This is a genomic window from Glycomyces salinus (assembly GCF_016428645.1).
GTDB lineage: Bacteria > Actinomycetota > Actinomycetes > Mycobacteriales > Micromonosporaceae > Glycomyces > Glycomyces salinus.
Window position 1 is genome coordinate 1 of the sequence record NZ_JAELXW010000076.1, and the last position, 48481, is coordinate 48481.

Below are 48481 nucleotides of genomic sequence, written 5' to 3' on the forward strand. Positions count from 1 at the left end.
CGGCTCAGGCGCTGTCGCCCGGGCTTTGCCGGTGCGTCAGCCGATCAGGCCGTTGGAGTCGTCGATCTGGGTGACGTCCTTGACGTTGCACTTGGCGGAGTTGCCGAGCACGCCGGTGGCGTAGCCGCCGATGCCGCCCATGGCGTCGACGCAGCGGGCGTCGACGTGGACCAGCGGGGCGCCGTAGGAGGCGACCAGGGCCGACTGCTTGTCGTGGAAGACTGCGTCACCGTAGGAGCTGCCGAAGTCGCCCGAGCTGTTCGAGCCCTCGGAGTCGCCCATGTCGTGCCCGTTGCCCTCGGTCATGCCCCAGGTGACACCGGCCTCGGAGGTCACGGCGTTGAGCACCGCGCCCGCGTCGTCGGTGACCGGAGCGATCGCCTCGGCGGCGTCGGAGAACTCCGCGGCGGCGGCGGGGGTCGCCATCGCGGCCGCGGCAGCGGCGCCGGTCACAATGGACGCGAAGGTGCGTGAAACGTTCATTCCTTTTTGGCCCTTTCCTGTCGGTAAGCCTACTTCGACATATTCAACGAGAAAAGGATCACAAGGATACGGGTATAAGGGACATTCTTCGCTACTCGACCGCACTTCCGGCGGGAAGAAAGAGCCTGTCGACACCGATCCTCGGAAACGGCGCGCCACTCGATTCAGCGCCGGTGCCAGTCGGCCATAAGGTGGCCGGCGTCGTCCAGGGCCTCGATCAGGTTGTCTATCTCCCACCGGAGCACGCTGCGGCGGGCCCGGGTCTCGGCGTCCCCATCGGCCAGCTGCCCGTCGAGCCTCCTGGCCGCCTCCTCCAGATCCACCGGCAGCGGGGGATCCTCGCCCCTGGCCAAGGCCGCCAGACGGCGGTAGGCCGCGTCGACGGCCTGTGAGAAGTCGTCCACCCCCGGCAGGCCCTCGGCCTCCCCGCGCCCCACGCTCGCGTTGATCGCCACCAGCGCCCGCGCCGCCCGCGACAGCGCGGCCTCGGCGCCCACCGCGTCGGCCGACAGCGGGCCGGGACCGGCCACCGGCTCGGCCTTGGCCTGGTCGGCCGCCGTGGCCAGCGCCGCCCGCTTGTCGCGCACTTCGTCGATCACGGCGTGCATGAGCTTCGCGTCGTAGTCGGCCGGGTGCGCCTGCCGGTCCAGGGCCAGCCGCGCGTAGTCGCTGTAGCCGTCGACCAGGTCGGCGACCCGGTCGCGGAGCCTGCGGGTCTGCCAGGTCGGCATCAGCATGTAGAACACGATCGACAGCGACGCGCCCAGCGCGGTCGAGGAGGCCCGGTCGACGGCCGCGCCCAGCGCGTCGTCGCCCGACAGGTCGATCTGGAAGACCGTGAACCCGGCCACGGCGGCGGCGAACACCAGCATCGACACCGGCCGCGACGCGTACGCCAGCAGCGCGAACGCCAGCACCACCAGGCTCAGCGCCATCGCCTGATGCGGAATGACCAGGCTCAGCAGCGAGGCTGCGACCACGCCGCCGAACGTCCCGACCGCCCGGGTCACCCCGCGCGTGAGCGTCCCGGCGAAGTCGGCCTGGAGCACCAGCCACGCCGTCAGCGGGATCCAGTAGCCGTGCCCGAACGGCCAGGCCACGCCGACCGCCGTCGCCAAGGCGATCACCCCGGCGCGCCGCAGCGAGTGGTGCACGACCGGGTCCGACCAGCGCAGCCGCGCCGCCAGCTGCGCGATCGACTCCCGCACCTGGCTGCGCGCGTACCGCAGCGCCGGGTCGGCCACCACCTCGTCGGAGCCGGTGGCGATCCGCGCCGCGTAGCCCTCGGTGTCGTGCAGGACCCGCAGCAAGCCGCTGATCTCGACCGGGATCGTGCCGGTGGAGGTCGCGACCGGGTTCTGCGCCAGCCCCTCGAGCAGTTCGTCCCAGTCGAGGGCGACCGGGCGCTTGGCGGTGATCTCGGCGGCGAAGTGCCGCAGCAGGCGGGCGGCCAGCCGCAGGGCCTCGGACTGGAACTCGACGGTGTCGGAGTCGCGCGCGTTCGCCCTGGCCCTGGCCGAGGCGACCCGTCCGATCGCGGTCGAGATCGCGTACATCTGGGAACGGGCGTCCACGATCGCGCTCGGCAGCGCCCGCCGCCGGTCCAGCTCCCTGGCGGCCTCGGCGAGGGCCTCGGTTCGGAACGGCACGTCGACGTCGTCGGCCAGCGCCTCGGCGTCGTCGGCCAGCGACCGCCATGCCCCGGCCAGGATGCGCCGGTCCTCGGCCCACCGGTAGCGCGGCGGCAGCAGCGCCATGAGCGCCTGCACGGCCCCGCCGCCGCACACCGCGATCGCGGCGGCGAGGGCGTCGGTGTCGGCCACCAGGTGGCTCGCGAGGAAGAACGCCAGGCCCGAGACCGTCAGCGTCACCCCGGTCGCGTTCGAGACCGAGCCGAGGAAGGTCAGCGCCGCCGCGTAGACGGCCGCGGCCGCCACCAGCGGCACCGGGTGATCGATCGCGCCCAGCGCCACCCCGCCGGCCCCGACCAGACCGATCAGCAGCGGCAGGCCAGGTTCGGTGCGGGTCCCGGGCGTGAGCAGCCCGACCCCGCCCAGCCAGGCCCCGATGACCGCGGCCGCGCCCCAGCCGGGGACGTCCAGCGCCTGCACCACGACCATCGCCACGGCGATCCCGCAGGCGGCGCGCACGGCCAGCACCGGGGCGGCCTCCCCGGGCGTCCAGGCGCGCAGGTCGTGGCCGACCCGCCTGAACGACTCCGCGATCCCCGGATTGAGCACACGCACAGGCTAGCCGCGCCTCCCGGTGTGAGCACGGGTACCAAGTACCCTGGTGGCATGCAACAACCGGTGCTGGTGGTCGACTTCGGGGCCCAATACGCGCAGCTGATCGCCCGGCGGGTCCGGGAGGCCCACGTCTACTCCGAGATCGTGGCCTCCACGATGAGCGCCGAGGAGATGCTCGCCAAGGACCCGGCGGCGATCATCCTCTCCGGCGGACCCTCGAGCGTGTACGCCGAGAACGCCCCGCACATCGACGAGGGCGTCTACACTTCCGGGGTGCCGATCCTCGGGATCTGCTACGGCTTCCAGGCCATGGCCGCCTCGCTGGGCGGCACGGTCACCAAGACCGGGCTGTCGGAGTACGGCGGCACCGAGCTCAACGTGAGCGCCGAGTCCAGGCTCCTGGCCGGTCTGCCGGAGAAGCAGTCGGTGTGGATGAGCCACGGCGACTCGGTCACGGCCGCCCCCGCGGGGTTCGAGGTCGTCGCCTCCACCTCGGGCACGCCCGTGGCCGCCTTCGAGAACCTCGAGAAGCGCCTGGCCGGGGTCCAGTACCACCCCGAGGTCGCCCACACCCCGCACGGCCAGGCCGTGATCAGGCACTTCCTGTACGACATCGCGGGCCTCTCGCCGTCGTGGACGAACACGGCGATCATCGACGAGCAGGTCGAGGCCATCCGCGCCCAGGTCGGCGAGAAGCAGGTCCTGTGCGCCCTCTCCGGCGGGGTCGACTCCTCGGTGGCGGCGGCCCTGGTGCACCGCGCCGTCGGCGACCAGCTCACCTGCGTGTTCGTCGACCACGGGTTGCTGCGGGCCGGCGAGGCCGAGCAGGTCGAGAAGGACTACGTGCAGCTGACCGGCATCGACGTGCGTGCCGTGGACGCCTCCGACCAGTTCCTGACCGCGCTGGGGGGCGTGGCGGACCCCGAGGAGAAGCGCAAGATCATCGGCCGGGAGTTCATCCGCACCTTCGAGACCGCCGCCCGCGGCATCGCCGACGAGAAGGACATCGAGTTCCTGGTCCAGGGCACCCTCTACCCGGACGTGGTCGAGTCCGGCGGCGGCACCGGCACCGCGAACATCAAGAGCCACCACAACGTGGGCGGGCTCCCCGAAGACCTCCAGTTCGACCTGGTCGAACCGCTGCGGGCCCTGTTCAAGGACGAGGTCCGCGCGATCGGCCAGGAGCTGGGCCTGCCCGAGGCGATGGTCTGGCGCCACCCCTTCCCGGGGCCGGGCCTGGGCATCCGCATCATCGGCGAGGTCACCCGCGAGCGGCTGGACCTGCTGCGCGCGGCCGACGCGATCGCCCGCGCCGAGCTGACCGCCGCCGGGCTCGACCGCTCGGTCTGGCAGTTCCCGGTGGTCCTGCTGGCGGACGTGCGCTCCGTCGGCGTCCAAGGCGACGGCCGCACCTACGGCCACCCGGTGGTGCTGCGCCCGGTGACCAGCGAGGACGCCATGACCGCCGACTGGTCGCGGCTGCCGTACGAGCTGCTGTCGAAGATCTCCACGCGCATCACCAACGAGGTGCCCGAGATCAACCGGGTGGTGCTGGACGTCACCTCCAAGCCGCCGGGCACGATCGAATGGGAATAGGCATTCCTTGAAGAGGTCGTACAGTTGAGGGATGCAATTCCGGATAGCTGCGTACGGGGAGGTACGTGACGAGAACGGACGGCTCCTGCTCACCCGCCGCGACCGCACGGGCCGCGGACCGGGCCCCTGGCACCTGCCAGGAGGCGTCATCGACCACGGGGAGCCTCCAGCGCGCGCCGCAGGGCGTCTGGTGCGCGAGCACACCGGCTTCGAAGTCGAGGTGGGGGACCCCGCCGCGGCCGTAGCCGTCGCCAGGCGCGGCACGCACACCAACGCCATCATCTACCGGGCCGCCCCCGCCCCGGGCGGGCCGGACCCGGCCTCGGTCGCCGGCGACGAGGCCGTCGAATGGGTCGACCCGGCCGAGGCCGCGGCCGATCCGCACTCGCCGTTCGTGTCGGCCTGCCTCGGGCTGGCCGACGACCGGCTGGCCGGGCGGGTCGACAAGTCGCCCACCGAGTTGCGCCCGACCCCGCCCACCAAGGCCAAGAAGGGGCGCCGCCGCCGCGGACAGCGCTTCGGCGCCTACGGGGTCGTCGCCGACGCGGCCGGGCGGATCCTCCTGGCCCGCATCTCCGACGGCTATCCGGGCGGGGGCACCTGGCACCTGCCCGGGGGCGGGGTCGACTTCGGCGAGGCGCCCGAGGCCGCGGTCTTCCGCGAGATCTACGAGGAGACCGGCCAGGACGCCCGCGTGGGCGAGCTGCTCAACGTCACCTCGTTCCGGCACCGCCGCGCGATCGGGCCCGAAGGCTACCCGCTCGACTGGCACGGGGTCCGCGCGATCTACTCGGCGACCGTCCCCGACCCATCGGCGGCCCAGGTGGTCGAGGCCGCGGGGGGCTCGACCAGCGAGTCCCGCTGGTTCGACGCCGACCGCCTGGCCGACCTGCCGCTGTCGGCGGCGGTCGAGGACGCGCTCCAAGTGGTCGATGTGACCAAGCTCGCCGCCTGAGCGGGTATTGGTCCGTTCGGGGCGCGACTCACGCCGAGGCGGCCGGACCGGTCAGGTGGCCGCATCGGAAGGGCCGATGACTCCGGGCGGCTCCGGTTCTTCGATTCCGCCGCGGGGCTCTCGGGGCACCGGAGCACGGCGGTCGTGCCATCGGGGGATCGAACTGGCGATGCTCGCGTGCCGCCAAGCGTAGGTGCCGCCCGCCTGCAGCCGCAGGATGCCGTGGGTATGGGCTTCCTCCAGGAAGGCCATGGTTCTCCACGGCAGCCGTCCGTCGAGCGCCAGCAGCGCCAGCGCCATGCCGTAGTGGACGAATGCCGCGGCTCCCGCCTTGCCGCCCTGGAGCGCGAGCAGCCACGGCAGACCGTATAGCAGACCACCGGCCAGGCCCGCGGTCACCCCGAACACGATGCCCATCCACGTGTGCTCAGCGATCAGGACACCGACGATCAGGCACGGCGCTCCGTAGGCCAGGGCGAAGACGTACCCCACCCGGAAGTCCCGCTTGAGCAGGCTCTGCGGTGTCGTCGCCCGCGGGAGCGCGTCGGGCGTGGTGAACGCGTAGATGCTGCCGACCGGGATCGCGAACGCCAGCGCGAGCGGCAGGCCGGTCTTCGGGCCGAACGCGACCGAGCAGACCAGGGCCGCCACGGCGTAGACGAACAGGGCGCTCTTCAGCGCCGATTTCCACCGGTCGCGGGAGATCTGCACCATGAGCTCGGACGGCGGGGGCGGATCGTTCTTGTAGGCGAAGTATCCGAGCGCGATGGCGAGGGGCGAACTGAGGACGCCGCCGATCGGGTAGGCCGCGGCCGGGGGTATACCCGTGCGGTCCAGGAGTCCACCGATGCCGAGGCCGACCGAGATCAGAGGCAGAAGCGCGCCCAGGGCACCCGCCGCGATCCTGGTCGGCTTGCGCACCAGCAGCGAGAACTCCCACCAGGCGATCGGTGGTCTCGGTGCGGTCGCGGAGCGGCCGGAGAGGGTCGCGAGCCAGCGCATGGCCTCGGCGCGGCGGAGCTTGCCGACCTTCCGTTCCGAGGTCCCGATCTGCTCTTTGAATCGGGTCGGCGCGAAGTTGAGCAGGATGTTCTCGCGCAGCGAGTCGACATCGCCGAAGGCCAGCAGCGCCCGCGGATCGGACCGGTCCGACTCGACACCGTGCACCTTGGTCACCAGCGACAGAAGCAGCGGGGTGGAGAGCGCGGACGCCAGCGCGGTCCCCGGCCGGACCGAATCGAGCACCGCCGCCCACGGCTCGGCGTCCGGATTGTCGGCGTTCTCGCCGATGTAGCGGATGATGTCCTCGGGCCCGAGTCCGCTGAGCGAGACGACCACCGTGTCGCGTTGGCGAACGACGCCCTGCGCGGCCTGGTGGAACTCGGCTTCGCGGGAGGAGAGGATGAGGCCCGGGAGGTTCACGCCTCCGGTGGCGATCTGACTGAGGACCGATCGTCGCTGGCGGACGGCCTCTTCTTCGCGCCGGCGTTCTCGCTCGGCGTGGTCGTGTGCTTTGCCGTCCCATGCCCGCGGCAACTGCCCGGGGATCTCGTCGAGCGCGTCGAGTATCGGCAGGATCAGCTTCTCTGACACCAAGCGCTTGGGCATGTCCTTGCCGTACTCGGGGGCCTTGAGCCAGGTGTGCTGCTCGGCAAGCTGCGAGGCGAGCCAGTCCTCCAGCGGTTCGTCCGGGTCCCAGTTGCAGAGAGGGACGATCACCGGGACCGGTGCGGGCCCGTCGTCGACCGCGCGACTCCGCCTGAGGAGCGAAAGGAGCATGTAGATCGTGGATGAGGTCTTGCCGGACTCGGGCCTGCCGACAACCATGATCGTTCGCGTCCCGTCCTCGTCGAGGAGGGCGGGGAGATCGGTCAGGGTTCCGCTGCGTTCGCCGACCGTCCCGCTGCGTCCGGGGACGGTGCTCCAGGGGACCTCTATCGGGTGGTTTCGTTTGGGGTCGAATCCGAGCAGGATGGCCTCGGTGGCCCACTGCGCCTCGATGGCCCGGGTGAGCATCTCCGCGGTCCCGGCCGGGCTGGTGTCGGTCGGCGCGGCGGGGGCGGTGTCGACACGGCTCGCCCCTTTCGGAGAGGCAATGACACGCCGACGGGTCGGTGTCCACGTATTGTCTCACGGCCGATCACGTTCTGTGTGGCGGCGGAACGGCGTCAGAGGTAGAGAATGTCCAATCTCATCGGTCCGGTCGACCAGGTCGCATCAGCCGGATCCGGCTCGCCGGACGGGACTAGGACGCTCAGATCCAGCGGGCCAGGATCGTCTCGCCGCCGCGGATCGGCTCGCCGGGCGCGACCTCGGCCTCGGCGGCTCCGGCCGGGAGGTAGACGTCGGTGCGGGAGCCGAACCGGATCAGGCCGAACCGCTCGCCCTTGGCCAGGGCCGCCCCGACCTTCGTGCGGTTGACGATCCGCCTGGCCACCACGCCGGTGCGCTGGGCGATCACGACCCGGCCCCGCGGGGTGTCCAGGACCGTGAAGCAGGCGGCGTTGTGCTCCGACTTGGGGTTCGTGGCGGGCGCGTAGCCGCCCTTCTCGGCGAAGACGTCGGCGACCTCCCCGGCGGCGGGGGCGCGGTTGATGTGCACGTCGGTCACCGACAGGTGCGCCGAGATCCGCAGCCACTCGGACCCGGCCGTGCCGGTGGCCGCGCCGAACCGCTCGTCGAAGACGGTCTCGATCGCCGCGATGCGGCCGTCGGAGGCGGCCGTGACCGCTTCGGGCTCGTCGTCCTCGCCTCGCAGGTCGGCCTCGCGCTGCGGGTCGCGGAAGAACGCCGCCGCCGGGATCGCGGCGGCCGCCGGGATCAGCCAGGCCCTCGACTTCGGACGGACCTTCTTGGTCAGCCAGGCCGCCCCGAACAGCATTCCACCGATGATGATCCCGTTCGAATCCACGTGCAGCGCGGGCGTCACCGGGACCGAGGAGGCGCGCCAGGCCGGGGCCAGCTCCTCGGCGGGCGCGATGCCGCGCGGTCCGGTCGGGCCCTCGGCGGCCGAGCCGATGCGGAGCCGGTGGATGCGCAGGGGCGGGAAGGACCGGACGATCAGCTCGGTGCCGATGCCGTACTCGGCGACCAGTTCGGCGATCTCCTCGCGGGCCGGGGCGGTCAGGGTCGCCCCGAACGACAGCACGCCGCCGGGCAGGACCTTCTTCCGCAGGGTCTCGATGTCGGCGATGAACGCCTCGGCCTCGACGGTGACCGGCGCGGCCAGCATCACCTGCTCGGCCGGTTCGGCGGCGGCCAGGTCCGAGACGACGGTGACGTTCCCGGCCGTCCAGGAGCCCTCGGCCTCCAGGGCCGCCCGCAGGTCCTCGGCGGCCGCCGGCTCGGCGACCACCGTGAGGCCGTCGGAGGGCATGAGCGCCTCCAGCGCCGCGGTCAGGACCGGGTTCCCCCAGGCCGCTCCCACCACCAGGCCGGATTTTGGGCCGCGTCGGCGGCTGAACTCGTCGGTGATGCCGCGGGCGGCGGCTTTCGAGATCGGCATAACCCAGACTATAGAACCTCCCGGCCGTCCCAGCTCGCCCGACGGGCGCAAAGCGAGACCGCCTCATGTGCCCGAAAGGGAATCGATGACCGATTTGTCATCGTACTTTCGGAGCATCCTGCGAATCGTTCGTACCACCGGCCGAGCCGGGGCGCGGCGCCCGGTCGTTCCCCCTTCGTACCAAGAGGATCCCTACCCCACCGGAGGCGGAAGACCAATGACACGACCCTGGAGACTCGCTCCGCTCGCGGCCGGGGCCGCGGCGGTCGCGGTGGCGCTCGTCCCCGCGTCGGCCTCGGCCCAGGACGGCGGCGAGACCGAACCGATCAGCGGCGACGTCGTCGTCGAGGACGGCCTGGAGCTGACCGGCACGCTCGACGAGGAACCGTTCGACGTGTGGGCCAACGTCCTCGGGCTCAAGCCCCACGGCTCTGAGGAGATCCTCCAGGTCTACTGCATCGACATCCGCACCGACATCGACTTCGACTCCCCCTACGCGGAGGGGGAGTGGACCGAGTCGGGAGTGGCGAACCTGGAGAACGTCCGCTGGGTCCTGGCCCACGGGCACCCGAACGCGACCGCCGAAGACCTCCTGGCCGAGTCCGGCGCCGCCGTCCCCGAGGACTGGGACTCGGCCGCGACCGCCCGCGTCGCCTACGCCGGGACGCAGGCCGCCGTCTGGCACTTCACCGACGGCTTCACGGCCGCCGCCGATCCGGTCATCGACGGCACCGAGGCGCAGAACCGGGCCGTCTCGGACGTCTACGAGTACCTGGTCTCGGGCGCCGGGCGCATGCCCGACCCGTCCGAGTACTTCGTGGAACTCGGGGGCCTCGACGAGGCCGAGTACGAGGACGGGCGCTTCGGCCCCTACACCGTCCGCTCCAACGCGGGCCCGGTCGAGCTGTCCGCCGAGGGCGGGAGCCTGGTCGACGAGAACGGCGACGAGGTCACCGTCCGCGACGACGGCGAGCAGTTCCACATCGTCCTCGACGAGGACAGCGAGGGCATCACCATCACCGGCAAGGCCGCCTACGACCTGCCGATCGGCCGGGTCTTCCTGGCCACCACCGAGGAGTCGCTGAGCGAGCGGGCGACCAACCCGGTCAGCTCCGGTGAGTCCCAGAAGCTCATCCTCGCCCAGCCGCGCGAGTCCGAAGTCCCCGCCGAGTGGCGGTTCGCGCTCGACCTGCCCGAGAGCGGTGAGGAAGAGGAGCCCGAAGCCCAGCCGCAGCTGCCGGTGACCGGCTCGAACCTCACCCTCGCCTTCGCCGCCGGGTTCGCGCTCCTGATCGGCGGGCTCACCGCGGCCGTCGTGGCGCGCCGCCGCCCGTCAGCCGAACAGACCTTGCGATAGCAGGCGGACGCGAGGCGCATCAGCCGCCCCGCGTCCGCTGCCGCCGGAGAGTCCGGGCCGCGTCGATCCGGATCCGGGGCAGGTCCACTGGGCCAGGTGCTCTCCGGCGGCTCAACAACTCGATTGGAACGCATGGTGCTGCCGGGGCCGCGAAAGCGGCCCCGGCATATTTCGTCACTCGGGCGTCCATTCGCCACGGCCGCAGCCGGTCCGACAGTTTCGATACCGAATCGTTATAGTGTCGTGGTTCCCCGGTTTCCCCCGCCGGGCTGCGCCGCTCGCCCGAAACCCCAGCTAGGCGCCGCCCGCCCGGCCGGGCGGCAAGGGATGCAACCTTCGGGCGGCTACTAACGTGTCGTAGGCAGAATCAACGCGTCAATCCCTCGGAAAACAAAAGGGACTTCAACAGATGATGAGAAAAGCCCTGAAAGGGTCGCTGGCCGCCGCCGCGGGAATCGCGATCGGACTCGGAGCCGGCGGAACCGCTATGGCCCAGGACGACGAGATCCCCCCGGCAACCGGGCAGGTCGACTCCGAGCCCGGGATCCAATTCAACGAGATTCCCGAAGGCCACAGCCAGTTCGTCACCGCCCAGATGCTGAGTCTGAGCATCAACGGCGGCGACGACCGGACCGTCTACTGCATCCAGATCGACGTGGGCCTCGAGGGCCAACTAGACCACCAGGAGCGAGCCTGGGGCGACATCGACGTCGAGGACCTCCCTCTCGTCCTGGGCGTCCTGGTCAACGGCTACGACGGCTCCAACGCTGGGCACCTGATCGACGCCTCCGGCGCCGGTGACCACACCGAGGACCCGTACGGCGAGTTCAACGCCGACCAGGTGGCCTACGCCGCCACCCAGGCCGCGATCTGGTCGCTGACCGACGGGTACGACATCGGCGAGGGCGACGTCTCGGTCGGCAACGAGGCGGTCGACACGTCCATCACGCTGATCCGCGACTACCTGCTCGACAACTCCGAGCCGATCGACGAGCCCCCCATGGTTCCCGAGGTCGAGGTCGACAACTCCGAGGCCGAACTCGACGGCTCTGTCGTCGGCCCCTTCACCATCAACACCAACTACGGCTCGATCGCCTTCCAGCAGCCCGAGGGCGCGACCGTCGTCGACGAGGACGGCGAGGAGGTCGGTGAGTTCACCGACGGCCAGCAGGTCTGGATCGACTTCGGCGACAACGAGCCGTCCGACCTGACGATCAACACCGAGTCGGTCACCATCGTCACCCCCGCCGGCCGCGTCTTCGTCCCGGTCGACGCCGACTCCAGCGAAGTCGCCGGACAGAACCTCATCCTCGCCGAGGAGCACTCCGAGGAGGTCAGCGTCGAGGCTCCCTTCGAACTGACCCTCGAGGACGTCCCCTCCGAGGAGACCCCGGCCCAGCCGCAGCTGCCGGAGACCGGTTCCGACCTGGCCCTCATCGGGGGCATCGGCGGAGCGGTCCTGGTCGCGGGCGTGCTCGCGATGGTGATGATGCGCCGTCGCCGCGCCTCGGCCGGTGGCGACTGGGGCGACGCGGCCTAGCGGCCCGACCCCGGACAGCTGAGACAATCCCCACACGCCCGCTGACTTCGTCGGCGGGCGTGTGGCATACTTGCGGCGTGACTCAGAACGCGCGATTTTACTTTTACTACGGCACGGTCCGTCCGAGCCGTAGGTCGCGCTGACTGCGAAACCTACTGCCCCGGGCGAAGCGCCCGGGGTTTTCTCTCGCTCAGGGCCCGAACCCGGACCAATGTTCCTGACATGCTGAAGGAGTAGCCCTGATGTCCGCGACCACCGCCGAGCCGACCAGTACCGACGAGCTGTCGCAGCTGCGCGGCCGGATCGACGAACTCGACGCCGAGATCATCCGCCTGTGGCGCGAGCGCGCCCAGACCTCCAAGCGCATCGGCGAGATCCGCATGGCCAACGGCGGCACCCGCCTGGTGCTCGACCGCGAGCGCGCCATCCTCGACAAGTACCGAGACGCCCTCGGCGAGGACGGCACCCAGATCGCGATGCTAGTACTGCGATCGGGCCGCGGTCCCCTTTAGCGACCAGCGTGCCGCGCCGGGCGAGTGTCGTACCCGGCGCGGCATAATTGGCCTTCTATGAACGACGCTTCCGAAGCCCTCGTGGCCGGCCTCAACGAATCGCAACGACAAGCCGTCGAGCACGCCGGAGCGCCGCTGCTCATCGTCGCCGGCGCGGGCTCGGGGAAGACCCGCGTCCTCACCCACCGCATCGCCTACCTGCTGGCCGAGCGCGACGTCCACCCCGGCCAGATCCTGGCGATCACCTTCACCAACAAGGCCGCCGCCGAGATGCGCGAGCGCGTCGCCGGTCTCGTCGGCGCCCGCTCCCGGGCCATGTGGGTCATGACCTTCCACTCCGCGTGCCTGCGCATCCTGCGCCGCGAGGCCCACCGGCTCGGCTGGAAGTCGAGCTTCTCCATCTACGACGCCGACGACGCCCGCCGCCTGCTCACCCAGATCGTCAAGGAACTGGGCCTGGACTCCAAGAAGCAGTCCCCGCGCTGGCTGGCCGCCGAGATCTCCCGGCTCAAGAACGAGCTGATCGGGCCCGCCCGGGCCGCAGGCGAAGCCGAGGACGCCAAGGCCCGCCTGGTGGCCGACATCTACGCCCAGTACGACGAGCGGCTCCGCCTGGCCGGCGCGGTCGACTTCGACGACATCATCGGCGCCACCGTCGGCCTGTTCCGCGACTTCCCCGAGGTCGCCGCCTCGTACCGGATGCGCTTCCGCCACGTCATGGTCGACGAGTACCAGGACACCAACCACGCCCAGTACGCGCTCGTCCGCGAACTGGTCGGCACCGGCGACGAGGCCGCGGAGCTGTGCGTGGTCGGCGACGCCGACCAGTCCATCTACGCCTTCCGCGGCGCCACCATCCGCAACATCATCGAGTTCGAGCGCGACTACCCCGAGGCCGAGACCATCCTGCTGGAGCAGAACTACCGCTCCACCCAGAACATCCTCGACGCGGCCAACCACGTCATCCAGAACAACACCGCCCGCGGCCGGGAGAAGAAGCTGTTCTCCGACCTCGGCGACGGGCCCACGATCCTCGGCCACACCGGCGACAACGAGCACGACGAGGCCGCCTGGGTCGCCTCCCGCGTCGACGAGCTGGTCGACGCCGGGCAGACCTCCTTCGGCGACGTCGCCGTCTTCTACCGCACCAACGCCCAGTCCCGCGCCTTCGAAGAGGTCTTCGTGCGCCGCGGCATCCCCTACAAGGTCGTCGGCGGCGTCCGCTTCTACGAGCGCAAAGAAGTCCGCGACCTCCTGGCCTACCTCAAACTCACGGTCAACGCCGACGACACCGTCTCGGCCCAGCGCGTGGTCAACGTCCCCAAGCGGGGCGTCGGCGACCGCGCCGTCGCCGAGATCGAGGCCCTCGCGGCCCGCCACCGCATCTCGTTCCCGGCCGCGCTGCGCCGCGTCGACGAGGCCCCCGGCGTCTCGGGCCGGGCCCGCGGCGGCATCAAGCAGTTCTGCGAGATCCTCGACGCGGCCACCGCCCTGGCCGAGACCGCCCCGCCCGAGGAGGTCCTCGACAAGCTCATCGCCGACACCGGCTACCTGGAGGGCCTGGAGAAGTCGACGGACCCGCGCGACGAGGGCCGCATCGAGAACCTCCAAGAGCTCGTCGCCGTGGCCCACGAGTTCACCGAGCAGACGGCCCGCGAGGACGCCGCCGACGACCTGGCCCCCGACGTGGCCTCCTTCCTCGAGCACGTCGCCCTGGTCTCCGACGCCGACTCCGTGCCCGACCCCGAGGCCGAGGACGGGGGAGTGGTCACGCTGATGACCCTCCACACCGCCAAGGGCCTGGAGTTCGACACGGTGTTCCTGACCGGCATGGACGACGGCCTGTTCCCGCACGAGCGGTCCATGTCCAAACCCGACGACATGGAGGAGGAGCGCCGCCTGGCCTACGTGGGCCTGACCCGCGCCCGCAAGCACCTCCACCTGACCCGCGCCGGGACGCGCAACGTCTTCGGCCAGCCGGAGTTCTACGCCGCCAGCCGCTTCCTGTCCGAGATCCCCTCGGGCCTGGTCGAATGGAGCCAGTCGGCGCCGCCGCCGCAGCGCGTGGTGAAGCGGGGCGGGACGCCGTCCTTCGGGCAGCCGATCGCGATCCGCGACCCCGGCGACGTGCCGTCCCTCGAAGTCGGCGACCGCGTCAACCACGACAAGTGGGGCTTGGGCCGGGTCGTCGAACTCAAGGGCTCGGGCCCGCGCGCGCAGGCCCGCATCGACTTCGGCGACGGCGACCCCAAATGGGTGATCCTGCGGCTGGCCCCGGTCTCGAAGATCTGACTACCCCAGCGGCAGCCCGGCCGACTCCAGGTAGCCCAGCGGCTCGACCGGCTCGCCGTCCACATGCACCTCGAAGTGCAGGTGGGAGCCGAAGGAGTGGCCGGTGTTCCCGGCGTCGGAGATGTGCTGGCCGGCCTCGACCCGTTCGCCCTCGGCGACGACGATCCGGGAGTTGTGCGCGTAGTAGGTCTCGATCCCGTCGCCGTGGTCGATGACCACCAGGTACCCGAAGCCGGACTCCCATCCGGCGCGCGTGACCGTGCCCGAATAGGCCGCGTAGATCGGGGTGCCCTCGGCCGCCGCGAAGTCGACGCCGTTGTGGTTTCGGCCCCAGCGCCGGCCGAACAGCGAGGTGATCGAGATCTCGTCGAGCATCGCCGTCCACTTGATCTCGGCGTCCCGCACCGAGACCGTCGTGGCCGGTTCGGACTCGGCCCGGTCCGGGGACGGGGACGACTCGGCCGAGGGCTCGCCGGTACCGGCCCCGGCCGGTTCCCGTTCCCCGGCGGCGCTAACGGCCCCTTCCTCGGGGACACTGGACTGCTCGGCCAGGGCGGCGATCTCGGCCACGGCCCCCGAGGTGGTCGACTCGGGATCGTCCGACGGCAGACCGGCCGCGGCGGCCAGTGCGACGGCGGAGGCCCCGGCCACGGCCGAGCCCACAACGGCGGTGTAGCGCCGCTGCGTGTCCTGGAACAGCGGAGAGAGCTCGGCGGCCCACGAGGCCCGGTGCTGGCCTCGTACGCGGTGCGGCCGCGCGGCGTGACGTCGAATACTCATGACAACCGGCTCAATGTAGCGCCGCCCGGGAGCCGGTCGCGAGATTGCTCACTGTCCGGCGTGTCGCAGCAGTCTCTGGGACTCGGTGAACAGCCGCACCACCTCCGGGCGGACCTCGGCGCGCTCGGAGAGCCTGCGCGCCCAGGGGATCCGCACCGGTTCGTCGCGGCCGCCGGCGGTCACGGCGTAGTCGCCGCCGTCGCCGTCCAGGCCGGTCATGCGGGCCGCGGTCGCCTCCGGGCGTCCGCCCGCGCCGCGGCAGATGACGAGCGTGTCGTCCGGGTGGTCCTCGTTCATGTGGCGGCAGATCGCCGCCACCGACTTCGGGCCGAACGGATTCGAGCCGTCGTCGAGCCCGTCGGCCAGTTCGGACAGCACGGCCCCGTTGTGGTCGTAGGCGACCAGGACCTCGTCGATCAGTCGCCGCCGCTCGGACTCGTCCAGTTCGAGCGCGTCCAGCCGGGAGCGGTAGGCGTCCTTGAACCCCTTCGGGTCCCGGATCGAGCCGAACTCGTAGAAGCCCGCCCCGGGCCCGTCGAAGCCGAAGGACTTCCTGGCCGCCTTGCCGAACGCCTGCCCGCCGGACAGGTCCCCGAGATAGCGGGTGTAGGAGTGGGCGATGTAGCCGCCGGGCCAGGAGGTCGCGACCTCTGACACGCGCTCGACGTAGCGCCGCGTCGACGGCAGCGGGTCGATCACGGTCCGCCAGCCCGGTCCGATGAGGAATTCGAGATCGGCGGCGATGGCGTCCAGTCGCAGCAGTTCGTCGAACACGAACGGACCGGCCACCGGATCCTCGCGCCACCGCTCCCCGGCGGCCTCGATCGCCTCGTACACGAAGTACTGCTGAGCGTGCCAGCGGGTGTAGTCGCTCAGTGTCAGAGTGCGGTCGAAGAGTCTGTCGAACACGCCCGGTCGCCGCGGCGCGTCGTCGGCGGTGGGGTCGAGCGACTGGTGGCGGGACCAGCTCGCCTCGCGGATCCGGGTCGAGAACGTCGGCGCCGCAGTGTCTTCGGTGGTCGTGGTGTCGGCAGGCATACGGTTCCCATCGTCTCGGGCGGCGATCTGAAAATCAGTAAGGCAAGCCTAACCTACTCAAGTCGAGGTGGCTACGGATTCTCACCCCCGGTCACCGCCGGACCCGTGAGCGGCACTCGAATCCGGATGCGGAAGAATGGTCCGCGTCGCACTCACCCGTACGGCTGAACCAGAAATAGCCTGAGAGTCACGTTCGCAGCCCTTCCCCTGTGGGAGAGGACTGTGGCACCATGGGCTTGACTGGTCCCCACGACTATCCGAACGACACAATCACGGGAGGCCTCGTGAATCCGAAGAGACTTTTCAAGAAGCTCGGCGCTCTAGCGGCGACCGGACTTCTCGCACTGGGTCTTCTCGCCGGGGTTGCCTCGGCCGCCTCAGCCAATTCGAGTGGGGAATTCGCCGGTGGCAGTTCCGGTGAGGTCAACTCCGCTGGAGGCGTCGGCGACATCGAGTACACGTCGGAGTCCAGCAGCGGTGAGGTCAACTAGTGACCTCCCGTTCGCCCGGCACCCGATAGGGCGAGTCGGTGATCCGTGAGCGGTATCCCACCCTGTTCAAGGTCCTGCCGTGGCTGATCACCGGTCTCGTCCTCGGGGTGGCCGTCGGCGCCCTGGTGTGGTTCGGCCCGCCTGAGGTCTTCCCCCCGTTCGAAGTCGCGTTGCTCGTCGCGGCCTTCTTGGTCACACAGGGCCTGCTGGTCCAGTACAACGCGCGCGGCATGGGGTTCGCCTTCAACCTCACCGACATCCCCTTGGCCGTCGCGATCTTCTTCGTGCCGCCGTTCTGGCTGGTCGCGGCCAGGCTCGCCTCATCGCTGATCTTCTACGCCACGCGGTACGCGCGCCAGGAGATCGGCGTCCTCAAGCCGCTGTTCAATGTCGGCCTGACCGTAAGCGGCACTGCGGTGGTCGCCGGGATCGTCCAGGTGGTCGGGGTCGGCGGGGCCACCGATCCGCGCACTTGGGCCGTCATCGTCGGGGCGATCGTCGTCAACGGCTTCGTCACCACGGTCTGGATCTCGACCCTGCTGCTCGCCCTCTCCGGCTGGGACAGTGTCGTCAAGGCATGGCAGGGCTACTTCCTGACCTTGATCGGTCCCCTGCTCGCCGCCAGCGTCGGCCTGATCTTCCTGGTGCTCCTCGACGCCTCTCCGTGGACGGCTTTCCTCATCGGCTTCATCTCGGGGGCCGTGTACCTCTTGGCGCGCAGTTACATGCGGTTGCGCCGCCAGCGCCACATCCTCGGCGAGCTCAACAACTTCACCCAGCTCGTGGCCGACTCGGTGCGGTCGAACCGCCTCATCGACGCCATGCTGGGGCGGCTGCGCGAGATCCTGTCGGCCGAGTCGGCCACGGTCTGGGTGCCCGCGGGAGGGCGCTACCCGGAGATCCGGCTGACCGCCGAACTCGACGAGATCGGTCTGACCGACCTCGACCCGGTCCCGCAGCGCCTCCAAAGAGAAGTCATCGACTCGGCGAAGCCGATGCTCATCGACGCCAAATCAGGCACACGGCGCCAGCGCGAGATCCTCGACGAGGCCGGGTTGAAGGGCGCCATACTGGTGCCGCTCCGCGCCGGGGACGATGTATACGGTTGCCTGTCCCTGGCCGACCGCATCGGCGGGGAGCTGGCGCGATTCACCTTCGTCGACCTCGAACTGCTGGAGACCATCGCCGCGCACGTGTCGGTCGCCGTCGACAACTCCCGACTGATCGACCAGCTCGGCTACGACGCCAGCCACGACCCGCTCACGAAGCTGCCCAATCGGCGCAGATCCCTGGAGGCCCTTCAGGAGGCGCTTTCCATCACCGTGCCGGGCGAGGTCGTGGCCGTCCTCATGTTCGACATCGACGGGCTGCACGAGATCAACGACGCCCTCGGCCACGAAGCCGGCGACGCACTCCTGGTCGAGTTCGGCGAGCGGTTGACCGAGCGCGCCCCCGACGCCTCGTTCATCGGCCGCATCGACTCCGACGAGTTCATCCTCCAGACCCGCCTGCCCTCGACCGACGCCGCCGTCGAGACCGCCCGCCGCCTGCGCCAGGCGCTCAGCGGGCCCATCGAGTTCGGCGGCGTCGCCGTCGACGTCTCGGCGGCCGTCGGCGTGGTCACCCACCCCGACTTCGCCACCGACGCCGACGAGCTCCTCCAGCGGGCCGACACCGCCACCCGCCAGGCCAAGAGCTCCAGTGACGGCGTCCAGGTCTACCACTCGGGCCTCGAGTCCGAGAGCCTGCGGCGGATCGGCCTGGCCGCCGACCTGCGCCGCGCCCTCGACCGGGCCGAGCTCGAGGTGCACTTCCAGCCCAAGGTCCGGCTCGCGACCGGCCGGCTGGCGGGGGCCGAGGCGCTCGTCCGCTGGTCCCACCCGACCTACGGGCCGGTGCCGCCCGAGGAGTTCATCGCCATCGCCGGGTCCACGGGCCAGCTGGGCCGCCTCACCGAGCAGGTCCTCGACGAGGCCCTGCGGTACGCGGCCGAATGGGACCTCGGTTCCGGTCCGCTTCCGATGGCCGTCAACCTCTCACCGCGCACGCTCGCCGACGTCGGCTTCCCCGGCCGGGTCGCCGAGCGGCTGGACGCCCACGGCATCGCCCCGGGCCTGCTGACCTTCGAGATCACCGAGGACGACATGGTCGCCGACGGCTCGCGGCTCTCGCCGGTCCTCGACCGGCTCCACGAGATGGGCGTCCGGCTGTCGGTCGACGACTTCGGCACCGGCTACTCGTCCCTGTCCTACCTGCGGCGGCTGCCGATCCAGGAGATCAAGATCGACATGCGATTCGTCCAGGGAATGGACACCGACGCCGACGACCGGGCCATCGTCAAGGCCGTCCTGGGCCTGGCCCGGCACTTCGACATCGACGTGGTCGCCGAGGGCATCGAGTCCCACCGCACCCTCGACCAGCTGCGCGAACTGGACTGCGAGACCGGCCAGGGCTACTACTTCTCCCGGCCCCTGCCGCCGGACCGCTTCGTCGCCTGGCTGCGCTCGCAGGGCGACGGCACCGGGCCCGGCCGGCTCCATGTGGTCTGAACCGCATCGGCCGCCCCGTTTAGGAACGGCGGCCGGGATCATGTACTCTTGTCAAGGCCGCGTGAGAGCGCGAGCGCCCCAATAGCTCAGTCGGCAGAGCGTCTCCATGGTAAGGAGAAGGTCAACGGTTCGATTCCGTTTTGGGGCTCGGAAGCACTGCTCTGACCACCTCGGTGAAGCTTGCGAACCGTAAGTCGGTCCAGTGTTTTGACTGCCCGTCCATTCGATGGCAGTGGGCACACGGCGGTGTAGCTCAGTGGTAGAGCAAACGACTCATAATCGTTGTGTCGGCGGTTCGATCCCGCCCATCGCTACGCCAACAAGCGTTGACTACCCTAGCTGAGCTAGGCTGGCCAACGCTTTATTTCTGTTCGCACCCGCGGGCCCGGGGCCCGCACTCAGAGGAAGGCACTCATCGTGGCCAAGGCTACCGACGTTCGCCCGAAGATCACCATGGCGTGCGTGGAGTGCAAGGAGCGCAACTACATCACGAAGAAGAACCGGCGGAACAACCCCGACCGGCTCGAGCTCCAGAAGTACTGCCCGCGCTGCAAGACCTCGCGTATCCACAAAGAGACCCGCTAAGGTCCGCACCGCCCCGGCATGCTCAACGCTTCGTATGTAGGCCGGTCCCTGCCGACCACCGACCCGGTTGAGATAACCGCCGAATCCGTCGCCCGCTTCGCGGCGGCGCTCGGTCTCTCCGGCGTGCCCGCCGCGTCGGGCGCGGTCCCGCCGACCTACCTGATCACCCTCACCCTGCCCGCGGCCGAGCGGCTCGTCGACGACCCCGATTTCGGGCTGGACTGGTCGAAGGTGCTGCACCGCGACCAGCGATTCGCCTACCACCGCGAGGTGCGGCCGGGGACCTCGGTCACCTGCACCTCCACCATCGAGTCGATCAAGACCGTCGCCGGGAACGACCTGCTGTCCCTGCGCACCGACGTCGCCGACGCCGACGGCCTGGTCGCCGAGTCCTGGACGACATTGTTCGTCGCGGCGGCGACCGACGCGGCGGGAGAGGCCGCATGAAGGAATTCACCCCGGGCGACGTGGTGTTCACCACCGCCTTCCCCGTCCAGCGCGCCGACCTGGCCGCCTACGCCGAAGCCTCCGGCGACCACAACCCCATCCACCTCGACCGGGCCGCCGCCGAGGCCGCCGGGCTCCCGGACGTGATCGCCCACGGCATGTTCACCATGGGCCTGGTCTCCCGGGCCGTCGTCGAATGGGTCGCCGAATCCGGCCTGGAGGCGAGCCTGACCGACTTCTCGGCCCGCTTCGCCAAGCCGGTCGTGGTCCCCGCCGAGGGCGGCACCACCGTCGAGATCGAGGCGAAGGTCCGCAAGGCCGAGGCCGACTCCGTCGAGCTGGCGATCACGGCCCGCTCCGGCGGCGAGAAGGTCCTCGCCCCGGCCCGCGCCACCCTCACCGCTCGTAGCTGAAGAAGCCCTTCCCGGACTTGCGGCCCAGTTCTCCGGCCGCGGCCATGCGGCGCAGGATCGCCGGCGGGAAGAACTTCGCGTCGGCGGTGTCTTCGTAGATGTTCTCGGTGGCGTGCGCGATAACGTCGATCCCGGTCAGGTCCGCCGTGGCCAGCGGCCCCATCGGGTGCCCGAACCCGAGCCTGCACGCCGTGTCCAGGTCCTCGGCCGAGATCACCCCGTCCTCGACCAGGGCCGCCGCCTCGTTGATGAACGCGCAGATCAGCCGGGTGGTCGCGAAGCCCGCCACGTCCCGGTTGACGACCACGCAGGTCTTGCCGCAGCTCTCTGCGAACTCGCGGGCCCTGGCCAGGGCCTCGTCGCCGGTGTGCAGGCCCCGGACCAGCTCGCAGAGCTTCATCATGGGCACCGGCGAGAAGAAGTGGGTGCCCACGACCCGCTCCGGCTCGGACGCGGCGGCGGCTATCTCGGTGATCGGAATGGCCGAGGTGTTGGTGGCCAGGACCGTCTCGGCCGGGCAGATCGCCGAGAGCCGCCCGAAGACCTCCCGCTTGACGTCGAGGCGCTCGAAGACGGCCTCGACGACGATCTCGGCCTCGGCGGCCGTCTCCATGTCGGTGGTGTGGGCGATGCGGTCCTGGGCGGCCTGGGCGTCGTCCTCGCCGACCCTGCCCTTCGCGACGAAGCGCCCGAGCGAGTCGGCGACGGCGGTCTGGGCCCGCTCCAGCGCCCGCGGATCGGTGTCGATCAGCGACACGCTCCATCCGGCCAGCCCCGCGACCTGCGCGATCCCCGAACCCATCAGACCCGAACCGATTACCGCTATCTGAGACATGGCCAGAGGCTATACGGTGGTCGGTATGGCGGTCAATCTCACCAAGATCTACACCAAGACCGGCGACGACGGCACCACCGGGCTCGCCGACTTCAGCCGGGTTCCCAAGACCCATCCGCGCCTGGCCGCCTACGGCGACGTCGACGAGGTGAACGCCGCGGTCGGGTGCGCGCTGGCGCTCGGCGGCGCGGAGGTCGCCGAGCGGATCACCGAGGTGCTCCTGGCGGTCCAGAACGACCTGTTCGACGTCGGCGCCGACCTGTCGACCCCCGTCGCCGAGGACCCGAAGCACCCGCCCCTGCGGATCGACCGGGACTACGTGACCCGGCTCGAAGGCTGGATCGACGAATTCAACGCCGAGCTCCAGCCGCTGCGCTCCTTCATCCTCCGCGGCGGCGCCCCGGGGGCGGCGCTGCTGCACCAGGCGTGCACGGTGGCCCGCCGCGCCGAGCGCTCGACTTGGACGCTCCTGGAGGCCGAGCCGGAGACCACGCACGAGCTGCCGGTCACCTATCTCAATAGACTGTCCGATCTGCTGTTCGTGCTGGCACGCACCGCGAACCGCGGTGAGGATGTGCTTTGGCGACCAAAGGGATCACAAGAGTAACTCCAGTAGACTTCTGCCCCTTTTTGCGCTGTGTTGCCAAATTGTTACTACGGGGATGGTCGGCGGGCGCTTGACCTACGCACTGTTACCGATAAAAATGAAGCGAAACTCCTCGATCCAACCTTGTAGAAAGGTCCCTCAGCATGCTTAAGAAAACCCTTGCCGGTCTCGGGGCGGGAGCGCTTCTCCTCGGCATGACCGCCTGCGGCACCGAAGGCGGCGGCGGAAGCGGCGGCGACGGCAACGGCGGATGCGTCAGCGAAGGCGGCGGCGGAGCGAGCGACGACGGACTGGTCGTCGGCTTCGCCCAGGTCGGCGCCGAATCCGCTTGGCGCACCGCCAACTCCGAATCCGTGCAGTCGGCCGCCGAGGCCGACGACCGCATCGCCGAGCTCCAGTTCGTCGACGCCCAGCAGGAGCAGGAGAACCAGATCGAGGCGATCCGCACGTTCGTCACCCAGCAGGTCGACGTCATCGTCCTGGCACCTGTGGTCGAGACCGGTTGGACCGACGTGCTCACCGAGGCCTGCGACGCCGGCATCCCGGTCATCCTGGCCGACCGCGGCATCGAAGACGCCGACGAGGACCTCTACGTCACCCGCCTCGGCTCCGACTTCGTCGAAGAGGGCCGCAAGGCCGGCGCCTGGACCGTCGAGACCTTCGCCGACGACGACAACACCCGCATCCTCGAACTCGAGGGCACCGTCGGCTCGGCCCCGGCCAACGACCGCAACTCCGGCTTCTTCGACGTCCTGGACGAGGAGAGCCTGCCCTACGAGCTGGTCGACTCCCAGTCCGGCGACTTCACCGCCGAAGGCGGCAAGTCGGTCATGGAGACGTTCATCTCCACCCACGGCCTCGACGACATCGACCTCCTCTACGCCCACAACGACGAGATGGGCCTGGGCGCCATCCAGGCCATCGAAGAGGCCGGCTACACCCCCGGCGAGGACATCCAGATCATCATCGTCGACGGCTCCAAGGCCGGCTTCGAGGCCGGAGTCGCCGGCAAGCTCAACTACATCGTCGAATGCAACCCCGTCTTCGGCGAGCAGCTGATGGACGTGGCCGTGCAGGTCGCAGAAGGCGAGGAGCTCGACAAGTTCACCGCCGTCGAGGAGTCGGTCTACGGGCCCGACGACTTCGAGGCAGAGGTCGACAACCGGCAGTTCTAGCCCCGTTTCGCACAACCGAATCGGCCGTCCGGGCGCAAGCGCCCGGACGGCCCGAGCCACGCCAGCGACCCTGCCGGCAGCTCTGTCCAGACAGAAGGTATGAGCCCATGTCCGACGCGCCGATCGTCCAGATGACCGGCATCACGAAGGACTTCACCGGCGTCCGCGCCCTCGACGGCGTCGACTTCACCCTCCGCCGCGGCGAGATCCACGCCGTCATGGGGGAGAACGGCGCCGGGAAGTCCACACTGATCAAAGTCCTCACCGGCGTCCACGACCCCGACGCCGGCCGGATCCTGCTCGACGGCGAGCCGGTCCGCTTCCACAGCCCCGGCCAAGCCCAGGCCGGCGGCATCTCCACGGTCTACCAGGAGGTCAACCTCACCGACAACCTCTCGGTCGCAGAGAACCTCCTGGCCGGGCGCGAACCGCGCCTGGGCCCGTTCATCAACTTCCGCGCCATGCGGCGCAAGGCCAAGGCACTGCTCGACGAGATCGGCATCGACCTCAACGTCGCCGCGCCCCTGTCGTCCTACTCGATCGCCATGCAGCAGCTGGTCGCCATCGCCCGCGCGATCGACATCGACGCCAAGGTCCTCATCCTCGACGAGCCGACCTCCTCGCTCGACCGCGACGAGGTCGCCGTGCTCATGCGCGTCATGCGCTCCCTGGCCGAGCGCGGCACCGCCATGGTCTTCATCTCCCACTTCCTCGACCAGGTCTACGAGATCTGCGACCGGATGACCGTGCTGCGCAACGGCACCCTCATCGGCGAGTGGGCCGTCTCCGAGCTGCCCGAGTCCGAACTCATCGGGCACATGCTCGGCCGAGAGGTCCAGACCCTCGGCGCGCTCGAGCACCGAGCCGCCCGGCACCGGCCCGACGACGACGTCCTCGTCTCCGCCCGAGGACTGGGCCGCAAGGGCTCGGTCAGCCCGTTCGACCTCGACATCCGGCCCGGCGAAGTGGTCGGCCTGGCCGGGCTGCTGGGCTCGGGCCGCACCGAGACCGCCCGCCTCATCGCCGGCGCCGACCGCGCCGACTCCGGCGCGCTCGAATTCCGAGGGGAGCGCCTCCGCGGCCACAATCCGCGCACCGCCTCCGCCCGCGGCATCGGCTTCTGCCCCGAGAACCGCAAGACCGAAGGGCTCGTCGGCGACCTGACCGTCGCCGAGAACATGATCCTGGCCATGCAGGCCGCCCGCGGCTGGGCCCGCACCGTCCCGCCGGCCCGCCGCGACGCCCTCGTTGCCGAGTTCATCGAGAAGCTCGACATCCGCCCGGCCGACCCCGATCTGCCGGTCAAGAACCTCTCCGGCGGCAACCAGCAGAAGGTCCTCCTGGCCCGCTGGATGCTCATCGAACCCCGGCTGCTGATCCTCGACGAGCCCACCCGCGGCATCGACGTCGGCGCCAAGGCCGACATCCAGCGCCTGGTCAACGAGCTGTCCGAGGACGGCATGGCCGTCCTGTTCATCTCCGCCGAGCTCGAAGAGGTCACCCGCCTGTCGGACCGCATAGCCGTCCTGCGCGACCGGGAGCTCATCGACATCCTCCACCAGGAGTCCGACATGACCACCGACCGCATCGTGGAGACGATCGTCGAGAAGGGCGGTGACAAGTGAACGCGTATCTGAAGCGGCTGATCTGGCCCCTGGCGGTCCTGGTCACGCTCATCGTCGTCAACATCGCCCAGACGGGCTTCGACTTCATCGTCCCCAGCGTCCACGACGGACGCCTCGGCGGCGCCTTCGTCAACATCCTGCGCAACTCGGTCCCGCTGCTCCTGATCGCCCTGGGCATGACCCTGGTCATCGCCACCAAGGGCATCGACCTCTCGGTCGGCGCCGTATACGCGATCGGCGCGGCCATCGCCTGCCAGTGGATCATCGACCGCGACCAGTCCGCGTTCGGCACGATCCTGACCGCGGTCATCCTGGCCCTGCTGGTGGCCGCGGTCATCGGGGCCTGGAACGGCGCCATGGTCGCCTACTTCGGCGTCCAGCCGATCGTGGCCACCCTCATCCTCATGATCGCCGGAAGAGGCATCGCCCAGCTCATCACCGGCGGCCAGATCCCCTCGGTCTCGGACAGCACCCCGTTCGTCGAGCTCGGGCGCGGCGCCATCGCCACGATCCCGGTGCCGATCGTCATCGGCGTGCTCGTCTTCGCCGTCCTGGCGCTGCTGACGCGCACCACCGCGCTCGGGATGCTCCTGGAGGCCGTCGGCGGCAACCCGGCCGCCTCCCGCCTGGCGGGCATCCGCTCCAAGGGGATCACGATCCTGGCCTACCTGGTGTGCGGGTTCTGCGCTGGACTGGCCGGCCTGATCGGCGCGGCCAACCTCGGCAGCGCCGACGCCAACAACGGCGGCCTGTGGATCGAACTGGACGCGATCCTCGCGGTCGTCATCGGCGGCACCGCCCTGATCGGCGGGCGGTTCTTCCTGCTGGGCACGGTCATCGGCGTGGCCATCATCGAGACCCTCAACGTCACGATCATCAACGTGGGGCTGTCGAGCCAGTGGCAGTTCACGGCCAAGGCCATCGTGGTCTTCGTCGTGGCGGTGCTCCAGAGCCCCGAGTTCCGGGCCTGGCTGCTCAAACCCTTCCGGCGACCGGACGGCGGCGAACCGGCTCCCGAGCCGGCCGACGACAAGGAGGCTCTGGCGAAATGAGCACCACCGTCACCGAGCGCCCCTCGCGCACGACCCTGTTCGACGGCCTCGGCCGCTACATCCCCATCGGCGTCACCGTCGCGCTGCTGATCGTGATGTACCTGGGCGGCATCGCCGCCTTCCCCCGCTTCAGCAGCCCCCAGGTGATCGCCAGCCTGTTCATCGACAACGCGGCGCTGCTCATCATCGCCGTGGGCATGACCTTCGTGATCCTCTCGGGAGGCATCGACCTCTCGGTGGGCTCGATGATGGCGTTCTCGACCATGTCGATCGCGGCGCTGACCGTCGACCTCGGCGTGCCTGCCGAGGTCGCCGTGGCGGCGGTGCTGGCCTTCGGGACGCTCTCGGGCCTGTTCACCGGCGCGGTCATCCACTACTTCAACGTGCAGCCGTTCATCGCCACGCTGGCCGGGCTGTTCCTCTACCGCGGCCTGACGCTCCAGCTCTCCGACCACGACGTGTCCATGCGGGACATCGCGTTCTTCGACTGGGGCATGCTCCGCATGGACTTCGCAGGGGGCCAGCGCGACGGCGGGTTCAGCCTCCCGAACATCTCGTTCATCGCCCTCGCGGTCGTCATCGTGGCGTTCATCGTCCTGCACTACACGCGCTTCGGCCGCGGCGTCTACGCCGTGGGCGGCTCGGAGTCCTCGGCGCTGCTGATGGGGCTGCCGGTGGCGCGCACCAAGGTCGGGGTGTACGCGGTCAGCGGCTTCTGCGCCGCGCTCGGCGGCGTCGTGGCCGCCTACTACACCAAGAGCGCGAACCCGCTGGCCGGAGTCGGCCTGGAGCTGGACGCGATCGCCGCGGTGGTCATCGGCGGGACGATCCTGACCGGCGGGACCGGCTTCGTGCTCGGCACCGTCGCCGGAGTCATGGTCATGGGCCTGCTGACGACGCTCATCGCCTTCCAGGGCGATCTGAGCTCGTGGTGGGCCCGGATCGTGGTGGGCGTGCTGCTGCTGGCGTTCATCCTGCTCCAGCGCTTCCTCAGCCGCTCGGGGGAGAAGCGGCGAACCTAGTACAGCTCGCACGGCGGGGCCTCGGACCGATCGGTCCGAGGCCCCGTCCCCGCTCAGGAAGCCGGGGTGAGGCTGACTCGGCGCAGGGTCTGGGCGTTCAGAGCGACCACGATCGTCGAGGCCGACATGAGCACCGCCCCGACCGCCGGGCTCAGCGTGAACCCGATGCCCGCCAGGACTCCGGCCGCGAGGGGGATCGCGATGATGTTGTACCCGGCGGCCCAGCCGAGATTCTGGACCATCTTCCGGTAGGAGGCCCTTGAAAGCCGCCGCACGCCGCCGACGCCGCGCGGGTCCGAGGAGGCCAGGACCACCCCGGCCGACTCGATCGCCACGTCGGTCCCGGCGCCGATGGCGATGCCGACGTCAGCGCGGGCCAGCGCCGGAGCATCGTTGACGCCGTCGCCGACCATCGCGACGATGTGGCCCCTGGCCTGGAGATCGGCCACGGCCCGGTCTTTGTCGGCGGGCAGCACTTCGGCGAAGACCTCGTCGCGACCGGGCTCGAAGCCGAGGTCGTCGGCGACCGCCCGGGCGACGGCCTCCGCGTCGCCGGTGATCATGGCGATCTTGGAGACCCCTTGGGCCCTGAGGTCCTCGATCGCCTCGCGAGCCTCGGGCCTGACCCGGTCCTCCAGGGCGAGCGCCCCGACCGCGGCGGGCTCGTCGCCGAGCGCCACGAGGTACAGGACCGTCGCGCCCCTCCCGGACCAGGAGTCGACGTCGCCGTGAAGCTCTTGGGGCGGTTCGACCTCGAGCTCCCGCAGGAGCGCCGGGCCGCCGACCGCGTAGCGGCGGCCGTCGACGGTGGCCTCGACGCCCTTGCCGGTGCGGGAGCGGAAGTCCCGGGCCCTGGCGCCCTCGCCGTGCTCGTGTCCGTGGTGGTTGACGATCGCGCGGGCCAGCGGGTGCTCGGAGTCGGACTCGACCGCGGCGGCGATGTGCAGGACCGCGTCGGAGTCGAAGTCGGCCGTGCCGACGATGCCGGCAACGGCGTGCTCGCCGGCGGTCAGGGTTCCGGTCTTGTCGAACAGGACGGTGTCTACCGTCCTCATGCGCTCGATGGCGAGTCGGTCTTTGACCAGGATGCCCGTCTTGGCCGAGACTGCCGTGGTGATCGAGACGACCAGCGGGATGGCCAGCCCGAGCGCGTGCGGGCACGCGATGACCAGGACCGTGACGGTGCGGACCACACCGTCGGAGACCGATCCGGCCAGCGACCAGGCGATGAAGGTGATCGCACCGGCGGCGACGGCCACGTAGAACAGGAGCGCCGCGAAGCGGTCGGCGAGCACCTGGCCGCGGCCGCGGGAGGACTGGGCCTGGGAGACGAGACGCTGGATCCCGGCCAGGGCGGTGTCGTCGCCGATCGCGTCGATGCGGACGCGGACGGCCGAGTCGGTGGCGACGGTCCCGGCCACGACCCTCTCGCCGGTCTCGCGGGGGACCGGGCGGGACTCGCCGGTGATCATGGACTCGTCCATCTCGGCCGCGCCCTCGACGATCTCGCCGTCGGCGGGGACGCGGGAGCCGGAGCGGACCAGGGCGACGTCGCCGACGCGCAGCGACGAGGCAGGGACGGTCTCGGCCGATCCGTCGTCACTGACGCGCTCGGCCTCGTCGGGCAGGAGCGCCGCGAGGGCTGCCAAAGCGCCCCGGGCCTGGCCGACGGCCTTCATCTCCTGCCAGTGGCCGAGCAGCATGATGGTGACCAGTGCCGCCAGTTCCCACCAGAAGTCGAGGTCGAACAGGCCGAAGGCGGTGGCCAGGGACGCGATGAAGGCGACGGTGATCGCCGTCGAGATCAGCAGCATCATTCCCGGCTCGCGGTCGCGGACCTCGCTGACGCCACCGGCGAGGAACGGCCGGCCGCCGTAAAGGAACACGAACGTGCCGAGCACGGGACCGACGAGTTCGATCCCGGGGAAGTCGAGCGAGTATCCGAACCAATCCATGATCATCGGACTGGTGACGAGGATCGGCACGCTCAGGATGAGGCTGAGCCAGAACTTCTTGCGGAATGCCTCCGGGTCGTGACCGGCGTGCTTGTCGTGGCCGCCGTGCCCGGAGTGGCCCATGTCGGCCATGTCGTGCCCGGCGTGTCCGCCATCGCGGTGGTCTGAGCCGTGGTCGTGCCCTGATCGCTCCTCATGCCCGCCGGCTTCGGTTCCAGCGGCGGCGCGGTGGGAGTGCGGTGGGGCCTCACCCTGTTCGGTGTGCCCGGCGTGTCCGCAATCGTGGTGGTCGCTCATCGGGTTCCTCCCGGTCCTCGTGTCACCCTCGGGCATATACCTCAGGGGGGTATATGTGCAAGCTTGTTCAACGCCCCCTCCGCGAACAGTATTCCCGGGCCGGAGCGAACTATTCGATAGCTCAGGTCGCTCGGTATTGCAGAGGTATGCATCAAGATGTAGTATCTCTACTATCAAACGGGTGAGACCTATGACGGAGGTGATCATGGCGAACTCACCGGCTCCCGGAGGGCCCGCCGTCGCCGTTTCCGATCTGCGGATGCGATACGGCGACAAGGACGTCCTCACCGGCGTCGACTTCGAGCTCCAACCGGGAGGCGTCACCGCGCTGCTCGGTCCCAACGGAGCGGGCAAGACCACCACGGTGGAGATCCTCGAGGGCTTCCGGGCCCGCAGCGGAGGCGACGTCGAGGTCCTCGGAACCGACCCCGACCACGGCGACGAGCGCTGGCGCGCCCGCATGGGCATCGTGCTCCAGGAGTGGCGCGACAACCACAAATGGCGGGTCCGCGACCTCCTGGCCCACTTCGCCGAGTACTACCGCCCCTATTCCCGGCCGTGGGACGCCGATGAGCTGCTCGAACTGGTCGGCCTCACCGACCAGGCGGGACAGCGCATCATGACCCTCTCCGGAGGGCAGCGCCGCCGCCTCGACGTGGCCGCCGGCATCGTCGGGCGCCCCGCCCTGCTGTTCCTCGACGAGCCGACCACCGGCTTCGACCCCCACGCCCGCCGCGAGTTCCACGATCTCATCCACAGGCTCTCCGACCTCGAGAGCACCACCATCCTGCTCACCACCCACGACCTCGACGAGGCCGAGAAGCTCGCCGAGCGCATCCTGATCCTCGCCGGAGGCCGCATCATCGCCGACGGCTCGCCCGACGCGCTGGCGCGCGCCGCCGCCACCACCGCCGAGGTCAAGTGGATCCAGGACGGCAGACTCCAGGTACACGCCACCGACGACGCGACCGCGTTCGCGCGCAAGCTCCTCGCGACCGACGACGGCGCGGTCACCGACCTGGAGATCCACCGCGCCAGCCTCGAAGAGGCCTACCTGACGCTCGTGGAGCAGTTCGAGGCAGGCGAGGCCGACGCCGCGATCGACACGTTTCAGGAGGTCACGAAGTGAACCCCACCGCACACGCCTACCGGACCGGATGGCGGCGCGCGCTCATCGAGACGAGGATCTCGCTGACCACTCCGTCCGACCTCATGGGATTCATGCTCCCGGTCGGCATCATGGTGACCGTTCTGCTGTTCCTGCGCGGCGTCGACATCGAGGGCACCTCGGTCTCCCTCGGCTCGATGAGCATGCCGAGCCTGATCGGCATGATGATCGTCTGGAGCGGAGTCCTCGGGGTCCAAGGCGTGCTCGTCATGGACCGGACCAACGGGACCCTGCTGCGCGCCAAGTCGATGCCCGGAGGCATGACCGGCTACCTCATCGGTCACCTCGGATCGATCGCGATATTCATCGCGTTCAGCGTCACGGTGCTCATGATCGTCGGCCTCGTCTTCTTCGACGGACTCGCCTTCGCCTCGCCCGACCGGTGGCTCCTCTTCGTCGCCGTCTTCGCGCTCGGCCTGGCCGCGACGATGCCCATGGGCGCCGTCCTCGGCGCGCTCATCGACAACCCGCGCAACATGGGCCTGGTCATGATGCCGTTCATGGGCTTGATCGCGATTTCGGGGATCTTCTATCCGATCACGGCCCTGCCCGGCTGGCTCCAGGTGATCGGACAGGTCTTCCCGACCTACTGGCTCGGGCTGGGGATGCGGCACGCCATGCTGCCGGACGCCGCGGTGGCGGTGGAGATAGGCGACAGCTGGCGGACGCTTACGATGTTCGTCGTGCTCGCGGCCTGGGCGGTCGTGTCCATGGCGCTGGCGCCGAAGCTGCTGAGCCGCATGGCCCGACGCGAGTCCGGGTCCAGCATGGCGGCGAGGCGCAAGCTGGTCGAGCAGAACTGGGGGTAGGACCGTGGCCGACGACGTCGTATACAACCGCATCGCGATGCTGCGTGCCGAGAGGGGCATCACGCGCCGCCAGCTCGCCGATGCGCTCGGCGTGCACTACCAGACCGTCGGCTACCTCGAACGCGGCGAATACAGCCCCAGCCTCCACCTGGCCCTCAAGATCGCCGAGTACTTCGAGGTTCCTGTCGAGGTCGTCTTCGCCACGAAACCGTTTCCGCGCCTCGGCGTGGAAGCCTGAGCTCGGTCCGCGCCTCGGCACCGAAACCTGACCGAACCCGCAAAGGAAACCGGGAAACCCGGCCCTGCGCCTCACCCGAGGCGCAGGGCCTTTTGTTCACTTGCGAGACACCGAAGCGTCGAACGGGCCTGCGAGCGTAAGAGCGATACCGACCCCACGGTGACTGGAGTTATGACAGTGAACATCGCAAGACGACGACTGCTCGCCGCCGGAGCCGGCGGCGCGGTCTTGCTGGGCACCCCCGGCGTCTCCCATGCCTCCTCCCGGCCCCGGCTCACCCACGGCGTCCAGACCGGGGACGTCACCGAACGCAGCGCCATCATCTGGACCCGCGCCGACCGGCACTCCAAGATGGTCGTCGAGGTCTCCGAACGCCCCGACTTCAAGCACGCCAGGACGATCCGCGGCCCACGGCTGAGCGAGAGGGGCGACTACACCGGCAAGCTCCGCGTACGCGGCCTGGAGCCCGGCGAGCGCTTCTACTACCGCGTCACCGCCGAGGGCGAGCACGACTCCGAGCCGCTGACCGGCTCGTTCACCACCGCCTCCGATGCGGCCGAGGACATCCGCTTCCAGTGGTCCGGCGACCTCGCCGGCCAGGGCTGGGGCATCAACCCCGACTTCGGCGGCTTCCGGATCTTCTCGACCATGGCCGAGTCCGAACCGGACTTCTTCGTCAACTCCGGCGACTACTACTACGGCGACGGGCCGCTGTCGGAGACCGTCGAACTCCCCGACGGCTCGACCTGGCGCAACGTCGTCACCGACGCGAAGTCCAAGGTCGCCGAGACTCTCGGGGAGTACCGCGGACAGTACAAGTACAACCTGACCGACGACAACCTGCGCTCCTACCTGTCCCGGGTGCCCATGGTCAACCAGTGGGACGACCACGAGGTGGTCAACAACTGGTACCCCGGCGAGATCCTCGACCTGGACGAGTACACCGAGAAGGACGTCGACGTGCTCGCCGCCCGCGCCCGGCAGGCGTTCGCCGAGTACACCCCGAGCGGCCTCGGCCTCCACGGCGCGCGCCGCATGTACCGCAGGATCTCCTACGGCCCGCTGCTGGACCTGTTCGTGCTCGACATGCGCACTTACAAGGACATCAACGGCCCGAACGACTCCGAGGACGGCGGCCTCCTGGGCAGGCGGCAGCTGGCCTGGCTCAAGCGCGAACTGCGGTGCTCCAGGGCCACCTGGAAGATCATCGCCGCCGACCTCCCGATCGGCCTGGTCGTCCCCGACGGCTCGGCCGCGTTCGAGGGCATCGCCCAGGGCGACGACGGCGAGCCGGCCGGCCGCGAGGCCGAGATCGCCGACCTGCTGTCCTACGCCAAGCGGCACGAGGTCAAGAACATGGTGTGGCTGACCGCCGACGTCCACTACACCGCCGCCCACCACTACAGCCCTGACCGGGCCGCGTTCCAGGACTTCGACCCGTTCTGGGAGTTCGTCTCCGGCCCGCTCAACGCTGGCGGCTTCGGACCCAACGCCCTGGAGGGCACCTTCGGCCCCGAAGCGGTCTTCGTCTCGGCCCCGCCGCAGGCCAACACCTCTCCGGCCGGGGGCTACCAGTTCTTCGGCGAGGTCCACATCGACGCCGAGACCGAGACCTGCGAGGTGGCCCTGCGCGACATCGACGGCAACACCCTCTTCACCCGACCGATCGAACCGACAGCCTGACAGAAATCTGAGGCGGGGCCGCGCAGCGGCCCCGCCTCAGATTCGGTGGTGTTCAGAGTAGTGCGGGTTCCTCGGACGGGAGTTGGTCGGTGAGGGTGGAGGCTTGGCCGGCTTCGAGGTCGTCGATGTCGAGGCCGCACATCGTGGCCAGGAGGAGCCCGGCGTAGGCGTATTGGAACTCCTCGGGGTCGGCGTAGCCGTGGCGGTCGTCGACGTTCATCGTGAACGTCATGTCGCGGTCCCCGTCGGGGGAGTGGAACGACAGGGTCTGGTGGCCCAGGCCGCCGCCGTTGTGGCCGATCGACGCCTCGCCTTCGGGGCAGATCTGGTATTCCATGAGCCCCAGCCCGTACCCGAAGCCGAAGTCGGTGTCGACGAACTCGGACGCCTCGTCCAACTGCTCGGCGGTCAGGAGGGTGCCGTCGAGGTAGGCGTCCCAGAAGTCGTTGACGTCTTCGGTGGTGGAGATCACCCCGCCCGCGGCCCACAGTTGGCTGTTCGACAGCCGCGTGGTGTCGAACAGCGGATCGTCCTCGTCGCCGGTGGTCAAGTACGGCACCGGGTTCGGGCCCCAGATCCCCCAGGCGCGTCCGGGAGGCAGGTAGGAGTCCCACATGCCGGCCGGCCAGAAGACTCGCTCTCGCAGCTCGTGGCGGAGCTTGCTTCCGGTGACCTCCTCGATGAGGAGCCCGAGCGCCATGTAGCCGGTGTTGGAGTACGACCAGTCGGTGCCCGGCTCGAACAGCTGCGGGTCCTGGGTGCCGATCTCGACCAGTTCCTCGGCGCTGTAGTGCTCGCGGTGGCCGTCGACGACGTCGCTGATGTCGTTGTCGATCAGCGACGGGTACAGGTAGCCGAAGTACTCGGGCAGGCCGCCGGTGTGGCTCAAGACCTGCCGGATCGTCGGCTCGTCCTCGTAGGGCAGGAGCCCCGGCAGGTGGTCGGAGATCCGGCCGTCCAGGTCGAGCTCGCCCTCGGCGTCGAGCTGGAACAGGACGGTGGCGACCATCGGCTTGGTGATGCTGGCGATGCGGAACCGATCGTCCTCGTCGACGTCGAACCAGGGCCACTCGAGGTTGCGGGGCCCGACCGAGTCCGACCAGGACTGGTCGCCGTCCCGGACCTCGGCGATGAGTGAGTATCCGGTGGCCTCATGGAAATCCTCGAGTTTCTGCTCGAGGAGCGCCTCGTCGAGGCCGGATTCGGAGGGTTCCTGTGCGGTGGCGGTGGCGGGGAGCGCTATGAGGCTCAAGGCCAGCGCACCCGCGATGGGGAGGTGTCTGCGCATGCCTCCACGCTAGGGGCGCGGGGCGCCGCGAACCACACCTGCGAGAGGGATATTCGCATCCCCCGATGGAGGGAGCCGCTTCCTCCGTTGGGAGTACTCGGGCGCTAACGAAAGAGGCCGCCCCCAGGGGGGGCGGCCTCGAGCCAGGAGAGGAAGCCGGTGATGGCGGAGTCGGTCATCGCCAACTCGAACTCGCCGCGCGAACTCTTGCATAGCAGGATCGCCACGTCGGGCGGGAAGATCTGGGCCTCGCCGCCGACCGGCTCGCGCCGCTCGGATACTTCGAGGTCGGTGCGCGCCAAGGTGTACCGGGGCCCCAGCGCGAGGGAGAACATGCGGTACCAGCGCAGCGTGCCGCTCTCGTAGACCGCGAAGCCGGGGGCCCAGCCGCGGCCGGGCATGCGCCGGGAGATCCTGGCGGCCATGGCCACCGAGCCGTAGCGCGACAGCGCCGAGCGCCGCACGTAGGCGAGGAGCAGGAACACCGCGACTGCCACCGCCAGAGCGGCGACGACGAGCAGTGCCTCCACCATGGTCAGGCCGCGGTGGGCTCGACAGCCTCGGCGGTCTCGGCCAGGACCGTGACGCCGTCGGTGGTCACCGAGAGGAATCCGCCATCGATCCGCCAGGCCCGCTCCGGCTCGCCGTCGGCCTGCACGCGGACGACGCTGCCGACCTGGAGCTCGCCGAGCATCGGCTGGTGACCGGGGAGAACTCCGAGTTCCCCTTCGGTGGTGCGGGCGTAGACCGCGGTCGCGTCGCCGGTCCACACCTTCGACTCGACGGCTACGACCTCTACGTTCAGTTGCCCTGCCACTGGCGCTCCTTACAGCAGATTCCGAGGTTGGTTAACGGAAGTCTAGACGCACGAGCGCGACTCGTCGAATCCGCCGTCGCCTCCGAGCCGCCCGGTGAGGCCGGTTCACGGCTCGGCGGCGGGGAACCGGACCCGAATATCACCCGTAGAGATGAGGCGACCCCCGGCCGAACGGCCGGGGGTCGCCACTGGATCGTCCGGGCCTCAGACGCGGGCGCGGCGCGCCAGGCGCTCGGGGTCCATGATGATGACGCTCTTGCCGTCCAGGCGCAGCCAACCGCGTCCGGCGAAGTCGGCCAGGGCCTTGTTGACCGTCTCGCGGGAGGCGCCGACGAGCTGCGCCAGCTCCTCCTGGGTCAGGTCGTGAGTGACGCGCAGCACGCCGCCGTCGCGGGTGCCGAAGCGGCTCGCCATGTGCAGCAGGGCCTTCGCGACGCGGCCGGGCACGTCGGTGAAGATCAGGTCCGCCATGGAGTCGTTGGTGCGGCGCAGACGGCGGGCGACGACCCGCAGCAGCTGCTCGGCGATCTCGGGCCGGTTCGCCAGCCACGGACGCAGCGCGGTCTTGGACAGCCGAGCCAGCCGGGTGTCGGTCAGTGCGGTGGCGGTGGCGGTGCGCGGGCCCGGGTCGAACAGGGCCAGCTCGCCGACCATGTCGGAGGGGCCCATGACCGCGATCAGGTTCTGGCGGCCGTCGGCGGAGCGGCGCCCGAGCTTCACCTTCCCGGACATGACGATGTAGAGACTGTCGCCCGGCTCGTTCTCGGTGAAGACGGTCTGGCCCTTGTTGACGTCGATGTACTCCATCTCTTTGATGAGCGACTCGACAGCTTCGGGGTCGACGCCCTTGAACAGCGCGGCCCTGGCCAATACATCTTCCATGTCCGTTCGCACCTTTCTTCAACGCACCGCTAGTGCAAGTACTGAGTCTATGCCTCTTGTCCGCATTGCGGGAGCGAGACCCCCGTAAATCCACATGCGCACTGTCGGCGCCGATATCGACATTCGTCCGAATGAATGCGCCAGCGCAGTTCCGGGCATCACACAGTGAGCGGCGGTACGGCAAGCGAGCAGGGGTTTCACCCGAAAATCGCAGTTTCGACCGGCGGCGACCGCTACAGCCTACCGCTTATGTGACGCCACGCCCAGCCTTGAGCTGCCGAACCGTCCGGATTCGCCCCCGGACGAGCGTGATTCGCTCGTGCGGTGTGCTCACGATTACGTGCAAGAACCGGTGCCGACCGGCTCTGTTGCATTCCTTCCCTCATCCAGCGACTCGGACGCCTCGGCCATCGTCAGCGCGTATCCGGTCTCGGGATCGTCGACCGCGGCAGCGAAGATGACCCCGAAGACCTCCCCGTCCGAAGTGAGGATGGGGCCGCCGGAGTTCCCGCCGATGATCTGCGCGTACAGCTGGTAGACCTCGCGGGTGACCGTGCCGGAGTCGTAGATGTCCGGGCCCGAGACGACCCGCGACTCGCGGATGCGCGCGGCCGTCGGCGTGTACCCGCCGCCGCCCGGGTAGCCCAGGACGATCCCGTCGTCGCCGGATTCGGCCACCGAGTCGGTCAGCGGCAGCGCCGGGGCGTCGAGGCCGTCGACGCGCAGCACCGACATGTCGACCTCGGAGTCGAACACCACCACCTCGGCCTCGAGCAGCGACCCGCCGGACTCGACCAGGACCTCGTCGGTCCCGGCCACCACGTGGGCGTTGGTCGCCACCAGGTCGTCGCCGAACACGAAGCCCGAGCCCTGGATCTGCCGGTCGCACTCGGGGGCGCGGCCGTGGATCTTCAGCACCGACGCCTGGGAGTTCACCACCACCTGGGAGGCGGCCAGCTCGGGGTCGGGCGGGTCGACCGGGCGCACCGGGGTCGGGTCGATCCCGGAGAACACGTCGGGGAACTCCGAGGTGCTCAGCGAGTCGCGCATCGAGTCGTAGACGCCCCGGACCGCTTCGGGCATGTTCTCGTCGATGGTGCCCACCAGGCTCGAGTGGCGCACGGCACTGGCGACCGCGTGCATCCCCGAGCTCGCCAGCGGCGCGGCGGCCATCCAGGTCACCAGCAGCACGGCCAGCACCGACACTATGGGCCCGGCCAGGTGGTCCAGGCGCCGCCCGTTCCGGGTCCGAAGGCGCCTGCGCAGCTTGAAGCCGAGGGCGGTGAACAGGGCCTGGCCGCTGAGCGCGAGGGTGAACACGACCACGAGCGCGGCGACGAGCTTGGCGAGCGGGTCGGAGTACAGGTCGGCTGCGAACGGCGCGAGCTGGACTCCGGCCAGGGCGCCGCCGAGGAAGCCCATGAAGGTGGCCGCCGAGATGATGAAGCCCTGCCGGTAGCCGTTGATGGCGAACAGGAGCGCGAGCAGAACGATGATCACGTCGACCAGCAGGCCGCCGCCGGTCGTCGACAGCACCTCGTTCTCCATCACCCTCCCTGGTTCGGGCCGAGCCTAATCCAAGCCGTCGAGGGGCGGGCCCGCCTACCGCGGGTCGAGCCGCATCATGCGGCCAGTGTTCCACGGCCTTGCCCAGTGGCCCAAGTCGAGGAGCCACGACAGTACCCCGGCGGTGAATCCCCAGATCAGCGGCACGCCGGGCACGGTGAAGCCGGGCCCGGTCCGGCCCGACGGGTAGCGCACCGATCCCCGGTTCGCCGGGTCGGCGAGCTCGGCGATCGGCACCTGGTGGGCCGCGGCGACCTCGCCGTGGTCGACCGGGTCGACCGGGTGCGGCTCCGTCCACAGCGCCAGCACGGGAGTGACCGCGAAGCCGGAGACGGGGATCCACACCGGAGGGAGCGTGCCGCCGACGGCGACGGTCGACGTTTCGACCCCCAGCTCCTCGGCGGCCTCGCGCAGCGCGGTCGCGGCGGCGTCGGCGTCGCTGGGCTCGGTCGCGCCGCCGGGGAAGGCGATCTCGCCGGGGTGGTGGCGCAGCCCGCCGGCGCGCTCCTGGAGCAGCACGGACGGGCCGGGCCCGCTCTCCCGCAGCAGGACCAGGACGCCGGCGGTGCGGGCGTCGTCGTCGGGGGAGTACAGCAGCGCCGCGTCGCGGGCCGGCGCCGAGACCCGCTCGCCGGTCTCGGCGCGGGAGCTCTCCAGCAGCGGGCCCCACCACGGCGGTGCGGCGGCCTCCGGACTCGGTTCGGCGGTCATTCCAGGTCCAGTCCGAAGGCCGATTCGGCGGTCTCCGTCAGGCTCTCGGTGGTGACCCCGGGCTCGTTGACGACCTCGGCCACGGTCCCGTCCGGGTCCACGAACGCGATCCCCGGCAGGCCGGGGACGCCGAAGGCGGTGCGGAGCTCCTCGTCGGCGTCGAACACCGACGGGAAGGTGAAGTCGAACTCCTCGGCGAACCACCGGCCCTTCTCCCGGGTGTCGGCGGTGTCGACGCCGAGGACGTCGATCCGGTCGCCGAAGGCGCGGTAGAACGCCTCGATCTCGGGGGCCTCCTCGAGGCACGGCTGGCACCAGCTGGCCCACAGGGTGACCACCAGCGGCCGGTCGCCGACGCCGACGGCCGTCTCTGAGCCCTCGCCCAGGCACGGCAGGGTCAGCTCGCCGACGCCGTCGATCGGGTTCGGACCGGATTCGCACCCGACCGACCACGTCGGCTGGGGGTCCTGGTCGGGGATCAGCTCCCGGTCGCCCTCGTCGCCGGGCTCAGAGCATCCGGCGACCGCGAGCAGGGCCGCGGCCGCGGCGGCGAGGAGGCGCCTCATGCGGCGTCCTCGATTCCGGCCAGGGCCGCGAGCCGCGCCCGCTCGGCGTCCGAGCCGCGCAGCTGCGCGAGCGCGGCGGCCGGCTCGGTCGGGCCCTCGCCGTAGGAGGGGCACTGCGCGGCGAGGGTGCAGGCGCCGCAGGCGGGCTTGCGGGCGTTGCACACCCGCCTGCCGTGGAAGATGATCCGGTGGGAGAACATGGTCCACTCGCGCTCGTCGATGAGTTCGGCGAGCTGGAATTCGAGCTTGACCGGGTCCTTGCCCTCGGTCAGACCGAGGCGGCCGGTCAGCCGGATCATGTGGGTGTCGACGGTCAGGCCCGGGACGCCGAAGGCGTTGCCGCGGATGACGTTGGCGGTCTTGCGTCCGACCCCGGGGAGTTTGACCAGCTCCTCCATCCGCTGGGGGAGCCGGCCGCCGTGGCGGTCGACCAGTGCCTTGCCGAGGCCGATGATCGACTTGGTCTTGTTGCGGTAGAACCCGGTGGGGCGGATGATCCGCTCGACGTCCTCGGGGTCGGCCGCGGCGTAGTCGGCGGCGGTCCGGTACTTCTCGAACAGCGCCGGGGTGGTCAGGTTGACGCGCACGTCGGTGCACTGGGCCGACAAGATCGTGGCCACGGCCAACTCGAGGGGGTTCGCGTAGTCCAGCTCGCAGCGGGCATCGGGGTGGGCCGCGGCGAGGAGCCGGTCGATGACGCGGGCGCGGCGCTTCTTGGCCAGGTCGGTCTCGGTGCCATCTTGGCGAAGCTTGCGAGCCATAAATTTGTCCTGCGGGCGTCGGCGGCGGTCACGCAGCCATGTTACGCGGAGCGGCCGCTTCGGCCGAATCCCTGCGGGGCCGCCGTGATCGCAGCAGCAGTGAGACGCAGAGCATTCCGGCCCCCGCCGTGAAGGCGGCGACCGGCCAGGCGCCGGAGGCCTCGGCGGCGGCGCGCATCTCGACCGGGGGCGGCGGGAGCAGGTCGGGGTCGGTCTCCACCGCGGCGGCCGCGTCCACGATCCCGGCTCCCAGGCCCGGCCCGGGGCGGCCGGCGGTGGCGGTCAGGAGCTGGCGGACCTCGGGCGCGGTCAGGTCCGGGTGGGCCGAGCGGACCAGCGCCGCGGCCCCCGACACCACCGCCGAGGCGAAGGAGGTGCCGGTGACGGCCCGGTAGCCGCCGCCCGGTTCGGGCGCGGTGAGCTCGGCACCGGGGGCGGCCAGGTCGGTGGACCCGCCGGTGATGGCGGTGGGCCAGCGCCGGCCGGCCTGGTCGGTGCCGGTCACGGCCAGCACGCGGGCGTCGCTGGCCGGGAACCACACCTGCTCGTCGCCGCCGGCCTCGGCCTGGTTGCCGGTGCAGGCGACGACGACGACGTCGTGGGCGGCCGCGTAGTCGACCGCCTCCCGGAAGGCCGGGGACTCGTAGTGGCCTCCCAGGGACAGGTTGACGACGTCGGCGCCGTTGTCCACTGCCCATTCGACGGCCGCGGCCACCATCGAGGAGTCGTGGTACCGGTTCTCGTCGTCCAGGACCCGCACCGGCAGGATCTCGGCGCCCGGCGCGACGCCGGAAAGGCCCGATTCGGGGCGGCCTGCGATGATCCCGGCCACGGCGGTGCCGTGGCCGACGGGGTCGGCGTGGGCGAAGGCGCGTTCGTAGTCGTCGTGGCCGACATCGCCGCCGAGGGCGAGCAGGCGCGGCTCGGTGCCGGTGCCGGAGTCGACGTAGCTGCGGCCCGGGAGCACCGCACCCAGGAGGTTCGGGTGGTCGGCGTCCACACCGGAATCGACGACCGCGACGGTCACGCCGGTGCCGTCGGCGGTCTCCCAGGCGGTCGCGGCGTCGATGGCGCGCAGGTGCCAGCCGAGCGGATCGACCGCCTCCGAAGGCGCAGACGGCAAGAGCGCCAACAGCGTAGCGCTGGCGCATGCGATAGTGAAGCGAGCAAGGCGGTCCCCCATGAGACCCGGATCGTTACACAGCGATATCGTTCAAGTACGGGAACGACACGCGAACGTCTTTATGATTTCGTTATTTTTGCCCTACTGACGGAAACTTGACAACGCCCTCGCGTTACGGTGACGATCGCGAGGGGACGCCGCGTACTCTCGTCGCTGCCCCATCGAAGACCGATAGGGGAGAAGGGCTGAATGGGATCGATGTGGGAACCCAGTAACGAGACCGAGCACCGTCTCCGCGAGGCGCTGCGCGCTGACGACCAGGACGGATACTTCCGGATACTGTCGCAGATCGAGCTCGTGCTGCCGTTGTCCTATGAGGACCCGACGAGTGTCGGCGCCGACACCTGGGCCACCTGGACCACCGACGACCGCACCCACATCCTCGCGTTCACCTCAGAGACCGCTCTCGCGGTGTGTCTCCGGGACAACGCCGGCTCCTCCAGGCGGGTGAGGTTCAACGCCCTCGCCGACGCCTGGCCCGACCAGGAGTGGTGGCTCGCCGTCAACCCCGGCCTCCCCATCGAGGGATACCTCCCGGCCTGGTTCGTGAGCCAGGTCGCCCAGGGCATGACCACCGTCCCGGCCGACTCCCCGCCCGAACCCGGACACGGACCCGCGCCGACCGACCAGGCGTTCAGCCCGGTCAACCAGTCCGACCCCTTCGCCAACCCGATGGAGCCGGTCCAGCCGCGGCGCGACAACAGCTTCATGCCGGCCGCCCCGTCGGTCCCCGACGTCCCGCCCGCCCCCCGCCGGAACTCCGAGAACGACCAGGCCGGCCAGTACTCGACCGTCGCCGGCGAGACTCCGGCCGGACTGCCCCTGCGCCAGCCGCCGACCGCCGAGCCGCCCGCCGCTCCGCCGCCGCCGAGCCAGGCCGACCCCTTCGCCGCCCCCGCGCCGGACCGCGGCGAGACATTCTCCGAGCAGCCCCAGTGGCCCGACGACCAGAACGAGTGGCCCGACGCCCCGGCCTGGCTGCGCGAGCAGCAGCCCGACCCGTCGACCCTCCCCGAGCGCAACCCCGGGGCCGGCTACCAGTCCCAGCCCGACCCGTTCGCCGCGCAGTCCCCGCCGCCGCCCGAGCCGAACCGGCAGCCCGACCTGTTCGCGCATTCCGACCCGTTCGCCCAGCCCAGCCGCCCGCCCCAGTCCGAGGCCGCGGCCCCCGACTCCTTCGCGACCATGGGCAGCGCCTTCGGCAACCGGGGCGCCCAGGCCGACCCGCCCCCGACGCCCCCGGCCGAGCAGCACCACCACCGCGAGCAGGGCCCGACCCCGGTCGAGCTGACTGGCGCCGAGGCCGAGCCGCGCCTGGCCGAGGCCGCCTCCGGCGGCGACACCGCCGGATTCCTCCAGACCCTGCTGACCACCAGCGTCGTCCTCCCCGTGGCCGACGCCGCCGCCACGGCCATCCGCGTCGGAGACCCGGCGTTCCGCTGGGCCAGCGACATCGTCGACGGCATCCACGGCATCACCGTCTACACGACGCCCGAGCGCCTGGCCGAGCGCGCCGGCGAGGACACCCCCTACACGACCGTGCCCTTCGGCTGGCTCATCCAACACTGGCCCGGCGTCGAGTACTCCCTGTACGTCAACCCCGGCACCGAGGTCGGGGCGAACATGTCCGGGCCAGAGGTCGAACCGCTGCTGAAGTGGGCCGAGGCCAAGGGCCTGCTGGACTTCGCCACCGAGATGGAGCAGCGCCAGGCCGCCGAGGCGCGCGCCGCCGAGGCGGAGTCCGCGTCCGGGCCCATCATGTGGCAGAAGACCATCCCGCACCACCAGGTGTCGTTCTACCTCGAACGCGGCTACGACCGCGTCGGCGGTTTCGTCCACCCGTCCGACGAGGTCGACCACCTGCGCACGCCCGCGCAGCTCTACCTCGCGCTCGGACTCCTGCGCACCTCCGAGGCGTTCAGCCCCACCGACGACTCGGTCCACGTGCTGCGCTGGATCGGCTACCGTACCGACCTCTACCCGGCCGCGCTCGGCGGCAACGACAGCGCCGGGGCCGCCGAACGCGGCGGCTGGGTCGTCGAGGCCGCGCCGTTCCGCGGCGACGGCCTGGCCCCGTCCGAGTCCGGTGAGGAGCGCATCTCCGAGCACAAGGTCGACTCGGTGCGGCTGCCGCACGGCGCCAGGATCCTCCGCATCGACTCGCGCGGCGAGGTCACCGAGATCGCCGAGTTCGACTGTGACACCCGCGAGTGGGTCCCGGTCGAAGGCGCATTCGGGGCTCCGGCCGCGATCGAGGCCGGACCGAGCTCGGTCCCGAGCCAGCCCCGGGCCCAGATGTCCGAGCCGGATCTCGGCTCCGGGCCCATGGGCGAGGCCGCCCCCGGCCGCTACGAGGGCTCGGCCCTGGGCGAGGCGTTCGGCGGCGACCCGTCGGACGGCCACTACGATCTGGTCCGGCCCGCCCCCGACGAGCAGGCCGCATCGGTCCTGGAGAACCGCGAATGGAAGGGGGCCTGAGGTGAGGGACGGCTACATCGCGCGCTGGAACGGCGCCGAGTACGACTCCAGCCCCGACGGGGCGCACGTGCGGCTGTACTCGCCGACCGGCGGTGACGGCTTCGTGCAGGTCGCCGAGGGCCGCTTCCGGCGCGGCGTGCCGATCCAGGAGCTCGAGGACTTCTTCTACGTGCGCACCGTCTGCACCTGGCGGGGCGAGCCATTCCTGGTGCTGGGCGAGTCCGGCGACTGGCTGCGCCTCGAATACCAGGGCGGCCGCGCCGACGTGGCCATGAGCCTGGGGTTGGAGCCGTACGACACCGGCGTCTACCAGATCTGGGCCCCCCGCGGCGAGGTCGACGAGATCACCGAGCAGTACCTCTAGGCTCGGCTTTCACCCGCCGCTCCCACCGCGGTGCCGATGCACGACCCCGCAGGTGCCCGCCGCGGGGCAAATCTCCCCTGCGACCGCTTTCATCCGGCGGCACTTTTGCTGTATGCTTCAGAAAAACCCTTGAGAAAGCGTTTGCCGATCGACGCGCGAACGGGCAGACGACGGGGGCGGACGCCCGCGGAGCCGCAACTTTATAGTCAAGTCTGGAGCAGACCCCTATGACAGAACGCATCAGCGTCGGCATCGCCCTGAACGGCGTGACCGGCCGCATGGGATACCGGCAGCACCTCGTCCGGTCCCTGCTGGCCATCCGAGAGCAGGGCGGAGTCGAGCGCGCCGACGGCTCGGTCATCTGGCCCGAGCTGACCCTGGTCGGGCGCAACGCCGAGAAGCTGGCCGAGATCGCCGCCCGCCACGGCCTGGACAAGTACACCACCAGCCTCGACGAGGCGCTGGGGGATTCGAGCATCGACGTCTACTTCGACGCGCTCTCCACCCAGCACCGGCTCGCCGCCGTGAACGCCGCGATCAAGGCCGGCAAGCACGTCTACACCGAGAAGCCGATCGCGACCAACCTCGACGACGCGCTCAGCCTGGCCCGGAACGCCCGCAACGCCGGAGTCAAGAACGGCGCGGTGGCCGACAAGCTCTACCTCCCGGGCCTGCGCAAGCTCAAGCGCCTGGTCGACTCCGGATTCTTCGGCCGGGTCCTGTCGGTGCGCGGCGAGTTCGGCTACTGGGTGTTCGAGGGCGACTGGCAGGACGCCCAGCGCCCCTCGTGGAACTACCGCGCCGAGGACGGCGGCGGCATGGTCCTGGACATGTTCCCCCACTGGTCCTACGTCTTCGAGGGCACGCTCTCCCCGGTCAAGTCCGTGACCGCCCACGTCACCACCCACATCCCCGAGCGCACCGACGAGTCCGGCAAGTCCTACTCCGCGACCGCCGACGACGCCGCCTACGCGATCTTCGAACTGGCCGACGGCACCGTGGTGCAGATGAACTCCTCCTGGGCCACCCGCGTCGACCGCGAGGAACTGGTCGAGTTCCACGTCGACGGCACCGAGGGCAGCGCCATCGCCGGCCTGCGCAAATGCCGCGCCCAGCACCGCGCCCACACCCCCAAGCCGGTCTGGAACCCCGACATCGACCAGCCGATCGACTTCCGTTCGCAGTGGTTCCAGGTCCCCGACAACGAGGAGTTCGACAACGGCTTCAAGCTCCAGTGGGAGGAGTTCCTCCGCCACGTCGTCGACGACGCCCCCTGGCACCACGACTTCCTGGCCGCCGCCCGGGGCGTCCAGCTCGCCGAGGCCGGCTACCGCTCGGCCAAGGAGGGCCGCCGCATCGACCTCGAGGAGCTGCAGCTGTGAGCCGGAAGTTCGACTCGAGGGTGATCTACTCGGCCGCGCACGTCGTGGCCGACCCGCTCGCCGACAACGGACCGGGCCGCCCGGCCGCCGTCGACTGGGACGCCACGATCCGCTACCGCCGCCACCTGTGGGACCTCGGACTGGGCGTGGCCGACGCGATGGACACCGCCCAGCGCGGCATGGGCCTGGACTGGGAGGCCACCAAGGAGCTCATCCGCCGCTCGGCCGAGGCCGCCGGACCGGACGACCTGCTGGCCTGCGGCGTCGGCACCGACCAGCTCCCGGCCGCTCCGACCACGATCGAGGAGATCCGCGCGACCTACCTCGACCAGCTCGCGGTCGTCGAGGACGCCGGAGCCGGCACGATCCTGATGTGCTCGCGGGCGATGGCCGCCACCGCCAAGGGCCCCGAGGAGTACAAATCGCTGTACTCCGAACTGCTCGGCGAGGTCAGCGGCAAGGCGATCCTGCACTGGCTGGGCCCGATGTTCGACCCGGCGCTGGAGGGCTACTGGGGCACCTCCGACCTGGGCGAGGCCGCCGACGTGTTCGTCGACATCATCGGTGAGAACGCGGACAAGGTCGACGGCATCAAGATGAGCCTGCTCGACGCCGAGGCCGAGATCGCGCTGCGCCGCAGGCTCCCGGACGGCGTCCGCTGCTACACCGGCGACGACTTCAACTACCCGCGCCTGATCGCGGGCGACGAGCGGGGCCACTCGGACGCGCTGCTGGGCATCTTCGACCCGCTCGCGCCCCTGGCCGCCAAGGCCGTCCAGCGCCTCGACGAGCACGACCCCGCGGGCTTCCGCGAGGTCCTGGACCCGACGGTCCCGCTGGCCCGCAAGGTCTTCGAGACGCCGACGTTCAACTACAAGACCGGCGTGGTGTTCCTGGCCTGGCTGTCCGGGCACCAGGACCACTTCAGGATGGTCGGCGGCCTGGAGGCGGCCCGCTCGGTCGTCCACCTCACCGAGGTCTACGACATGGCCCTCGAACTCGGCCTCTTCCCGGACGCGAACCTGGCCGAGTCCCGCTTCAACGCGCTGCTGAAGGTCGCCGGGCAGCCGGAGAGGCGGCGCCGGTGAGCATCCTGGAGCGCTTCTCGCTCAACCACGCCACCACCAAGTTCTGGGACCAGCGCGAGGCCGTCGAAGCCTGCGCCGAGACCGGCAGCGGCATCGGCCTGTGGCGGGAGCCGGTGCACCAGATGGGCCTGGCCGAGACCGCCAAGCTCGTCCGCGACGCCGGAGTCCCGGTGACCTCGCTGTGCCGGGGCGGGTTCTTCACCGACCCGACCGCCGAGGCGATCGAGGACAACCGGCGGGCGATCGACGAGACCGCCGAACTGGGCGCGCCGACGCTGGTGCTGGTCTCGGGGCCGATCCCTGAGGGCGGCACGATCGACACGGCCCGTGAAGGGGTCGCCGAGGCCCTCGCGGCCTTGGCCCCGTACGCCGCCGAACGAGGCGTGACGCTGGCGATCGAGCCGCTGCACCCGATGTTCGCCTCCGACCGCTGCGTGGTCACGACGCTGAACGAGGCCCTGGACCTGGCCGCGCCGCACCCGGCCGACGCGGTCGGGGTCGTGGTCGACACCTACCACATCTGGTGGGACCCGGAGGTGTGGAACGGCATCGCCCGGGCCGGCGCCGAGGGCCGGATCGCCTCGTTCCAGCTGGCCGACTGGATCACCCCGCTCCCGGCGGGGGTCCTGACCGGCCGGGGCCAGCTCGGCGACGGCTGCATCGACATGCGCCGCTACTTGGAGGCGGTCGACGCCACCGGCTTCGACGGCCCCATCGAGGTCGAGCTGTTCAACGACGAGATCTGGGCCCGCCCCGGCCGAGAGGTCTTCGACCAGACCCGGAGCGCCTTCGAACGGGTCCTCACCTAGAGCCTTCCTGATGCCCCCGGAAAAGGGCCCGTCCGCCACCGTCCCCCCCCCGGGCGGCGGGCGGGCCCCCGGGCGTCAGGTGCGGCGCACCAGGAACTCCGCGGTGGCCTCCAGCAGCCGCTCTCGCGCCGGCACCGTCTCGAAGGTGTGCCCGGCTCCCTCGAACCGGTGCTCTTCCAGCCGATCGGCGTACAGATCCCGGTAGCGCTGGAGGACCGTATCGGTGATGAGCTCGTCGTCGGTGCCGGTGGCGAGCATGACCGGCCCGTCGTAGGCGGCGTCGGCCCACGGGTCGATCCCGAGGCCGTCTTCCAGGAACCGCCGGTAGATCGGTGTCCCGCCCCGGTCGGTGTACCCGTGTTCGAGGACGTCGGGCCAGCGGGGGTCCTCGTCGAGTTCGTTCGCGGACACGGCGACCGCCGCCGGAGCCCACAGCGCCAGCGACCGGACCGGATTCTTCGCGGCGACCAGCGAGGCGGTCAGCCCGCCCAGGCTCATCCCCATCAGCGAGATCCGCTCGGCGTCCACGCCCGGGAGAGCGGCGACCGTCTCCAGCGCCGCGGCGGCCTGGTCGACCTGATCTGAGACGGTCAGGTCCGCGAACTCGCCGTCCGACTCCCCGCAGGCGGCGAAGTCGAACCGGTAGGCCGCCAGTCCGCGCTCGGCCAGGGTCCGGGCGAGGCCGACGAAGATGTTGGAGAACTCCATCCGGCTGCTGCCGAATCCATGGCACAGGACCACCGCCGGAGCCGGGGTGCGATCGGGAAGGTGCATCATGCCGCGCAGCGTGCGGCCGCGATGAGAGAAGTCGAGGGCGTCCATGCGCCTCAATCTACCGACCGTCCGAGGAAATATTGGACCTGCAGGGCTGTGAATCACCGAAGTGCGGGGGCTGCGGGCCTTGGAGATCGCGAGAGTCGTAGTGGGCCGGGTTCGGTCGGGCGGCGACGGTGAGGTGGGAGGCGGTGTGGCGTCTCCTGTCGGCTGTCGGGTCGGTCTCGGTCGGGGTTCGATCTGGCGGCGACGGAATGGCGTGGGCGGCTTGTCGGGGATAGTCTGCCGTGTCCCGGGCACGACGAGGGCCCGAACCCGGTCGGGTGGGTTCGGGTTGGTGTGTCGTGTGTGTGCTGGCCCCCGCCGCGGGTGCCTTCCGCGGCGGGCGGCCTAAGAAGGGCGGCGGTCCGGGGTCGGAGCGTGTTGCGGTGCAGGCGGTCTCGCGAGGCGAGTCCTGCTCGGGTTCGGGGCGGGGCTCGGGTGTAGTCGGGGAGGATCGTCCGGGTCCCGAGCGCGGTCGGGGTGCGGTGGTTCGTCCGGGTTCCGAGCGCGGTTCG

43 protein-coding genes and 2 tRNA genes are annotated in these 48481 nt (G+C 70.4%); 27 read left to right on the plus strand and 18 right to left on the minus strand.

From position 1 onward, the window contains the following. Positions 1-36: 36 nt before the first annotated feature. Complete coding sequence (locus tag JFB92_RS18355) at positions 37-483, minus strand: hypothetical protein (protein WP_199042226.1); 447 nt, start codon at positions 481-483, stop codon at positions 37-39. Positions 484-647: 164 nt separating this feature from the next. Beyond that, positions 648-2723: an FUSC family protein gene (locus JFB92_RS18360; RefSeq protein ID WP_199042228.1), complete on the minus strand. Its 2076-nt coding sequence runs from the start codon at positions 2721-2723 to the stop codon at positions 648-650. Positions 2724-2780: 57 nt separating this feature from the next. On the opposite strand from JFB92_RS18360, the gene guaA reads away from it, so the two are divergent. Together guaA and JFB92_RS18370 are read left to right on the plus strand one after the other, a co-directional pair. After that, positions 2781-4325: a glutamine-hydrolyzing GMP synthase gene (gene guaA / locus JFB92_RS18365; protein WP_199042230.1), complete on the plus strand. Its 1545-nt coding sequence runs from the start codon at positions 2781-2783 to the stop codon at positions 4323-4325. A 31-nt stretch (positions 4326-4356) separates the two neighbouring features. Then, a complete protein-coding gene (locus tag JFB92_RS18370; RefSeq protein WP_199042232.1) occupies positions 4357-5280 on the plus strand; it encodes an NUDIX hydrolase in 924 nt (307 codons plus the stop codon). Positions 5281-5331: 51 nt separating this feature from the next. On the opposite strand, the gene JFB92_RS18375 is transcribed toward JFB92_RS18370, so the two are convergent. Continuing rightward, positions 5332-7296 (minus strand): NACHT domain-containing protein, encoded by a 1965-nt coding sequence (locus JFB92_RS18375; RefSeq protein ID WP_199042234.1) that lies wholly within the window; start codon positions 7294-7296, stop codon positions 5332-5334. 238 nt (positions 7297-7534) lie between these two features. Further along, on the minus strand, positions 7535-8785 hold the full coding sequence (locus JFB92_RS18380) for a phosphatidylserine decarboxylase (protein WP_199042236.1): 1251 nt from the start codon (positions 8783-8785) through the stop codon (positions 7535-7537). Between the two features lie 217 nt (positions 8786-9002). Here JFB92_RS18380 and JFB92_RS18385 point away from each other — a divergent pair, with 217 nt between their 5' ends. The 4 genes from JFB92_RS18385 to pcrA all read left to right on the plus strand — a co-directional run bounded on the left by JFB92_RS18385 (position 9003) and on the right by pcrA (position 14486). Beyond that, the gene (locus JFB92_RS18385; protein ID WP_199042238.1) at positions 9003-10142 is read left to right on the plus strand and encodes a thioester domain-containing protein; all 1140 of its coding nucleotides are present in this window, start codon (positions 9003-9005) and stop codon (positions 10140-10142) included. Between the two features lie 409 nt (positions 10143-10551). Next, positions 10552-11682, plus strand: a complete 1131-nt coding sequence (locus JFB92_RS18390) for a Cys-Gln thioester bond-forming surface protein (RefSeq protein ID WP_199042240.1) — start codon at positions 10552-10554, stop codon at positions 11680-11682. Between the two features lie 242 nt (positions 11683-11924). Further along, positions 11925-12194 (plus strand): chorismate mutase, encoded by a 270-nt coding sequence (locus JFB92_RS18395; RefSeq protein ID WP_199042242.1) that lies wholly within the window; start codon positions 11925-11927, stop codon positions 12192-12194. A 57-nt stretch (positions 12195-12251) separates the two neighbouring features. After that, positions 12252-14486: a DNA helicase PcrA gene (pcrA, locus tag JFB92_RS18400; protein WP_199042243.1), complete on the plus strand. Its 2235-nt coding sequence runs from the start codon at positions 12252-12254 to the stop codon at positions 14484-14486. On the opposite strand, the gene JFB92_RS18405 is transcribed toward pcrA, so the two are convergent. Then, positions 14487-15266, minus strand: coding sequence for a M23 family metallopeptidase (locus tag JFB92_RS18405; protein ID WP_199042245.1), 780 nt, complete (start codon positions 15264-15266; stop codon positions 14487-14489). Positions 15267-15314: 48 nt separating this feature from the next. Beyond that, the gene (locus JFB92_RS18410) at positions 15315-16304 is read right to left on the minus strand and encodes a biliverdin-producing heme oxygenase (RefSeq protein ID WP_199042247.1); all 990 of its coding nucleotides are present in this window, start codon (positions 16302-16304) and stop codon (positions 15315-15317) included. 230 nt (positions 16305-16534) lie between these two features. Between JFB92_RS18410 and JFB92_RS18415 the strand changes: the two genes are divergently transcribed. From JFB92_RS18415 to JFB92_RS18445, 7 genes are all read left to right on the plus strand, one after another. Continuing rightward, positions 16535-16795 carry a hypothetical protein gene (locus JFB92_RS18415; protein ID WP_199042249.1) on the plus strand — a complete coding sequence of 87 codons (261 nt, stop codon included), beginning with the start codon at positions 16535-16537 and terminating at the stop codon, positions 16793-16795. A 38-nt stretch (positions 16796-16833) separates the two neighbouring features. Then, positions 16834-19344, plus strand: coding sequence for a putative bifunctional diguanylate cyclase/phosphodiesterase (locus JFB92_RS18420; RefSeq protein ID WP_199042251.1), 2511 nt, complete (start codon positions 16834-16836; stop codon positions 19342-19344). A 75-nt stretch (positions 19345-19419) separates the two neighbouring features. After that, positions 19420-19492 (plus strand) — tRNA-Thr (locus JFB92_RS18425). Between the two features lie 94 nt (positions 19493-19586). Then, positions 19587-19658 (plus strand) — tRNA-Met (locus JFB92_RS18430). 103 nt (positions 19659-19761) lie between these two features. Next, positions 19762-19929 carry a 50S ribosomal protein L33 gene (gene rpmG / locus JFB92_RS18435; RefSeq protein WP_199042253.1) on the plus strand — a complete coding sequence of 56 codons (168 nt, stop codon included), beginning with the start codon at positions 19762-19764 and terminating at the stop codon, positions 19927-19929. A gap of 18 nt (positions 19930-19947) precedes the next feature. Next, positions 19948-20376: an FAS1-like dehydratase domain-containing protein gene (locus JFB92_RS18440; RefSeq protein ID WP_199042255.1), complete on the plus strand. Its 429-nt coding sequence runs from the start codon at positions 19948-19950 to the stop codon at positions 20374-20376. Further along, positions 20373-20789, plus strand: coding sequence for a MaoC/PaaZ C-terminal domain-containing protein (locus tag JFB92_RS18445; RefSeq protein WP_199042257.1), 417 nt, complete (start codon positions 20373-20375; stop codon positions 20787-20789). Before JFB92_RS18440 ends, JFB92_RS18445 begins: the two co-directional genes overlap by 4 nt. Here JFB92_RS18445 and JFB92_RS18450 read toward each other — a convergent pair. Further along, positions 20773-21624, minus strand: coding sequence for a 3-hydroxyacyl-CoA dehydrogenase family protein (locus JFB92_RS18450; RefSeq protein WP_199042260.1), 852 nt, complete (start codon positions 21622-21624; stop codon positions 20773-20775). The two genes, JFB92_RS18445 and JFB92_RS18450, sit on opposite strands and share 17 nt — an antisense overlap. 25 nt (positions 21625-21649) lie before the next feature. Here JFB92_RS18450 and JFB92_RS18455 point away from each other — a divergent pair, with 25 nt between their 5' ends. From JFB92_RS18455 to yjfF, 5 genes are all read left to right on the plus strand, one after another. Continuing rightward, complete coding sequence (locus JFB92_RS18455; protein ID WP_199042262.1) at positions 21650-22231, plus strand: cob(I)yrinic acid a,c-diamide adenosyltransferase; 582 nt, start codon at positions 21650-21652, stop codon at positions 22229-22231. Between the two features lie 143 nt (positions 22232-22374). After that, positions 22375-23406 (plus strand): ABC transporter substrate-binding protein, encoded by a 1032-nt coding sequence (locus JFB92_RS18460; RefSeq protein WP_199042264.1) that lies wholly within the window; start codon positions 22375-22377, stop codon positions 23404-23406. 107 nt (positions 23407-23513) lie between these two features. Beyond that, on the plus strand, positions 23514-25031 hold the full coding sequence (locus tag JFB92_RS18465) for a sugar ABC transporter ATP-binding protein (RefSeq protein WP_199042266.1): 1518 nt from the start codon (positions 23514-23516) through the stop codon (positions 25029-25031). Further along, positions 25028-26083 carry an ABC transporter permease gene (locus JFB92_RS18470; protein ID WP_199042267.1) on the plus strand — a complete coding sequence of 352 codons (1056 nt, stop codon included), beginning with the start codon at positions 25028-25030 and terminating at the stop codon, positions 26081-26083. Before JFB92_RS18465 ends, JFB92_RS18470 begins: the two co-directional genes overlap by 4 nt. Beyond that, the gene (yjfF, locus tag JFB92_RS18475; RefSeq protein WP_199042268.1) at positions 26080-27105 is read left to right on the plus strand and encodes a galactofuranose ABC transporter, permease protein YjfF; all 1026 of its coding nucleotides are present in this window, start codon (positions 26080-26082) and stop codon (positions 27103-27105) included. The genes JFB92_RS18470 and yjfF overlap by 4 nt, the downstream gene beginning before the upstream one ends. Before the next feature lie 53 nt (positions 27106-27158). Here the strand turns inward: yjfF and JFB92_RS18480 are convergent, their stop codons facing one another. Continuing rightward, positions 27159-29357 (minus strand): heavy metal translocating P-type ATPase, encoded by a 2199-nt coding sequence (locus JFB92_RS18480; protein ID WP_233163487.1) that lies wholly within the window; start codon positions 29355-29357, stop codon positions 27159-27161. A gap of 205 nt (positions 29358-29562) precedes the next feature. On the opposite strand from JFB92_RS18480, the gene JFB92_RS18485 reads away from it, so the two are divergent. The 4 genes from JFB92_RS18485 to JFB92_RS18500 all read left to right on the plus strand — a co-directional run bounded on the left by JFB92_RS18485 (position 29563) and on the right by JFB92_RS18500 (position 33255). Further along, complete coding sequence (locus tag JFB92_RS18485; RefSeq protein ID WP_199042269.1) at positions 29563-30486, plus strand: ABC transporter ATP-binding protein; 924 nt, start codon at positions 29563-29565, stop codon at positions 30484-30486. Further along, positions 30483-31334, plus strand: coding sequence for an ABC transporter permease (locus JFB92_RS18490; RefSeq protein WP_307789209.1), 852 nt, complete (start codon positions 30483-30485; stop codon positions 31332-31334). The genes JFB92_RS18485 and JFB92_RS18490 overlap by 4 nt, the downstream gene beginning before the upstream one ends. A 37-nt stretch (positions 31335-31371) precedes the next feature. Then, on the plus strand, positions 31372-31572 hold the full coding sequence (locus tag JFB92_RS18495; RefSeq protein WP_199042307.1) for a helix-turn-helix transcriptional regulator: 201 nt from the start codon (positions 31372-31374) through the stop codon (positions 31570-31572). Between the two features lie 171 nt (positions 31573-31743). Beyond that, on the plus strand, positions 31744-33255 hold the full coding sequence (locus JFB92_RS18500) for an alkaline phosphatase D family protein (protein WP_199042270.1): 1512 nt from the start codon (positions 31744-31746) through the stop codon (positions 33253-33255). Between the two features lie 52 nt (positions 33256-33307). Here the strand turns inward: JFB92_RS18500 and JFB92_RS18505 are convergent, their stop codons facing one another. From JFB92_RS18505 to JFB92_RS18545, 9 genes are all read right to left on the minus strand, one after another. Beyond that, positions 33308-34543, minus strand: coding sequence for a serine hydrolase domain-containing protein (locus tag JFB92_RS18505; protein WP_199042271.1), 1236 nt, complete (start codon positions 34541-34543; stop codon positions 33308-33310). A gap of 104 nt (positions 34544-34647) precedes the next feature. Beyond that, positions 34648-35076 carry a DUF2550 domain-containing protein gene (locus JFB92_RS18510; protein WP_199042272.1) on the minus strand — a complete coding sequence of 143 codons (429 nt, stop codon included), beginning with the start codon at positions 35074-35076 and terminating at the stop codon, positions 34648-34650. Positions 35077-35078: 2 nt separating this feature from the next. Continuing rightward, entirely contained in the window at positions 35079-35360 is a 282-nt protein-coding gene (locus JFB92_RS18515; protein ID WP_199042273.1) for a F0F1 ATP synthase subunit epsilon, read from the minus strand. A 204-nt stretch (positions 35361-35564) separates the two neighbouring features. Then, a complete protein-coding gene (locus JFB92_RS18520; protein ID WP_199042274.1) occupies positions 35565-36242 on the minus strand; it encodes a Crp/Fnr family transcriptional regulator in 678 nt (225 codons plus the stop codon). Positions 36243-36578: 336 nt separating this feature from the next. Beyond that, positions 36579-37790 (minus strand): MarP family serine protease, encoded by a 1212-nt coding sequence (locus JFB92_RS18525; protein ID WP_199042283.1) that lies wholly within the window; start codon positions 37788-37790, stop codon positions 36579-36581. Positions 37791-37844: 54 nt separating this feature from the next. Beyond that, a complete protein-coding gene (locus JFB92_RS18530) occupies positions 37845-38519 on the minus strand; it encodes an NUDIX hydrolase (protein ID WP_199042285.1) in 675 nt (224 codons plus the stop codon). Next, positions 38516-39085 (minus strand): TlpA family protein disulfide reductase, encoded by a 570-nt coding sequence (locus JFB92_RS18535; RefSeq protein ID WP_199042287.1) that lies wholly within the window; start codon positions 39083-39085, stop codon positions 38516-38518. The genes JFB92_RS18530 and JFB92_RS18535 overlap by 4 nt, the downstream gene beginning before the upstream one ends. Next, entirely contained in the window at positions 39082-39846 is a 765-nt protein-coding gene (gene nth, locus JFB92_RS18540; RefSeq protein ID WP_199042289.1) for an endonuclease III, read from the minus strand. Before nth ends, JFB92_RS18535 begins: the two co-directional genes overlap by 4 nt. A gap of 28 nt (positions 39847-39874) precedes the next feature. Further along, positions 39875-40969 (minus strand): S8 family serine peptidase, encoded by a 1095-nt coding sequence (locus tag JFB92_RS18545; RefSeq protein ID WP_199042291.1) that lies wholly within the window; start codon positions 40967-40969, stop codon positions 39875-39877. Between the two features lie 258 nt (positions 40970-41227). Here JFB92_RS18545 and JFB92_RS18550 point away from each other — a divergent pair, with 258 nt between their 5' ends. The 5 genes from JFB92_RS18550 (at position 41228) to JFB92_RS18570 (ending at position 47150) form a co-directional block, all read left to right on the plus strand. Continuing rightward, positions 41228-43507: an SseB family protein gene (locus JFB92_RS18550; protein ID WP_199042293.1), complete on the plus strand. Its 2280-nt coding sequence runs from the start codon at positions 41228-41230 to the stop codon at positions 43505-43507. Position 43508: 1 nt separating this feature from the next. Further along, the gene (locus tag JFB92_RS18555) at positions 43509-43871 is read left to right on the plus strand and encodes a UCP033725 family protein (RefSeq protein WP_199042296.1); all 363 of its coding nucleotides are present in this window, start codon (positions 43509-43511) and stop codon (positions 43869-43871) included. A 227-nt stretch (positions 43872-44098) separates the two neighbouring features. Then, positions 44099-45253: a Gfo/Idh/MocA family protein gene (locus tag JFB92_RS18560; protein ID WP_199042297.1), complete on the plus strand. Its 1155-nt coding sequence runs from the start codon at positions 44099-44101 to the stop codon at positions 45251-45253. Next, a complete protein-coding gene (locus JFB92_RS18565) occupies positions 45250-46341 on the plus strand; it encodes a dihydrodipicolinate synthase family protein (protein WP_199042299.1) in 1092 nt (363 codons plus the stop codon). The genes JFB92_RS18560 and JFB92_RS18565 overlap by 4 nt, the downstream gene beginning before the upstream one ends. A 5-nt stretch (positions 46342-46346) precedes the next feature. Next, positions 46347-47150 (plus strand): sugar phosphate isomerase/epimerase family protein, encoded by an 804-nt coding sequence (locus tag JFB92_RS18570; protein WP_199042308.1) that lies wholly within the window; start codon positions 46347-46349, stop codon positions 47148-47150. 75 nt (positions 47151-47225) lie between these two features. On the opposite strand, the gene JFB92_RS18575 is transcribed toward JFB92_RS18570, so the two are convergent. Then, positions 47226-47972, minus strand: a complete 747-nt coding sequence (locus tag JFB92_RS18575; RefSeq protein WP_199042301.1) for an alpha/beta hydrolase family protein — start codon at positions 47970-47972, stop codon at positions 47226-47228. Positions 47973-48481 lie beyond the last annotated feature (509 nt).

Bases quoted from the DNA above. Each gene is read 5' to 3' on its own strand.
- JFB92_RS18445 (WP_199042257.1), top strand. From the start codon at position 20,373: ATGAAGGAATTCACCCCGGGCGACGTGGTGTTCACCACCGCCTTCCCC.
- JFB92_RS18460 (WP_199042264.1), top strand. From the start codon at position 22,375: ATGCTTAAGAAAACCCTTGCCGGTCTCGGGGCGGGAGCGCTTCTCCTC.
- JFB92_RS18370 (WP_199042232.1), top strand. From the start codon at position 4,357: ATGCAATTCCGGATAGCTGCGTACGGGGAGGTACGTGACGAGAACGGA.
- nth (WP_199042289.1), bottom strand. From the start codon at position 39,846: ATGGCTCGCAAGCTTCGCCAAGATGGCACCGAGACCGACCTGGCCAAG.
- JFB92_RS18410 (WP_199042247.1), bottom strand. From the start codon at position 16,304: ATGCCTGCCGACACCACGACCACCGAAGACACTGCGGCGCCGACGTTC.
- guaA (WP_199042230.1), top strand. From the start codon at position 2,781: ATGCAACAACCGGTGCTGGTGGTCGACTTCGGGGCCCAATACGCGCAG.
- JFB92_RS18500 (WP_199042270.1), top strand. From the start codon at position 31,744: ATGACAGTGAACATCGCAAGACGACGACTGCTCGCCGCCGGAGCCGGC.
- JFB92_RS18455 (WP_199042262.1), top strand. From the start codon at position 21,650: ATGGCGGTCAATCTCACCAAGATCTACACCAAGACCGGCGACGACGGC.
- JFB92_RS18485 (WP_199042269.1), top strand. From the start codon at position 29,563: ATGGCGAACTCACCGGCTCCCGGAGGGCCCGCCGTCGCCGTTTCCGAT.
- JFB92_RS18405 (WP_199042245.1), bottom strand. From the start codon at position 15,266: ATGAGTATTCGACGTCACGCCGCGCGGCCGCACCGCGTACGAGGCCAG.
- JFB92_RS18495 (WP_199042307.1), top strand. From the start codon at position 31,372: ATGCTGCGTGCCGAGAGGGGCATCACGCGCCGCCAGCTCGCCGATGCG.
- JFB92_RS18560 (WP_199042297.1), top strand. From the start codon at position 44,099: ATGACAGAACGCATCAGCGTCGGCATCGCCCTGAACGGCGTGACCGGC.
- JFB92_RS18525 (WP_199042283.1), bottom strand. From the start codon at position 37,790: ATGGAGAACGAGGTGCTGTCGACGACCGGCGGCGGCCTGCTGGTCGAC.
- JFB92_RS18385 (WP_199042238.1), top strand. From the start codon at position 9,003: ATGACACGACCCTGGAGACTCGCTCCGCTCGCGGCCGGGGCCGCGGCG.
- JFB92_RS18530 (WP_199042285.1), bottom strand. From the start codon at position 38,519: ATGACCGCCGAACCGAGTCCGGAGGCCGCCGCACCGCCGTGGTGGGGC.
- JFB92_RS18395 (WP_199042242.1), top strand. From the start codon at position 11,925: ATGTCCGCGACCACCGCCGAGCCGACCAGTACCGACGAGCTGTCGCAG.
- JFB92_RS18355 (WP_199042226.1), bottom strand. From the start codon at position 483: ATGAACGTTTCACGCACCTTCGCGTCCATTGTGACCGGCGCCGCTGCC.
- JFB92_RS18375 (WP_199042234.1), bottom strand. From the start codon at position 7,296: ATGCTCACCCGGGCCATCGAGGCGCAGTGGGCCACCGAGGCCATCCTG.
- JFB92_RS18380 (WP_199042236.1), bottom strand. From the start codon at position 8,785: ATGCCGATCTCGAAAGCCGCCGCCCGCGGCATCACCGACGAGTTCAGC.
- JFB92_RS18465 (WP_199042266.1), top strand. From the start codon at position 23,514: ATGTCCGACGCGCCGATCGTCCAGATGACCGGCATCACGAAGGACTTC.
- JFB92_RS18440 (WP_199042255.1), top strand. From the start codon at position 19,948: ATGCTCAACGCTTCGTATGTAGGCCGGTCCCTGCCGACCACCGACCCG.
- yjfF (WP_199042268.1), top strand. From the start codon at position 26,080: ATGAGCACCACCGTCACCGAGCGCCCCTCGCGCACGACCCTGTTCGAC.
- pcrA (WP_199042243.1), top strand. From the start codon at position 12,252: ATGAACGACGCTTCCGAAGCCCTCGTGGCCGGCCTCAACGAATCGCAA.
- JFB92_RS18510 (WP_199042272.1), bottom strand. From the start codon at position 35,076: ATGGTGGAGGCACTGCTCGTCGTCGCCGCTCTGGCGGTGGCAGTCGCG.
- JFB92_RS18505 (WP_199042271.1), bottom strand. From the start codon at position 34,543: ATGCGCAGACACCTCCCCATCGCGGGTGCGCTGGCCTTGAGCCTCATA.
- JFB92_RS18415 (WP_199042249.1), top strand. From the start codon at position 16,535: ATGGGCTTGACTGGTCCCCACGACTATCCGAACGACACAATCACGGGA.
- JFB92_RS18535 (WP_199042287.1), bottom strand. From the start codon at position 39,085: ATGAGGCGCCTCCTCGCCGCCGCGGCCGCGGCCCTGCTCGCGGTCGCC.
- JFB92_RS18520 (WP_199042274.1), bottom strand. From the start codon at position 36,242: ATGGAAGATGTATTGGCCAGGGCCGCGCTGTTCAAGGGCGTCGACCCC.
- JFB92_RS18575 (WP_199042301.1), bottom strand. From the start codon at position 47,972: ATGGACGCCCTCGACTTCTCTCATCGCGGCCGCACGCTGCGCGGCATG.
- JFB92_RS18550 (WP_199042293.1), top strand. From the start codon at position 41,228: ATGTGGGAACCCAGTAACGAGACCGAGCACCGTCTCCGCGAGGCGCTG.
- JFB92_RS18450 (WP_199042260.1), bottom strand. From the start codon at position 21,624: ATGTCTCAGATAGCGGTAATCGGTTCGGGTCTGATGGGTTCGGGGATC.
- JFB92_RS18390 (WP_199042240.1), top strand. From the start codon at position 10,552: ATGATGAGAAAAGCCCTGAAAGGGTCGCTGGCCGCCGCCGCGGGAATC.
- JFB92_RS18480 (WP_233163487.1), bottom strand. From the start codon at position 29,357: ATGAGCGACCACCACGATTGCGGACACGCCGGGCACACCGAACAGGGT.